Consider the following 54620-nt stretch of genomic DNA (forward strand, 5'->3'; position numbering starts at 1 on the left):
TGTTGAACCCGATGCTGCCCTGCCGCGACGACATGACCCCGATCGTGCCGGTGGGCGGGACCAGCGGGGCGAGCCCCTCGACGACCCGCATCGGGCTCAGCGCGTTGGTCACCATGACCTCGACGAACACCTCGGTGGGCACCTGAGCGGCCGGTACGTCGGCGTCGGTGATGCCGGCGTTGACGAACAACAGGTCGATCCGGCGGTCGCCGAGCCGCTCGCGCAGCGCGTCGATCTGCCCGGTGTCGGTGATGTCGAGGTGCTCGACGGTCACCCGCCCGGTCCGGTCGGCGAGTGCCGCGAGGGCCTCCGGGGTCTCACCACGCACGGTGGCGACGACGTCGAACCCCCGCTCGGCGAGTTCGCCCGCCAGGGCGAGCCCGAGTGAGCGCGAGGCCCCGACGACGAGTGCGGTGCGGTCGGTCATGTCTGCTCCTGGGTGTCGGTGCGGGGGTCGCCGGCGAGCCCGTTCTCGATCCGGCGCAGCAGGACGACGGCCGTGTCGATCCCCGCGGGGTCGTCCGCGACCCCGGCGAGCAGCTCACTCCAGATGCGACGCAGCTCGCGCAGGTTCTGCTCGGCGCGGTCGGTCGGGTACAGCCGGACCCGGCGCGCGTCGTCGGGGTCGGACACGCGCCGCACCAGGCCCTTGGCCTCGAGGTTGCGCAGCGCCCGGCTGGTGTTGCTGGAGATCAGCCGGGTCGCCCGGGCGACGGCACCGGCGGTGATGCCCGGCTCCCGGTCGACCACGCGCATCACCGCGCTCTCCAGCGGGGTCCAGCTCTGCCCGGCGAACGCGGGCTCCTTCGACGCGTGGATGAGCCTGCCGACCGCGAGGATGCGGTCGGCCAGCTCGAACAGCCGGGTCTCCTGGTCGTCGTCCACGCCGTCGCGGTACACCCAATAGCTGTCACACGACAGGTATCAGACGACAGTGTTCGGGTCGGGGAACATCCGCACGGCGGTGACGTCGTCGCCGGCCGGGACCCGGTCGAGGCCGACCATCCGGTCGACGACCATGTTCTGGAAGCGGTGGACGGGCTCCTCGAAGCGGAAACACATCCGGCCGCCGCGGAAGGCCGGGTCCGCCAGGCCCTGCTGGACCCGCTCGACGATGTCCAGGTCCTGGCGGTTGACCAGGTCCCAGAACGCCTCGAGCTGGTCGAGCCCCGCCCGGCCCTCCTCGTCGTCGACGAACTCGGGGTGGGTGAGCAGCACCGCGGTCTCCTCCGTCCGGTCGGCGGCCACCGGGCGGTTGAGCAGCACGAAGGCGTGGTTGGGCAGGACCACCAGCGCGCAGCTGGGGAACAGCCACACGAAGCGGCCGCTGTCCACGTCCTCGGGGCCGAGCGTGCTCAGCGGCGCCGGGCCGTCCCAGCCGCCTGCCTCGGTGTTGCGCGACACCGGGGTGGTGCACATGCCCGTGTACATGCCGGGGCCCTGCCAGCGGTAGTGGTCGGAGAACCGGGAGACCCGGTTGAGCTCGGGATGCACCCACGGCAGGTGGTAGTACTCCATGAAGTTCTCGCCGACGAGCTTGTAGTTGGCCGCGACGTCGTAGCGGCGGCGACGGCGGGGCGACCAGGCCTCCAGTCGGTGGTCGGCGAACCGGGCGGGCAGGTCACCGAGCTGCTCGCGCAACGGGCCCGGATCGCGGCCGAGGTGGACGAACAGCAGGAACCCCCAGCTGTCGACGGCGACGGGGAGCAGCCACTGGTCGGCGCGGTCGAAGCCGGTGGCGACCGAGGTGTCGAACACGGGCTCCTGCCCGGCCGGGACGTCGGAGCCCTCGAACAGCGGGGTGCCCAGGCACGCGCCGTCGGTGTCGTAGGTCCAGCTGTGGTACGGACAGCGGATGCGGCCGCGCCTGCCGACCTCACGGGCGTCGGCGTCGAGCAGCCGGGTGGCGCGGTGGCGGCAGACGTTGTGGAAGGCGCGCAGCTCACCGTGCCGGTTGCGGGTGACGATCACCGACCGCCCCGCGACCTCGACGACGACGCAGGCGCCGTGCCGGTCGACGTCGGCGGTGAGGCCGACCGCGACCCAACCGGTCGCGAACACCCGCTCCCGTTCGAGGGCGAAGAACTCCGGCGAGGTGTAGGCGTCGGGCAGCAGGGTCGACGCCTGGTCCACGGGGAGGCGGGTGTGCCGGTAGGTGGCCTCGTCGCCGAACGTGGCTGGGTCGACCGGCCGGGCGGGCAGGGCGTCGTGGGGGGCGGGCGCCGGGCCCGGGGTGACCGGGAGGTCGATGCTCACGGGGGTCTCCTCTCGTCGCGGGGCGGACGGGCTCAGGTGTGGAAGCTGCGTGGGAAGGCGGGGTCGGTCAGCGCGGGCCGGGTGACGGAGAAGGCGTCGACCGGATGCGCCGGCTCCGTGCCGAGAGCGAGGTCGGTGAGCAGCCCACCGATCAGCGCGGCGAACTTGTACGCGTGCCCCGCCCCGATGGCGACGACGACCTGCGGGGTGCCGGGCAGGGTGTCGAGGACGAAGTCCTGGTCCGGCGGGACGGTGTAGAGACAGGTCCTCGAGTACAGCTCCGGACCGCGGAACCGCGGCAGGTGCCGGGCGAGGAAGGCGTCGTAGCGCTCGCGGCGGACCGGGTCGGGGTCGAACGAGCGGCCGTCGGCGGTGGTCTCCTCGCCGCCCATGTGCTGGCCGAGCTTGGTCGCGACCTCGCCGTACACCGGGAAGCCGTAGAAGTTGTGCTCGCCGTGCCACATGAAGACCGGGAAGCGGCCGGGCGAGAACTCGGCCAGGTGCGGGGTCGCGTAGTAGGTGACCTGCTCGCGCAGCACGGTCAGCGGCAGCCGCAGCCCCACCCCGGCGAGCAGCTGGTTGGTCCAGGCGTCGGCGGCCAGCACGACGCGGTCGGCGCGCAGGGTGCCCCCGTCGGTGACGACCGCGACCCCGCCGCCGTCGGCCCGGATCGACCGGACCGGGGTGTGCGGGCGGACCTCGGCGCCGTGCGCCCGGGCCAGCGCGACGTGCACCGCGTTCGCCCGCGCGGCGTCGACGATGCCGGAGTCCTCCTGGTACAGGGCCTGCTCGCCGCCGGAGGTCCGGAACTGGGGCCAGCGCCCGGTGAGGGCGTCGGCGTCGAGCAGCTCGTAGGCGACGCCGTGGCGGTCGAACAGCGCGGTGTATCCCTCGATGTTCCGGGTGCCGGTCGCGGTGCCCGCCCGGGCGACCCGGTCCTCGATCACCAGCCCGCCGGTGCGGGTGACGAGCCGCTGGCCGGACTCCTCCTCGACGGCGGCCCAGGCCCGGTAGGCGGGTGCGGCCAGGGCGGCGTAGGCGTCCTGGTGCTGGGCGAGCCGGATGATCCGGGAGTGGTCCTGGGACGCGCCCCGGTGATGGCCGAGCGCGAACTGCTCCAGACCCAGGACCCCCGGACCGAGCTCGGTGGCGAGCCGGTGCAGCGCGGCCGAGCCGAGCCCCCCGAGGCCGATGACGATCGCGCGGTACGCACCCATCCGTCGTGCTCCTGCCGTTGCGCGGTGTGCTGACGACGACAGGGTGGGCGCCGGAAACCGTTCAGGTCCATCGCAGAATCGGACCCGGAATCTTGTACGTTCTGCGAATGATCGATCGGAGGCTGCGGGTGCTGACCGCGATCGCCCGGCACGGGACGGTGACCGCGGCGGCCGAGGTGTGCCGGATGACGCCGTCGGCGGCGTCGCACCAGATGCAGGCGCTGGCCCGCGAGCTCGGGGTGACGCTGCTCGAACCCGACGGACGACGCGTGCGCCTGACCGCCGCGGCGCGGACCCTGCTGACGCACGGCGAGACCCTGCGGGCGCAGTGGGAACGGGCGCAGGCCGACCTCGCGGCCCACCGCGACGGCGACACCGGCGGGGCGCTGCGGTTCTGCGGGTTCTCCACCGCGGCGGCGGCCGTCGTGCCGGAGGTGCTGGGACGGCTGCGCACCGCCCACCCCGGATGGGAGCTGCAGCTGCGGGAGTGCGAGCCGGCGCGGGCGTTCGACCTGCTCGCCGCGGGTGACACCGACATCGTGGTGGTCGTCGCGACGTCGAGCCTCCCGCCGGTGACCGACCCGGCGTTCGACCAGCGGACCCTGTTCGACGAGCCGCTGGACCTGCTGGTCGGCCCGGACCACCCGCTGGTCGGGCGCGCGGACGTGGCGCTGGCCGACACGGCCGCGGAGCGGTGGATCTGCAGCAATCCGGGACGGGCCTACCACCAGCTCGTGACGATGGCCTGCGCCGGCGCGGGGTTCGCGCCCGACATCGCCCACCACGCCGACGAGTGGGACACCGGCGCCGCGCTCGTCTCCCGCGGGTTCGGCGTCGCGCTGGTCCCCCGCCTGGCCGACGTCCCAGCCCGTCACGAGACCCGGCGGATCCGGATCGGCACGCCGCCGGTGCCGATCCGCCGGGTGGTCGCCGCGGTCCGCGCCGGTGCGCGGCACCGGCCCGCGGTGGCCGCCGGGCTGGCGACCCTGGACGAGGTGTGCCGCGAGCTGGCCGACCGGCTCGCCGCGGCCTGACCCCGGACAGCGACAACGCCGGTCACGGCGGACCCGGACCGCTGATGCGGGACGGGATCCGCCTCGAGGTCAGCCACCTCCACGTCGCCGGGGAGATCACCGTCGCCGAGCTGCGCGCGACCTCGGTGACCCTCGACGGGGCGCCGTTCGACAACGGCTACCGCCGGGCCCGCCGGTTCGATCGGCCCGGCCCGGCGCCCGGATCGTGGAGGTCCGCGCTTACCTCGACAGCGCCATGGTCGCCTGGACCGTCGACCGCAACGAACCGCTGCGGGCGGGCTGAGCAGCGGGAGGGGCGGCGTGGCGGGCACGGACCGCCGTCGGCTCCCGGCCGTGCCGCTCCGGCGACCGGCCCCGCCCACGATCAGGAGTGGCTCGCGCGCCGACCTCCTCGATCCTCTCCTCCGCCCGGTGTCGGGGCGGTGCCGCCGCGCGGGCCGGCGGCGAAGCTCCGCACCAGTCCGGTGACCCGCTCGGCCGCCTCCACGTTGGTGAGGTGCGCGGCCCCGTCGATGACGACGTAGCGCCCGTCCGCCACCCCGTGGGCGACGATCTTCGCCAGCTCCGGCGGTGTGGCCGGGTCGGCGCCACCGGCGATCACGAGTGTCGGGACGGTGATCTCCGGCAGCCGTCGCCGGACGTCGAAGGCGCCGATCGCCTCGCAGCATCCGGCGTAGCCCTCCGGGTCGGTCGCCCCGAGCATCCGCAGCAGGCGGACGGCCTCCTCGTTGCGGGTGCGCACGAAGTCGTGGGTGAACCAGACCCCGGCCCGGCTCGTGATCATCGCGGCCGTCCCCTTCGCCCGGACCTCCTGCGCACGCGCCGGCCAGCTGGAGGGTTCGGCGAACCGTGCGGCCGAGGCGATCACCGTGAGGGTCTCGAGACGGCCGGGGTGGTCGAGGGCGATCTGCTGGCCGATGGCGCCGCCGATCGAGACCCCCGCGTAGTGGGCGCGGCCGATGTCGAGCCGGTCGAGCAGCGCGACGACGTCGCGCGCGAGGCCTGCCATCGTGTACGGCCCGGCGGGTGCCGGGCTCGCACCGTGCCCGGGCAGGTCGTAGCGCACGATGCGGAACTCGTCGGCCAGCGCGTCGACCTGCTCGTCGAACAGGTGCAGGTCGGTGCCCAGCGACGGTCCGAGCACGAGGACGGGGGCACCCTCGCGGCCGTCGATCCGGTGCGCGAGGTCGATCGGGGCGTGGACGAACTCGACCTCCGGTTCGGGCGCGCCCGTCCGGAAGGTCGCGGCGGCGTCCTCGACGCTGAACACGCCCTTCTCCCAGCCGTCGGCGAGCGGCGCGAAGTAGTCGAACGAGATACGTTTGCGCCGGTAGCGCCACTCACCGTCGAGGCGCACGACGCGGTCGTCGTAGCGACCGGCGGCCACGTGCGGCACCCCGTCGCGGACGCAGGGCTGCCACAGCAGCGAGTGGACACGCGCCGCCGCGGGCTCGCCGTCGACGGCGTCGTCGTCCAGCTCGACCTCCAGGTTGGACACGTGGTGCCAGAACGAGGTGAGCCCCTCACGGGCCAGGCCGGCGAAGAACCGGCGCAGACCGACCGGGCCCCGTGCGTGGCGGAGGCCGACGAACTCGCCGTCGTCGGTGAACAGCGAGACCAGGGTGTCCCAGTCGCCGTCGTCGAGGGCCCGGCAGTAGCGCGCGTCGAGGGCCCGGATCTCCTCGATGGCCTCCAGCCGGGCGAGGCGCTGCTCCGCGGTGGTCATCGGAGCGCGCCGCCGTCCCCGGCGAAGACGACCGAGACCGGACCGTCCGGTGACGGCAGGTCCCCCGCGGCCGCGACGATCCGCACCCGCCCGTCGGGCAGCACCTCGACGTCGGCCGTCCTGCCGTCGACGAGGCCGCGGTAGCGGCCGGGCGGTGGGAGCGCCGTCCCGGGCTCGGGACGGACGACGTCACCGCGGCGGGCGCCGTCGACCCGGTGCGGGCGGCCGAGGGCCCGCGCCGCGGCGTCGAGCCGGCCCGACCGGATGCACCGCCGGGCGTGGGTGGACGAGCACGGGGTGTCGACCACGCGCAGCAGCGGCACCACGTGGGTGGTGAAGCCGAACCCCGTCCCCAGGGTCGCCAGCGTGGTGACGTCGCCGGCCGCGCGGGCGCCGAAGGTGAAGTTCGCGCCGACGACGACCGCCGCGGCCCCCAGCCCGCGGGCCAGGACGTCGCGGGCGAACTCGTCCGGGGTCCGGGCGGCCAGCCCGGCGGTGAAGCGCAGGACGCAGACCGCGTCGACACCGGCGGCGGCCGCGAGCTCGGCGCGGTGGTCCACGGTGGTCAGGACGGCGGTGTCGCGGTCGACCCCGAGCACGCGGGCCGGATGCGGGTCGAAGGTGAGCAGCACGACCGGGAGCCCCCGCTCCCGCCCGACGGCCCGGGCGTGGTCGATGAGGCGGCGGTGGCCACGGTGGACGCCGTCGAAGACACCGACGGTCACCACGCAGGGGCCGAAGGAGTCGGGCACGGCGTCGACGCCCCACCACAGCGGGACGACGGGCCGGCTCGGGGTGCGGTCGGGTGCCTGGGCGGCGGTCATGACCGGGACCTCCACGTCACGGTTGCGCCGACGGGTGGGGCGGGCCCCGTGCCGGGGCCCACCCCACCCGTTCGGACTACTCGGGTTCGAGGACGAAGTCGTGGTCCGAGCGGACCTCGTCGCCGTCGCCGGTGGGCTGCGGGTCGAGTACCAGCTCCGGCTTGGTCGCCGAGGCGACGTCGGAGTCCAGGTACGGGTCACCGGTGAAGAACAGCTGGGTGGTGACCGTGCGGTGCCCGGGGGCGGAGACCAGCAGGTGCAGGTGGGCCGGTCTCCACGGGCTCCATCCCGCGGTCGTGGTGAGCTTCCCGGTCGGGCCGTCCAGCGGGATCGTGTACGGGGCGGGCCTGCGGGTGTGGATCTCGAACCGGCCCTGCTCGTCGCAGGCGACGACGCCGCGCAGGTTCCCGGCCGGGGGCTTCTCCGCGAAGCCGGAGTACCAGCCCTCGTCGTCGGTGTGCCAGATGTCGACCGTCGCCCCGGGCAGCGGCGTGCCGTCGGTGCCGGTCACACGGCCGGCGAGGACGAGCGGGGTGCCGGGCTCGTCCGCGCGCATCGGCAGGGTCGCCGGGGACTGCAGCCGGACCTGGCCGTCGAGCCAGAACGGGCCGAGGATGGTGCCGGTCGAGCCCTGCTGGGACTCGGCGGCCACCCGCTCGACCTCGAACTCGAGGTAGACGTCGAGGAACAGCGGCCACTCGCCGGTGTCGGAGACCTCGATGAGCCAGCGCTTGAACGCGTCGAACTCGGAGTAGGTCACCTTGTGGTCGCGGATCGCCGCCCGGATCCCCTCCAGCGCGGCGCCCACGACGGCGGCGACGCGGTCGGCGTCGGCGCCGCCGCCCGCCGCGGTGCGCCTGCTGGACAGGCCGAGGCGGGCGGAGTCGGTGGCGTTCGCGCCGGCGAGCCCGGCGCCGGAGGGGACGGTGTCGGAGGGGACGGTGTCGCGGTCGGTGGTGGTCATGGCGCGCCCCGGGTTCAGCGGCCGTTGCGGCCGAAGAGCCGCACGTCGTCGTTGTTGATCAGGTCGGGCACGGTCCAGCCGTTGAGGTCGTACTCGTCGAGGCACTGCTCGGCGAAGCCCTTCATCGCCGACGCGGTGCCCGACGCCTCGGCGGCGAACAGGAGCTCGGCACGCACGCCCTCGTGGTTGCCGGAGTAGTTGCGCTCGTAGAGCTCGTGGCGCCCGCCGAACTCCGAGCCGATCGAGTCCCAGATCAGCTTCATGAGCTTGACCCGGTCGACGGCCTCGTAGCCGTTCGAGCCGCGGACGTACTTGTCCAGGTAGGGCCGGACCTCCGGGGAGAGGAAGTCCGCGGAGTGGCTGGGCAGGTAGATCAGCGAGGCGCCCAGGTCCTGCATGATGATCTCCTTGACCCGCGGGTAGCCCAGGGTCATGAACCAGCGGTAGGCCAGGCCGTAGTCGAGCTTGGGCAGCTTCGCCCCACCCACCCACTCGTCGGGGTTGGCGCACATCGCATCCGACAGCGCCCAGAACATGTTGCGCCAGGCGATGACCTCGCCGACCCGGGTCTGCACGCCGCGGAAGTCCTTCGAGCCGGTGACCTCCAGGCCCTTCATCAGCAGGCCGGCGATGAAGTCGAGCTTGACCGCGAGCCGGGTGACGCCGTGGAAGGTGAAGCGGTGCAGGAAGCCGGACCCGGGGAAGAACGTCGACGCCTTCTCCGCGTCGCCGTAGATGAACACGTTCTCCCAGGGGATGAGCACCTTGTCGAGGATGAAGATCGTGTCGTTCTCGTCCATCCGTGAGGAGAGCGGATAGTCGAACGGGGTGCCCATCATCGAGGCCTGCTGGGCGTAGGACGGGCGACAGATCAGCTTCATCCCGGGCGCGCCCATCGGCACGGTGCAGACCAGGGAGTACTCGCGCTTCTTGATCGGCAGGCCGTAGTGGGCGAGGAAGTTGAAGTGGGTGATCGCCGAACCGGTGGCGACGACCTTGGCCCCGGAGACGACGACGCCGTTGTCGTTCTCCTCCTCGACGTGCATGAACACGTCGGAGACCTCGTCCGGCGGGCGGTGCCGGTCGACCGGCGGGTTGATGATCGCGTGGTTCCAGTAGAGGACCTTCTCCTGCGACTCCTCGTACCAGCGCCGGGCGTTGGCGGCGTAGGGGTCGTAGAACTCGGAGTTCGCGCCCAGGGTGCCCAGGAACGCGGCCTTGTAGTCGGGGCTGCGCCCCATGAAGCCGTAGGTCATCCGGGCCCACTCGGCGATCGCCTCGCGGTCCTTGCGCAGGTCCTCGACCGAGTGCGGGGTCCGGAAGAACGGGTGGGTGACGCCGGAGCTGCCGGTGTCGGTGGGGACGGTGAGTTTCTCGGCGCGGGTCGGGTCGTGCAGCGCGTCGTAGAGCCGCGCGGTCATCCGTACCGCGTTGCGGAACGCCGGATGGGTGGTCACGTCGGCGACCTTCTCGCCGTAGAGGTAGACCTCGCGGTCGTCCTTGAGACTTTCGATGTACTCGTCGCCGGTCATCGGCCGGGTGACGCGGCCGTCGGCGTCGGTGGGGGTGGCGACCGAATCCTGCTGCAGGGTCATCATCGACTCCTTTGTCGTTCGAGCTCGGGGGGCGAGCCGTGCGTGCGCACGGCGTCATGGACGGGGGGGTGGTCAGCGGGCCGCGGCCGGGGTGATCCAGCTCTGCCCCGCGGGGCCGTCGGCCGAGTCGCCCCACAGGACCGGCTCGTGGTCGTCCCCGAGGTGGTGGAACCGGCCGGTGTGGAACAGGAGCGGGGCTCCGTCGTGGATCAGGAACTCCTGGACCTCGCCCAGATAGAGAACGTGATCACCGCCGTCGTAGGCCTGCCAGGGGGTGCAGGAGATGTGCGCCAGGGCGCCGTCGAGCCGCGGCGCACCGCACGCGCTGTCGGGCAGCCACGCGACGTCCTGGTTCGGCCGGCCCGCGAAGTGCAGCGCCAGCTCCTTCTGCCCCGACGCGAGGACGTTCACGGTGAACGGCCGCCGCTCCTGTTCGACCAGGGCGCACAGGCGCGACCGCCGGTCCAGCGACACCAGCACCAGCGGCGGGTCGAGCGACACCGCGGTGAAGGCGTTCACCGTCGCGCCGTGCGGCGTGCCGTCGGCCCCCTGGCAGGTGATGACGGTGACGCCGGTGGCGAAGTGCCCGAGGCACCGGCGCAGCTCTCGCGGGTCGATCGCCATCGATCGCTCCTCCCTGTACGCTCTGCGTACACACTGCCCGCTTTGCGTTCACGACCACTGTGTCGAGTGGGTTCGCGCTGGTCAACGCCCCTGCGGCGCCCGCACGGACCGGGTCACGATCAATTGAGAGGAATCCCGTCCCAATGACCGACGTGGCCGACGGTGCCGGTGCTCGGGACCGCATCCAGAGCATCGAGCGGGGTTTCGCCGTGCTGCTCGCCTTCGACGCCGACCGGCCCCGGCCGACCAGCTCGGACGTGGCGGCGGCGACCGGCCTGTCCCGGCCCGCCGTCCGGCGGATCCTGCTGACCCTGGAGCACCTCGGCTACGTCGAGCAGGCGCACGGCCACTGGCGGCTGACGCCGCGCGTGCTGTCGGTCGGACAGCGGTACATCGCGACGCACTCGATCGTCGACGCCGCCCGCCCCTACCTGACGCAGCTGGCCGAGCAGACCGACGAGTCCGCCTCGCTGACCGTGCTGGACGGCACGGACGCCGTCTACGTCGCCCGGGTGCCGGTACGCCGGATCCTGCAGGTCGACGTCTCCCCCGGCACCCGGGTCCCGGCCACGGCGACCGCGATGGGGCGGGTCCTGCTGGCCTGGGCCGGGGAACCGACCATCGCCCGGGTGCTCGCCGCGGCCCCCCCGGCCTGCACCCCGCGGACCGTCACCGATCCGAAGGCGTTGCGCGGGATCCTCCGGGAGGTGCATACCCGGGGCTGGGCGTTGGCCGTCGGCGAGCTCGACCCGGACCTCATGGCCGTGGCGGTCCCGGTGCGGGACCACACGGGAGCGGTCGTCGCGGCGCTGGCGTCCGCGACCAGCGTCGGCCGGTGCTCACCGGAGAGGCTGGTCGAGACCGTCCTGCCGCACGTACTGGCCACGGCCGAACGCCTGAGCCGGAGCCTCGGACGGCCCTCGCGCGCCCGGTTCGGCGCCACCCGCGACGGGTTCTACTGACCGCGGGTCAGTCGTGCGCGACGAACAGAGTGGCTCCGCCGTCGGCGGAGCTCTCCAGGTCGGCGGCCGCCGCCCGGCCCTCCGGTGACGCCACCAGGTCGTAAGCCATGGCCGGGTCCGCCGTGGTCGCGGTCCAGCGGGTCCGTGTGGTTCGCGCCCTGGCGTGCGACCGGCCGTGGCGCGACGTGGCGGAGTACGGTGCGCCGGTGCGTGGGAACCCGGCGGTGAGGGCCCTCGTCGGACTGGTGCTGGTGGGCGCCGTCGGATGCGCTCCGTCCGTGCCGGTACCGCCACCGGCGACCGCTCCGGCGCCGCTCCTGTCCCCGCTGACCGGGCTGCCCTCCGAGCCCGGAGCGAGAGTCTTCGCCGTGAAGATCGACAACACCGCGGAGGCGCGCCCGTGGGACGGCGTCGAGTTCGCCGACGTCGTCTACGTCGAGCCGGTCGAGGGCGGCCTCACCCGGCTGCTCGCCGTGTTCGCCTCGCAGCTACCGGGCTCGGTGGGGCCGGTGCGCAGTGCCCGGGAGACCGACATGGGCGTGCTCGGCGCCTACGGCCGCCCGGCCCTCGTCTTCTCCGGCGCCGCACCGCCGGTCATGGACGAGATCGTCGCCGCGCCGCTGGTCCCGGCCGTGCCCCGCGAGTTCCCGGCGGCGTTCCGGCGTGACGACCGGCGGCCGGCGCCGGTGAACGTCTACGTGGACCTGGCGGACCTCCGCGGCCGGGTGCCGGAGGCGGGGCCGGTCCAGGACATCGGCCTGCGCTTCGGGCCCGCGCCGGACGGGGGTGCCCCCGCCCCGGAGCGCACCGTCCGGGTGGGTTCCACCGCCGTCACCGTCACCTGGAGCGCACCCGACGACGCCTGGACGATCGCAACCGGCGAGGAGATCGCCGTCGCCGGCCCGGACCGGCGGCCGGTGCGGGCGGACACGGTGGTCGTGCAACGGGTGGGGGTCGTCGAGTCCTCGGTCCGGGACAGCGCCGGCTCGGCCTCCCCGATCGCGCTCACCGTCGGCGCGGGCGACGCCGAGGTCCTGCGTGACGGCCGTTCGTTCCCCGCCCGGTGGTCCCGTCCCGCTGCGGGCGACCCCACCCGTCTGACCGCACCCGACGGCCGTGAGGTGCCCCTGCACCCGGGGCGGACCTGGGTACTGCTCGTCGCGTAGGCGGTCCGCCCGGGGCATCGTGCGGCCCCGTTCCGCGGTCGCAGGGCGCAGGTGCCGTGACGGCATCGTCGATCGCAGGGATTCCCGATGGACGCCGCCCGGGTGACCCGCGTCGTGGCCGTCCCGACGTACCACGCCGTCGAGCCCGTGCCGTTCCTCCGTTCGCTCGGTCATGCGTTCGAACGAGAACAAACGACCCGGATGGGGACAATTCGGGTACGGTCCGCGACGCAGCACAGCGGCCGTACGACACAGGGGTTCCGACGATGACGACGAATGACAGCGGTCCCGAGCCCGGCACGGCCACGGCGGATCCTCAGGCTCCGGGAGCGGCGACCGCCGCCGACGGCAGAACCCCGCGGGCGACGTGGTCGCTGCGTCTGCTCGGCGTGGCGCTCGCCCTGCTGACGTGGCTGCTGCTCGGGGCGGCGCAGGAACTGCCCCCCGAGGCGCGGATGGTCGCGGCGATCGGTGTCCTGATGGCGACGTGGTGGGTCACCGAGGCCATCCCGCTGTCGGCGACCGCGCTGCTGCCGGTGGTGCTGTTCCCCGCGTTCGGGGTGGTGTCGGTGACCGACACGACCGCCCGCTACGGCGACCCGATCGTCTTCCTGTTCCTGGGCGGGTTCCTCATCGCGATCGCCATGCAGAAGTGGCACCTGCACCGGCGGATCGCGCTGCTGACGCTGCGGGCGGTGGGCACGACACCGACCCGGATCGTGCTCGGCATGATGGTGGCGACGGCGTTCCTGTCGATGTGGGTGTCCAACACCGCGACCACACTGATGATGCTGCCGATCGCGCTGTCGGTCCTGGCGCTGGTCGCCGAGCGTGCCGGGGGCGGCGGCGGCGAGGTCCGTCGCGGCGCCCCGCTCAGTGAGACCATCCGCGACCCGGCTGTGCGCTCGTTCGGCATCGGGCTGATCCTCTCCGTGGCGTGGGCCTCGTCGATCGGCGGACTCGGAACGCTGCTGGGCAGCCCGCCGAACGCCATCGTCGCCGGCTACGTACAGGACGAGCTCGACCGCGACATCAGCTTCGTCGGCTGGATGCAGCTCGGGGTCCCGATCGTCGTGGTGTTCGTGACCGTCCTGTGGCTGCTGATCACCCGGGTGCTGTTCCGGACCACACTGACCGAGATCCCCGGCGGCCGGGAGATGATCGACGACCAGCTCCGGGAGATGGGCCCGGCCAGTACGGCCGAGAAGCGCGTACTCGCGGTGTTCGCCTCCGCGGCGTTCCTGTGGATCGTGCCGGGCCTGCTCACCGAGTTCGACGCCGTGGACGCCGCGCTGCCGTGGCTGGGCGGGCTGAACGACACCGCGATCGCGATCGCCGCGGGTGTCGCGCTGTTCTTCCTGCCCTCCGCGACCATCCCGCCCGACGAGGCCGCGACCGGCCGCCGCGGCGGGTACCGGATGTTGCTGGCCTGGCCCGACGCCCAGGCGGGACTGCCCTGGGGCGTGCTGCTGCTGTTCGGGGGCGGGCTCGCCCTGGCCGGGGCGGTCGCCTCCAGTGGGCTCGACGAGTTCATCGGCACCAGCGTCGCCGGCCTCGGTGTACTTCCGGTCCTGCTGCTGGTGGCGGCGGTGGTGACGATCGTGCTGTTCCTGACCGAGGTCACCAGCAACACCGCGACGGCGGCGACGTTCATCCCGGTGCTCGGCGGGGTCGCGATCGGCATCGGCGCCGACTCGATGACGCTGCTCATCCCGGCGGCGCTGGCCGCGACGTGCGCGTTCATGCTGCCGGTCGGCACCCCGCCCAACGCCATCGTCTTCGGGTCCGGTGTGGTCACCATCGGCCAGATGGCCCGCGGTGGTCTGCTGCTCAACGTGGTCGGGGTCGTGCTGATCACCGGGTTCGCGTTCCTGCTCGGCGGATGGGCGCTGGGCCTGCAGTTCTGAGCCGTCTCACCCCGACCCGGGGCCGGCCGGCGCGGTGATCCCGCAACGGACGGCGTCGGGGTGGGAGTGGGCGAGCAGGTGCCCCGCGTCGGCGACGAACTCGACGCGGGCCCCGAGCAGCATCCGGGCGGGGCGGGTCAGCTCCTCCGCCGGGAAGATCGGGTCGCGACGGCCGGCCAGGACGACGCACGGGATGTCGCGCCAGGCGGTGAGGACCGCGTTGGGCAGGGGTGCCGGCGCGAGCGAGCTGCGGGTGTGCTCGGGGACCAGCGTCATCCACTCGACGAGGTGGCGCCGGTCGGGCAGCGGTGCACCGCAGGAGAGGAAGGACAGCACCCGCTCGGTGCGGGCCTCTGTGGGATGCCACAGCCAGGGCAGGGCCGGGCGCAGACTCGCGGTGACCCCTGCGGGCACCAGACCGGCCGGGGCGACGAGGACGAGCCCGGCGACCGCCGGGCCGGGCCCGGCGCAGAGCGCGATAGCGGCGCCGAGGGACTCGCCGACGATCGTCGCCGGCTCGGTCCCGACCGCGGCCAGCACCTCGTCGATCCAGGCGCGGTACCGGCCGACGAGATCGTCGGCGGGCCTCTCGCCGTGGCTGAGTCCGGGCTGCCCGGGGACGTCCACTGCCGTGACCCAGTGGTCGGCGGCCAGAGCCCGCACGACGTACGCCGATGCAGCGGCGCCGAGGGTCGTACCGGGCAGGAGCACCACAGCCGGCCCGGAACCGACGGTCGTGAGGTGGGTCGGCCCCAAGGGGGTGTCGATCCACCGGCAACGCGCGTCGGGCAGAAGGCGGCTGATCTGCAGGTTGCTCCAGTCGCGCAGCAGGGTACGGCCGGGTTCGGAGCGGTAGATGTCCATCGCGGGGCTGCCCTTCGTCGAGCGTGCGTGTTCTGCTCGCCGACCAGGCTTCCCGGCACACCGAGGCCACCGTAGGCACGTCGAGGCGCGTGAGCGAACGAGGGGTCCGTAAAGATCGCGCAAAGACGCTGCGCACGGATCGTCGTCGCAATTGTTTCGTCATGCGGCGACAACGGTGGCGTGGATCGCATCCGCCCAGCGCGACGACAGCCGCAAGAATCGCGTAGTCTTTGGGCATGATTACTCGATGCGCCTTCCGAGCCCTGCAGTGGCTCGTGCCGCATCCGGGCGCCAATGGTCATCCCTCGTCGTGGGGAGCCATCCTCGCCGGCGTCGCTCCCGACGCCTGAGCTCGCGACTCCGCACCGACAGGCGGCATAGTGCCGCGACCTGACCGCATGCGCAGCATCGCGGTGCGCGGGTTGCACTGTTTCGACACGTCGGCGATTCCCATTCCGGGTTTCGTCTGACACTTGTGCCCGAAATTCGCGCGAGGAGCTCTTTCTCCGATGTCGTTGTTCTGTGTTCTGGCGGCCCTGTGGCTGCTCGTTCCCGCGGTCGCAGTACTCGCGAACCGGGTCGGGGCGCGCGGCGGATGGCTCGCCGTCGTGGTGCTGACGGCCCTGACCGCCGTCGTCGCCACCGGCGGACCCGACACGCGCACCGAGGCGGTGCCGTGGATCCCCTCGCTGGAGATCGCGCTGCGGCTGCGTGTGGACGGGCTCGGCTGGCTGTTCGCCCTGCTCGTCCTCGGAGTCGGCACGGTGGTGCTGGCGTACTCGACCTCCTATGTCACCGAGGAGCGGGCGGGCGGCTTCTTCGCGCTGATGACCGCGTTCGCCGCGGCGATGCTGACCCTGGTCCTCGCCGACGACCTGGTCGTGCTGTTCGTGGCGTGGGAGGTCACCACCCTCTGCTCCTATCTGCTGATCCTGCGGGTGGGACCTGCGGGGCGAGCGCCGGCGGCACGCACGTTGCTGGTGACCGTCGCCGGCGGCCTGGCGCTGCTGGGTGCGGTGTGCGCGATCGTGGTGCGGACCGGGACCACGCAGCTGTCGGCCGCGCTCGCCGACCCGGCCTGGACGCTGGATCCGGTGTTCGCCGGTGCCGTCGCCGTCCTGGTCGCCGTGGCCGCGATGACCAAGGCGGCGCAGTTCCCGTTTCACTCGTGGCTGCCCGACGCCATGGTCGCCCCGGCCCCGGTCAGCGCCTACCTGCACGCGGCGGCGATGGTCAAGGCCGGCATCTACCTCCTGATGCGCTTCGCCGGCGCGGCGTCGGCGTCGCCGCTGTGGCCATGGCTGCTGGTCACGGTCGGCGTGGTGACGGCGCTGCTGGGCGGCGTGTTCGCGTTGCAGCGCAGCGATCTCAAGGAGATGCTCGCCTACTCCACGATCAGCCAGCTCGGTCTGCTCGTGGCCGTCATCGGCGTCGGGACCACGACCGCGCTGCTGGCCGCGAGCGCCCGAGTCGTCACGCACGCCCTGTTCAAGTCCGCCGGCTTCATGACCGTGGGGCTGGTGGAGCCCCGCGCCGGGACCCGCGACCTGCGTGAGTTGCGCGGCCTGTTCCGGTCGATGCCCTGGACCGCCACGATGATCGCCCTGATCGCCCTGAGCATGGCCGGCGTACCGGTGACGCTGGGCTTCGTCTCCAAGGAGTACGTCCTCGACGCCGCCCTGTCCGGAGACGGGGGCCCGGCACTGCTCGCCGCCGTCGGGCTCGGCGCCGCCGCGGTGCTGACCGTCGCCTACAGCGCACGGATGGTGTTCTCCGTGTTGTTCGGGTCGACGACCGCGCTCGGTCCTCCCGGCGGTGCACGGACGATGGCCGGGACGGTCACCGTCACCGCGCTCGCCGGTGCCCTGCTCGGGCCAGCGGTCTGGCTGCTCGACGGCGCGCTGCGGTCCTCGGCGGCCGCGGCTCTCGGGGTGGCCCCGGCGGCGGTCCCGGCCGTCTCCGTGTGGCACGGCGTCACCCCGGCGCTGGTGGTCTCGGCGATCGCCATCGCCCTGGGGACCGTGGTGGCCGTCGCTCACCGGTGGGTGGACCGGGCACTGGACCGGGCGCTGTTCCCGGTCACCGGCGTCGCGGTCGTGGAGCGGCTGCGCAGCGGTGTCGTCGGCCTGGGCCGGGCCACCGGCCGCCCCTACCGTGGTGACGCCCCTGCCCGGCACCTGCTCATCCCCCTCCTGCATGTGTACGCGACTCGTCAACCCACACGCTCACCGAGGCCGTCGAGCTGCCCGCTCCCGGAACGACACACCCGCAGCGGCGACGAACACCTACGGCTGCTCGCGAAACAGGACGCCGGATGCAGGTTCTTCATCACCCAGGTCGTCTACGACGTAGAACGCGGCCAAGAACGTTGTCTCCGATCTGGACTCGGGCGAGCAGGCAGCGCAGGAAGGCACGGCCGGGTCCAGACCTGGCGGCCGCGACCATTGCGGACAGTGGATCTCGGGCAGCGGGCCGACGCGCACTCTTCACCATCGGAGGGCCTCCGCCGTCGACACGGGTGGGGGATATACCGATTCACGGCCCGTCCCCCACCCGTATCGGTCAGGGTGAGTGCGGCTCGTGGTCGCCGTCGTCGCCCGTGGACGGCGGACGGTCAGCCGAGCAGCTGGCGCATCCGGCCGATCTCGGCCTGCTGAGCGTCGACGATCTGCTGGGCCAGTGCCTTCGCCTCGGCATTGGCTCCGGCGGCGAGTTCGGTCTGGGCCATCTGCACCGCACCCTCGTGGTGGGCGATCATCATCTCGAGGAACATGCGGTCGAAGTCGGCGCCGTCGGCGTGCTCGAGCCGGCGCATCTGGTCAGGCGTCATCATCCCGGCCATACCGCCGTGATCCATCCCGCCCTGGCCCGTTCCGCCATGGTCCATCCCGGACATGCCGCCCTGGTCCATCCCGGGCATACCACCGGATGCGGGAGCGCCCCAGGTGGTGAGGAAGGCCTGCATCTGCGCGATCTCCGGGCCTTGGGCCTGCTCGATCTCGGTGGCGAGACGGCGGACGTCGTCACTGCCGGCACGGTCGGCGGCCAGCTTCGACATCTCCACCGCCTGCTGGTGGTGCGGGATCATGCCCTGGGCGAAGGCGATGTCGGCCTGGTTGTGCTCGGCCGAGATCGCCGCGCCCGGAGCAGCGGAGCTGGTCGGGGCGGGGGCCGTGGGCGCGGCGCTGCCGGTGGGCTCTGCGCCGCCGCAGGCCGACAGCACGAGGGCAGCGGTCAGTGTCGTGGCCGCAGTGGCCACGTTGGTGATCTTCATGGGTGGTTCTGGCTCTCCGTGTCGAGTACGGGTGATCGGGGCCGGGATCCGGCGCTCTTCCGCGCCGGGGGCCGATCAGGTCCGCAACACGCAGAGCTGAGCGAGTCGTCTGGGAACGGGCGGCGGCCGCTGCGCGGGTCGGCTGCGGGGGCGCCGACGGGCCGCGGTGATCGCTACCGGGAGCGTCAGACGTCCGAGGAACAGCCACGCCGCGAGCAGGGCGAGCCCGGTGGCAGCCAACACGGCCAGGCACAGGTGCAGTGCGTGGGTGGCGTCGTGCTCGCCGTGGTCGGCCGGCATCGGAGGTTCGACTGCCACCGTTGCCGGTGGCGCGGATGCCTCGACGGCACGATGGTCGCTGTGCCCCGGCGCTGTCGCCGCCACCCCGTGCCCGGTGTCTGCCGTGGGGGGCGGGGCGACGAGTGCGTGCATCCCGATCAGGCCGAGCAGGACAGGCAGGACCAGCAGCACCAGCTGTAGCCCTTCTCGCCTGTTGCCCATGTCGGTCACGGTACCGGGGTGGTCGCCCGGCCCGCGCGCGCTGCCGCTACAGCCGGCCTGCCGTAGACGGCGGGCACGTCCGGATCGGATCCACATCCGTCCCGCCATGCCCTCGCCCCGCCGGCCACGTCGGTCGATTGCCTTTGGGGTCAGACCGCTGCACGGGCACCGCAATCGGTGGTGTCGGCACCGGCGAGTCGTGCCGTGCTGCGCGCAGGCGTCAGGTCGAGACGGCGAAGAAGCTGAGCGTCGAGGGCGACGACGACGGTCGAGACCGACATCAGGATCGCGCCGACGCTCATCGGCAGGACGAACCCGACGGGAGCGAGGACCCGGCCGCCAGCGGGACAGAGGCCAGATTGTAGCCGGCCGCCCACCACAAATTCTGCTTCATCTTCCGGTAGGTCGCGCGCGACAGGTCGTCACCGACAGCACCGACCTCGGGTCGGACCAGGCGAGGATGACACCGGCGGAACCGATCGCGACATCGGTCCCGGCCCCGATCGCGATACCCCCGTCGCCCTGAGCCAGGGCAGGAGCGTCGGTGACGCCGTCCCCGGCCATCGCGACCCGACGACCCTGGCTCTGCAGTTCGGCCACCGTGGCGGCCTTGTCCTCAGGCCGGACTCCGGCGAAGACCCGGTCGATGCCGAGGTCGGCAGCGACGGTGTCAGCCACTGCCCTGGCGTCCCCGGTGATCATGACCGCCTGCGTGCCGACGGCGTGCAGGGCCTCGCCCGCCTTCCGGGACGCTGGCCTGATCTCGTCTTCCCGTCGCAGCGCGCGATGACCTCACCGTCGACGAGGGCGTGCAGGACGATCGCCCCTTGGCGGCACCACTGGTCCGCGACCGCGAACTCGGCGGCGCCGTGCTGGTCGAGCAGGTGAGGTCCGCCGACCTGGATCAGCGTGCCGTCCGCGGTGGCCTCGACCCCGACCGCGACCGCGGGGGACGAGGAGAACTCACGCGCCGGCTGCACCGGGCCGGACAGCGCTGAACCGGGTGGCGACGTCCACTGACGTTGTCCCCGGGGTGACGGTCCTCGTTGGCTCCAGCGGCGGAGGTGCTCGTGGTGCCGGGTGACGAGCCCCGCCTTGCCGTTGTGAGGGGGTGGCCTGATCTTGACGGTTGTTCGACGACAACCTCGTCGAGATGGGGTCCGCGGCCGCGTGCGGACACTGCGGCGAGGTCCTGGGCGACCCCGCCGACGGCCCGCTGGCACTCGCGGTCTACGACGGCGCTCCCACGGACGCCGGCCCGCAGATCATCGCGACCGCTGGCGACTACGTCGACGCGCCGGTGGTCTTCCTGCATTACAGCTGCCCATCCTGCTGGACCGCTTTGTCCTCCGCGGTGGTTCCCGCCGACCACCCGGACGCCGCCACCACCCTCGGACGACTGACGGTCACCGCCGGGTAGCACGAGTCGGGGGTGGGCAAGCGACACGCTCGCCCACCCCCGGCCTCATCCCCCACCCCAGGGCGCCGACCACGCGGTGCTCCCGACCACGGAGAACAACACATGCCCCTCGACTTCGCCGGACGCGTCGCCGTCGTCACCGGCGCGGGCGGAGGCCTCGGCCGTGCCCACGCCCTCGCCGCCCGCGGCGCACGCGTCGTGGTCAACGACATCGGCGGCACGGTGAACGGCCAGCCGCCGCCCTCAGGGATGCTGTCAAGCTTCTTGGCGTCGACGTGGAGCAGATCCCCGGGGTCCGGGTGTTGGTAGCGGCGTACGGCCTCGCCGGTGACCCGGTCGACGTGGGCCAGGCGGTGCAGCCTGCAGCGGGTCAGGATGAACACACCCCGGCGGGCGCCGATCGACTGACCCCGATCGAGTTCGAGACACTGCTCGACACCGCCCACGCGGCCTGACCCACCTATCGACACGCGTCAACTGAACTCTGGGCAGTCCCACGCGTGTTACCGACAGCGTCGACCTGCGGGTTCGGCGGCCAGTCGACGGGCGTCGAGAAACGACCCATTCTCGACACGTTGTGTTGCCGCCGACGGCTGGAAAGTGCGGGGATCGCTTCGGTTCAGCTTATCCGAGCCAGGCGTTTACTCGCGACCGTCCACGACGAACTGCCGCGCAGCGGCATACCTGTCCCAGGCGAAGCGACCCTGCTCGCCCCTGTCATGAGAGGGCTGGTGGGAAGGAACCAGCGCGGTAAAGCTGGCCGGGCAGCTGACGGCCGAGAATGGTCTCCAGCCACTCGGCGACGCGGATGACCTCATCGAGGTCGATGCCGGTGTCCACGCCCTCATGGTCCAGCAGGTAGAGCAGATCTTCGGTCGCGATGTTCCCGGTGGCACGTGGCGCGAACGGGCAACCGCCGATGCCCCCGACCGAGGCGTCCAGAAGCGCTACCCCCTCGTCCAGGGCCGTGTAGGCATTGGCGTAGCCGGTGTTGCGTGTGTTGTGCAGATGCAGACCCAGCGGCGTGCCCAGGTGCCGCGCTCCACCGAGCAGGGCGCGGACCTGGCGCGGGACGCCGACGCCGATCGTGTCGGCGAAGACAATCTCGTCGGCGGTGGTGAGCTGCTCGGCGAGTCCGAGCACGATCGCCGGATCCACGGCTCCCTCGAAGGGGCAGCCGAACGACGCAGCCAGGGTGACCGTGGCCCGGCGACCGTCCTCGTGCGCGTCTGCGACGATCGCCCCTGCCTGCGCCAGCGACTCCGCCACCGAGTGACCCTGGTTGCGTCGGTTGAAGGTCTCGGTCACGCAGAACGCGATGTGGACCTCCTCGCACGAGGTTTCGCGGAGCCGCTGATAGCCGCGCTCGTTGAGCACCAATGCGGCCCGGCTCAGGGTCGGGCTCGGCTGCACCGCCGCGAGGACGTCCTCCGCGCCCGCCATCTGCGGCACGCGCTCGGGGTTGACAAAGCTCGCCGCCTCGACCCTGGGCACGCCGGTGCGGGCCATCCGGTTGGCGAGCTCGGCGCGGAGGGCAGGAGCGAGCACCTCCGGCTCGTTCTGCAGCCCATCACGCGGTCCGACCTCACAGATCGCCACAGCCATGCGCATTCTCCTCGCGGAAGGCAGGTCAGGGGACGTCAGTGACGCAGGCCGGCCTGCTTGAGCAGCGGCATGACGTTGTCTCCGAAGTAGTCCATCTCCTCGTGGTAGTCGAGCATCCCCATGATCATCCCGTTCATGCCGCCGGTGTTGTGGATGCGCAGCATCTCGTCGGCGACCTGCTCTGGGGTGCCGACGATCGGATAGCCGCCCCACCCGGCGATGAATCGCTCCTGGTAGGACTCGATCTGCGAGGCGAACGACTGGCTCTGCATGCCGAGGACCTTCATCACGTTGTTGGCGCCCTCGCGGTCGCCCATGTCGACGATGTGCTGGAAGTCGCGCTTGGCCTCGTCCTCGGTGTCGCGACAGACGACCAGGCCGAAGGTCATGGTCTGGATCTCACGCTGGTGGTCCTCGCGGGCCATCGCCTTCAGCTGCGACGTGTATTTGTTCATCGTCTCGACGGTGTCCATCGCGGCGAAGTTGACGTCGACGTTGCGGGCCGAGAAGTCGATGCCCGACTTGGAGTTGCCGGCGTTGATCAGCGCAGGCCGCGGGGCCTGGTAGGGCTTCGGGTAGGACTCGACGTCGAGGCTGTGGAAGTCATCGGTGATGAAGTCGAACGAGCCCGGCTCGGTCCAGAGCTTGTTGACGAAATCGATCCACTGCTGGCCGTAGCCGTAGCGCTGGTCGTGCTCACGCTGCTCGGCGCCGAACATCTCCATCTCCGGGGTGAACCAACCCATGACGAGGTTGAGCCCGAACCGGCCGCGCGAGACGTGGTCGGCCGTGACCGCCATCTTCGCCGCCACGATGGGATGCACCGTCGGAAGGTGTGAGGTGGCGAAGATGCCGATGTTCTCGGTCTGAGCGGCGAGACCAGTCGCCCAGGTGTAGGTCTCGAAGCAGGTGCCATTGAAGTTGGTGGTGCTACCGAACCCGCGCCAGCGCGCGACCGGCACCAGAGCCTCGAACCCGAGCCGGTCGGCCTTCTGCGCGACCTTGAGGGTGTGCTCCCAAGTCGGCTCGTAGGTCGTCTCGGCATGACTGATCGTCAGCCCGTTGGAGCAGTTGGTCCCGAACAGCCCGAGCTTGAGCGGCTGGTCGTTGAAGATCGGATGCGTGCTGCGGCCGTCAACCAGCGGTGTGCGATGGCTTTCTGGGCGCGGGGTGGCGGGGACGAGGCCCAGTTGTTCGGCTGCGCGGATCACGGGTACTCCCTAGAGGTCAAGTATCGAATGGATGGTTCGGCGAGGTGGACGCCCAGGTCAGGGATCAGGACCATTCCTCCTCGCGTACGGCGTCTCTCACAGTCCGTAGGCGCCGCGATGGAACAGCAGCGGAGCGCGGTCGGTGTCGGATCCGAGCCCGAGCACCAACGCGGCAACCAACGTGTGGTCGCCCGCGTCGTGCTCCGCCCACAACTCGCACTCGACCCAGGCCACGGCCCCAGACAGGACGGGCGCGCCCCGGCGGCTCGGACGCCAGTCGATCCCGGCGAACTTGTCCGCACCCGACCGGGCAAAGGCATTCGACACGCCTTCCTGGTCGTCGGCGAGCACGTTGACGCAGAAGGTGCGCGCCGCGCGGGCTACAGGCCAGCTGCTCGATGTCCGCGCCGGGGCGAAGCTCACCAGCGGCGGCTCCAGGGACAGTGACGCGAACGACTGACAGGTGAAGCCGACCGGCCCCCGCGGACCGATCGCGGTGATCACCGTGACGCCCGAGCAGAAGTGGCCGAGCACGTCGCGCATCGACGTCGGGTCGACCGGGGACGGTGTGGGGGCCATCAGCGGGTGGAGTAGCCACCGTCGATGTTGAGGACGGCACCGGTCATGAACCCGGCGTCGTCGCTGGCCAACCACAGCGCCAGCGAGACGACCTCCTCCGGCCGGCCGAGGCGACCGGTGAGGTGCTCGTGATTCCAGGCCTGGAAGATCTCGTCCCGGTTGCTCATGTCCTTGGTGAAGTTGCGCGGCATCGGGGTGTCGACGACACCGGGACAGATCGCGTTGACTCGGATGTCGGGGGCGAACTCGACGGCCGCGACCCGGGAGAAGTGCGCGGCCGCGGCCTTCGCCGCTCCGTAGGCGCCCATGTTCTCGAACGCGACGACCCCGCCGATGGACGAAACGTTGATGATCGATCCCTTACGACCGGCCATCAGTGGCACGAAAGCCTTCGTCGTGAGGAAGATGCTCTTGGAATTGAGCCGCTCAACATCGGCCCACTCGTCCTCGGTGGTCTCCAGGATCGGCTTGCCCATGATGATCCCGGCGTTGTTGTAGAGCACGTCAACTGCTCCGAGCTCGTTCTTCGCGGTCGCGGCCAGCTCAGCCACGCTCGCCGACGAGGTCACGTCGACCTCGGCGGAGCGGTAGTCGAGGCCCTCTGCCTTCAGCCTGGACTCCAGCTCCTTGACCGCCCCACCGTTGAGGTCGGCGCCGAGCACCGTCGCCCCCTCCTCGCAGAACATGCGACAGGCGGCCTGTCCCATACCGCCGGCAGCACCGGTGATCACGACGTTCTTGCCGTCGAGCTTGCCCATCGTCGCCTCGAATCCTCGATGTCTGTGTCGGCCGTACCCCTGCCGCGGCCGGTGACGATGAGGCACCCGCAGCGACGCGGCATCTGTATGCAACTACGCTCCAACTGTGGTGTCAAGCACCACTTCCGCACGCGCCAAGACAGCCGACGTGCACACAGTTCAGCCGCACTGGCAGAGACTGGCTGACTGGCAGCAGAATCCGCACCCAGCAACTGAAACCGCACTGACCAGTATGTACGTGGGCCAAGAGCGCTCTTCGGTGTCAGTCAAGGGCGCTTCGCCTGTCGGAACCACCCCACAGGACGCATACATACATGCGATCATCACTCTGTACTTGACAGATCACCGGTGACTCGATTGTATGCATCGTCCCTAGTCGGTCCGGAACAGACAAGGAGCCCCACCCATGAGCAGCACCTACAACCGGCCGTCCATCACGCTGGAGCTGGCCCAGGCGATCGTGCGCGAGGCCGTGGCCCAGGCAGCAGCCGACGGAGGCGCCTACGTCGTGTCCGTCGTCGACGAGTCCGGCGTCCAGAAGGCCTTCGCGCGCATGGACGGGGCCCCGCTCCTCTCGGTGCAGGTCGCCCATGACAAGGCCTACACCGCCGCAGGTTTCAGCATGCCGACCGACGGCTGGTTCGACTTCATCAAGGGTGACGAGCCCCTGCGCGTTGGAGCCCCGACCGGAATCGACAGGCTCGTGGCCTTCGGAGGTGGCTACCCGATCACCGTCGACGGCGCTGTCATCGGCGGGATCGGGGTGAGCGGCGGGCACTACTCGCAGGACATGGCCATCGCCCAGGCCGGGCTGCGGGCAGTGGACGCCGCGACCGCGGGCTGAGCAACGGGTGGCCCGGTTGCCGGGCCACCCCGGCACAGTGCTGAGGTTTCGCAGGACGGCGATCGCCCCGCCATCGCGCCGTCCGAGCGAGCCGACGGCCACCAGCCCACCACCGAAACGAGGGGACCATGGCAGCTGCCACCGAGCAGGCCGCGACGCAGCTACGCCGCTTGATCTTGGACGGCACCCTCGAGCCAGGGGCCAGGCTGCAGGAGGTCGAGCTCGCGGCACAGCTCGGCGTGAGCCGCACCCCCGTTCGTGAGGCGCTCCGGACTCTGTCGTCGTACGGCCTCGTTGAAATCCTGCCCAACCGCGGCGCCCGCGTCGCCCGTTGGTCGGTGGCCGACCTCGAGGAGATCTACCAGCTGCGGATCATGCTGGAAAGCCACGCCGCGGGACGGGCCGCCGAACGCATCGGCGGTCAGGACAACGACCATCTCACCGAGCTGTGCGAGCAGATGGAGGCCTGCGCGCGGCGCGGCGGCCGACACGACCTGCACACGCTCAGCGAGCTCAACTCCCGCTTCCACAGCATCATCATCGACGGCGCCGACAGCCCCCGGCTGGCCACCATGCTCGCCTCCGTCGTGCAGGTCCCGCTCGTCGTGCGGACCTTCGCGCGCTACACCCCCGAAGCGCTCGACCGCAGCATGGGCCACCACCGCGAGCTGACAGCCGCCCTGCGCGCCGGCGTGCCCGACTGGGCCGCCTCCGTCATGCGATCCCACATCATCGCCGCCCGTGCGGTCCTCATGGACTCCACGGTCGCGGCGGATCCCGAAGGAGATACCTGATGCCCACAGAGCCCCCCGCGGGCGCGCTGGCAGGCACTCGCGTCGTCGAGATGGGCCAGCTGATCGCCGGACCCTTCTGCGGGCAGCTTCTCGGGGACATGGGAGCCGACGTCGTCAAAGTCGAGTCGCCCGAGGTCGGCGACCCAATGCGGCTGTGGGGCGTGTCCAACGCCGACGGTGACTCCCTCACCTGGCCCGTGATCGCCCGCAACAAGAAATCGATCACCCTGAACCTGCGGGTGCAGCCGGGGCAGCAGATCGCCCAACAACTGCTCGACCAGGCCGACATCCTGATCGAAAACTTCCGACCCGGAACGCTCGAACGCTGGAACCTCTCCCCGGAACGTCTATGGGAGACCAACCCGGGCCTGATCATCGTGCGAGTCACAGGATTCGGTCAGACCGGTCCCTACGCTCCCCGCGCCGGCTACGGCTCGATCGGCGAGGCGATGGGCGGCCTTCGCTACCTGACCGGGGAACCGGACCGACCGCCGGCGCGCGCCGGCATCAGCATCGGCGACTCCCTGGCCGGCACCTACGCCGCACTCGGCGCCGTCGCCGCACTCAACGCGAGAACCACGACCGGACGCGGGCAGATCGTGGACTCGGCGATCTACGAGGCGGTGCTGGCGATGATGGAGGCCTCGGTGACCGAATGGGACGCCATCGGGCACCAGCGCGAACGCACCGGCGCGATCCTGCCCCACATCGCGCCCAGCAACGTCTACCCCACCGCCGACGCCAGCAGCATCCTCATCGCCGCCAACCAGGACACCGTTTTCCGGCGCCTGGCCGCCGTCATGGGCCGGCCCGAACTCGCCACCGACGACCGCTACGCCAGCCACCACGCGCGCGGCGAACGTCAATCTGAGCTCGACGACCTGATCGCCGACTGGTCGGCCGAGCACACCGCCGACGTCCTCCTCGACATGCTGCACGAGGGCGGCGTTCCCGCCGGCCGCGTCTACCGGTCCGAGGACATGTTCGCCGACGAGCACTTCGCCGCCCGGAACGCGATCGTGCGGGCCCACAACAGCCGTGGCCACGAGTTCGCCATGCAAAACGTCGCCCCGCGCCTGTCCGCGACCCCTGGCGGAGTCCGATGGACCGGGCCCGAGCTCGGCGAACACACCGACGACGTGCTCGCGAGCCTCGGATACGACGCCGCCGAAATCGAGCGGCTGCGCGACGACTCCGTCGTCTAGGACCGACCCGTCCCACCGCCCGCGACGCGGAACCACCACGTACCGGAAGGCCTATCACCAGATGGACACCGCCGACCGGATGGATGCCCAAGGCGACATCCTCGATAGCTGTGATCTGCAGTTCCGCCAGTACGGCCGACGCACGGAGTTCGACGGACCGATCCGCACCCTGCGCTGTCACAACGACGTCGGGCTCCTCCGGGAACTGCTGGCCCGGCCTGGCGACGGAGCGGTCCTCGCCGTCGATGGCGGCTGCTCGTTGCGCTGCGCGCTATTCGGTGACGTGCTCGCCGACCGCGCAGTGCAGAACGGATGGACAGGTCTGGTCATCGCCGGCGCCGTACGCGACACCCGCACACTGGCAACGATCGACCTGGGGATCAAGGCGCTCGGATCGAATCCGCGCCGCGGTGCGTTCGACGGCACGGGAGAGATCGACATTCCTGTCAGCTTCGGAGGTGCAACTTTCGTACCGGGACAACACTTGTGGAGCGACAACGACGGGGTGATCGTCACCCGTCCCGGCAGGCTCGCCGGGACGCCGTGAGGGGCGAGCCCGACTGTACGAGCACCAGCCTTGCCCCTGTTGGAGCCGATCTGACGGCGCTGTCATCTTGGTGGCGCGCCAGCGCTGTCGTTCTACCGCCGTCCCACAGCGGGACGGCGACGAGCGCGAGGAGGAGCTGCGGCCGGTGAACGCGGACGACCCGATGGGGACGTTGCTGGCCTCGCCGGGCGTAGTCCACGACGAGCGCACCGGTGAGGTGGCGGCGACCCTGACGCTTGCGCTTAGCCGCGACATCTGGGCGGCCGATCCGCATCGGGGCGCAGAGCTGGTCAGCGTGCTGGTCTCCGCCATGCTGGGGCGCGGCTGGGGGTATTGACCGAGACTCATCCGAGCGCGGTCCGCGCCCTCCCGCGCCCGCCCGGCTGGTCGGTGCTCGCGCAAGTGACGGCGGATCGCCCGCGAGGAGTAGGCCTTGTCGGCGCGGACTCGCTCGGGGCGGGTCCGCGGCCGGCCCGGGCCGACACGGTCGATGTGCAGGTGCGACATCAGGTACGTGAACATCGGGGCGTCGCCGGCCTGGCCGGGTCCGACGAGTACGACCAGCGGACGGCCGTGTCCGTCAACGAGCTGGTGGATCTTCGTGGTCAGGCCGCCGCGGGAACGACCCACGGCGTGATCGGGCGGCTCGATGCGCAGATTCTTGTAGTTCGATCCTGCCCCCTGTGTCCCGGGACAGGGTCGCGGCGTGCTGATGGGCGCGAATGATCGACGAGTCGACGCTGACCGCCCAGCCGACCAGGCCGGCGGAGTCGGCATCGGCCAACAGAGCAGCGAGAATGTGATCCCAGGTGCCGTCACCGCTGTAGCGGCGGTGACGCTTCCACAGGGTCTGCCACGGACCGAACTCGACCGGGACATCACGCCAGGCCAGCCCGCACCGGAACCGGCAGATGCTCCCCTCCACCACTCTGCGGTGATCAGCGAACGGGCGTCCTGGCATCCCCCGTCGAGCAATGCTTGAGACCTGTGGATGACCGGGGAGGGGTCGTACCCTCCCGGTGATCTTGACGGTCCTCAAGCAAGGCCGGCGCGCCAACGCCGGTCGGAAGGGTACGACCCGTGCTCCACTGTAGTTCCCGAACCCGACGGCGGCGACGTCGAGACCCTCGAGGAACTCCCGAGCTGAGCGCCCGCGCCGGCGGGGTCCACCGTTCGCTCGACGGCCGGGATCGCGGCGGTTGGTGGCACGATGGGAGGCACCCCGATCCCGGCCGTGCGAGGTGGTTGATGGCAGTGCGACTCTCGACCTCCGACGTCGACGGCCACGACGGCTTCGCGTACTGGCGCGACGCCATCTGCCGACACATCGTCGAGCTGACCGCGAACGCCGCCGGGCCGTCGTCCGACCGGTTCGTGGGAGAGATCGTGCGCAGCATCGTCGACCGGCTGCACGTGGACACGGTCACCGCCGACGCGCACGAGGTCGCCCGCACGGCCCGGCTGATCAGCCGCGCCGACACCGATGACCTGTTCCTCACCCTGCTCGTGCAGGGCGAGGGGGTGTTCGAGCAGGACGAACGGCGCGCGGTGCTCGACCGGCCCGGTGACTTCGTGCTGCTCGACAGCGCCCGTCCGTACCGCGGCCGCCTCGGTGACCGGTCCCGGCAGATCGTGGTGCGCGTGCCCCGCGACCAGCTGGGCGCGTGGCTGCCGGGGTTCGCCGGGGCCACCGGCGTCACCGTCACCGGGACCAGCGGCGTCGGTGCGCTCGCCTCCGGGCTCCTGCGGTCCCTTCCGCTCTATGGTGAGAAGACCGAATCGGTGGCACCGGTCAGCGGATCCGTCCTCGACCTGGTGGCCGCAGCCCTGCACGACCGGGTCGGCGGCGATGTCGAGGGCCGGTCCGTCCGCGCGGTGCACCTGGCCCGGGCACGGAGCTTCATCCGCGGTCACCTGTCCGATCCGGAGCTCACGCCCGCCGTCATCGCCGACGGCATCAACATCTCGCAGCGCTATCTCTACGCGCTCCTGGAGGCCGACGGCACGTCCCCGGGGCGGTGGCTGCTCGAGGAGCGGCTCGGCCGGGCGCACGCGTTGCTGGTCGACACCCGCTGGGCGCGCCGCACGATCTCCGAGATCGCTCTCGCCGTCGGTTTCAGCCACGCGTCGCACTTCACCCGCGCCTTCAAGGTGCGCTACGGGATCACCCCGCGGGAACGACGCGCCCGCAGCTGACTCCTCCGCCGGCTGTGCGGCCTCGTGCAAGAGCGCGTGCGGGCACGGTCAAGATCCGCATGTCGGCCGCTCGTACCTTCAGCTGCACAGGACAGCTCAAGGAGGAGCCGACATGGCCGGACGGTTGGCAGGCAAGGTCGCGCTGGTCACCGGCGCAGCGCGGGGGCAGGGCCGGTCGCACGCGGTGCGCCTGGCGGAGGAGGGCGCGGACGTCATCGCGCTGGACGCCTGCCAGGACATGCGCACGGTGCCCTACGCGCTGGGCACGGCCGAGGACCTCGCGCAGACGGTGAAGCTGGTCGAGGACCTGGACCGCCGCATCATCGCCCGGCAGGCCGACGTCCGAGACATGGCGGCGATGCAGGCCGTGGTGGATGAGGGCGTCGCCGAGTTCGGCCGCCTCGACATCGTCTGCGGCAACGCCGGCGTCGTCTCCTACGTCGAGAACGCCTGGGACATGACCGAGGACGTCTGGGACGAGACGATCGACATCGACCTGTCCGGCGTCTGGAAGACCTGCAAGGCGGCGATCCCCGCGATGATCGCGGCTGGCAACGGCGGCTCGATCGTGCTCACCAGCTCGACCGCCGGCATGAAGGGCTTCGTGCAGATCGCGCACTACGCCGCGGCCAAGCACGGTGTGGTCGGGTTGATGCGGTCGCTGGCCCTGGAGCTGGCGAAGTACTCGATCCGGGTCAATACGGTGCACCCGACCGGCGTCAACACCCCGCTGGTCACCAACGACTTCATGCAGAAGTGGTTCACCGAGCACTCCGAGATGCTCGAGGCCCTGAAGAACCCGCTGCCGGTGGAGATGATCGAGCCCGTCGACGTCTCCAACGCCGTCGTCTGGCTGTCCTCGGAGGAGGCGCGCTACGTCACCGGCGCGCAGATCCCGGTCGACGCCGGCTTCAACCAGAAGTAGGGGACCGCAGACCATGGCCGGACGTGTGACGGGCAAGGTCGCGTTCATCACCGGCGCTGCGCGGGGGCAGGGCCGCTCGCACGCGCTGCGCCTCGCCGAGGAGGGCGCGGACATCATCGCGCTCGACATCTGGTCGAAGCGGGCGGGGCGATCATCCTCACCAGCTCGACGGCCGGGATCAAGGGGTTCGACAACCTCGGCATGACGCAGAAGTAAGCACGAGCAAGACCACCATCCACGAGAGGAGCCGCGCCATGGGGCGTGTGCAGGGCAAAGTCGCGTTCATCACCGGAGCCGCCCGGGGCCAGGGCCGCAGCCACGCGGTCCGGCTGGCCGAGGAGGGCGCCGACATCATCGCCGTCGACACCTGCCAGGACTTCGACACGGTCGGCTACGCGATGGCCACCGAGGCGGACCTCGCCGACACGGTCAAGGCCGTCGAGGCGCTGGACCGCCGGATCGTGGCGGTCAAGGCCGACGTTCGCGACGCCGCGGCGCTCAAGGCCGCCGTCGACGAGGGTGTGGCCCAGCTCGGCCGGCTCGACATCGTCTCCGCCAACGCCGGCATCTGCACGGTGCAGAAGTGGGACGAGGTGACCCCGCAGATCTGGGCGGACACCCTCGACGTCAACCTGACCGGTGTCTGGCACACCTGTGTGGCGACCATCCCGCACCTGCTGACGGCGGGCGGCGGCTCGATCATCATCACCAGCTCGACGTCGGGCATCAAGGGGCAGCCGTGGCTCGCCCCCTACGTCGCCGCCAAGCACGGGATCGTGGGCGTGATGCGCTCGCTGGCCAACGAGCTCGCCGAGCACAACATCCGCGTCAACACGATCCACCCCGCCGGCGTGGACACCCCGCTGGTGGCGGGGCTGGGCGGGATGAACCAGTTCATCGAGCAGAGTCCGACGATGGGCCCGATCTTCATGAACACCATGCCGGTCGAGGTCGTCGACCCGGTCGACATCAGCAACGCCGTGCTCTACCTGGCGTCGGACGAGGCCCGCTACGTCACCGGACTGGAGATGAAGGTCGACGCGGGCTGCACGATCCGATGACACTGCACGAGTCGGCGATCAACGGATCCGTCCCCGACAGCACCATCGCCGACGCGTCGATCACCGACACCGCCATCACCGGCAGCCGGGTCACCGGCGCAGACGGCGGGTCCGTGCGTGGGGTCCGGGCCAAAGTCGCTCGGCATCTGGTGGGCCGCGAGCGGGAGCTGGATCTCCTGCTCGCGGCCGTCGCCGCCGGTCGCGACGTCCTGCTGGAGGGCCCGCCCGGTACATCCAAGTCGACGCTGCTGCGGGCGATCACTCTCGAGTGGGGCATCCCGCTGTTGTTCGTCGAGGGCAACGCGGACCTCACCCCGACCCGCCTGGTGGGCCACCACAACCCCGCACGGGTGCTGCGGGAGGACTACACCGCGGACAACTTCGTGCCGGGACCCCTGGTGGAGGCGATGCGCAGCGGCGGGTTCCTCTACGTCGAGGAGTTCAACCGGGCGCCGGAGGACACGCTCAACACGCTGCTCACCGCGATGGCCGAGCGCCGGATCGCGGTGCCGCGGGTGGGCACGGTGGAGGCGGCGCCCACGTTCCGGGTGGTGGCGTCGATGAACCCCTACGACACCATCGGCACCACCCGGCTCTCCACCTCGGTGCACGACCGGATCTGCCGGATGGCGATCGACTACCAGGACGCCGAGGCCGAGCGGGGCATCGTCACCCGCCGCGCCGCGATCTCCTCGGCCCGGCTCGTGGCCGACGCCGTGGCGTTGACGCGGGCCACCCGCGAGCGCGACGACGTCCGCCAGGGCAGCAGCGTGCGTGGCGCCATCGACGTCGCCCTGATCGCGGCGCAGCTCGCGGCGATGCGCGACGTGGCCCTGCCCGAGCAGCCCTCGGTGGCGCCTCCTCGGGATCTCCCGCCGGACTACACCGCGCTCGTCAAGGACGCGATGCTCCTCGCGCTGTCCGGACGCATCCAGCTCGACGAGACCACCGATGCCACCCCCGAGCAGGTGCTCCACGAGATCTGGGAGGACCACTTCCTGCTGCTGCCCGCAGCGGCGGAACCCGGTTGAAGAGCGGTCGAGGCCGACTCACCGCTGACCCGCCGAGACCGCCCGGGTTCGGGTCGCCGCACCCGGGCGCTGCGGCCGCTGCGGCGTCGTCCCAAGCAGCTCGACGAGGAGCCCTCACTCTTCCGGCCCTCGGCCGGTGGTGGCGGGCTGGTGCTGTCGTCCGGTGACCGGCGGCGCTCCGCGGCCCGCCCGGCGCGGGCGGGTGTCACCGCTCCGGGGGAGTCCGACGAGGACGCCGACCTGATCGCACTCGCGGAGCTCACCGAGTCCTCGCAGGCCGACCTGCTCGCTCGGGCTCGGGCTCGGCAGATCGCCCGGACCCTCGCGGTGGCGCGCCCACCCCGCGACCGACGGGCGCGGCGCGGCGTCGGGGAGCTCACCAGCCTGCGTTGGTCCGGGGGCTCCGACGAGCTGGACCTCGAGCGCACCCTGGAGTCCGTGGCAGGCACCGCCGTGATCACCGAGGACGACGTGTGGGTCCGGGAACGGGTCCGCACGCGCCGCTCGGTGGTGCTCGTCGTCGACGTCTCCGGGTCGATGAAGGGCGAACGGGTGCGTACCGCGGCGGCCACCGTCGGCGCGCTGGCCGCGGAGCTGGGTCGGGACTCGCTCGCGGTCGTGGCGTTCTGGTCCGACGCCGCCGTGCTCGTCCGCCCGGGCGAGCAGCTGGAGCCGCTGGCCGTGCTCGACCTGCTGCTGCGGGTGCCCACCCGGGGCCTGACGAACGTGGCGTTCGCGCTGCAGGTCGCAAGCCGTCAGCTCGCCGGGGTGCCGCCGCGCGACGCCCGGGTGTTGCTGCTGTCGGACTGCGTGCACAACGCCGGCCCGGACCCGCGCCTCACCGCCGCCCGCCTGCCCCGTCTCGACGTCCTGCTCGACACCTCGGGGGAGGACGACGTTGACCTCGGTCGCGACCTCGCCCGCCTCGGGCGCGGACGGTGCCGGCTGGTGCGCGATCATCGTGACGTCGCGGCGGCCCTCACGACGATCTTCACCGACTGAGGCGGATCATTCATGCGAGAGACGAACGTGGGGACTGTAAGAACATCGGTGTAACTCCGATCAAGGAGTGTGGACCCGATGACAGACCTGGCAGACGAGCCGGTGGTTGACCTCGACGCGGTAACCGACGGCCCGGCCGAGGGTGCAGGCCCAGCCGGGCTGGACCCTGTCGATGAGCAGCTGATCGCCCAGCTCGCCGGCCGGGCACGGGCGAACGGGCTGGAGCTGACCGGGGAGAATGGTCTGCTCGCGCAGCTGACCAAGCGGGTCCTGGAATCCGCTCTGGAAGGTGAGATCACCGATCACCTCGGCTACGAGTCCCACGACCCGGCCGGCCGTGACGGCGGGAACTCTCGCAACGGTCACCGGTCGAAGACCGTGCTGACCGAGGCCGGGCCGGTCGAGCTCGATGTGCCCCGGGACCGGGACGGCTCGTTCACCCCGAAGATCGTCGCCAAGCGGCAGCGCCGCATGTCCGGGGTCGACGAGCTCGTGCTGTCGCTGTCGGCGAAGGGCCTGACCACCGGGGAGGTCCAGGCTCACCTGGCCGAGGTCTACGGCGCCCAGGTGTCCCGGCAGACGATCTCGAGCAATCGTCAAGACCTGTGGATGAAGATCTTTAGGCGGCTTCCGGTTGGTGGTGGTCGTCGGGTCGTTCGACGAGCTGGCCGCCGGTGAACGTGGCGCCGGCGCGGACGAGTGCCACCAGGTGCGGGCCGTTCACCGCGCGCCAGCGGTCCTGGGCAGCTTCGATCAGCTTGAACGCCATCGCCAGCCCGGCCGCCCGGGATCCCGGCCCATTCGTGATCTTCGTGCGGTGCCGGACGGTGGCGAAGGTGGACTCGATCGGGTTGGTGGTGCGCAGGTGCTGCCAGTGCTCGGCCGGGTAGTCGTAGAACTCCAGCAGCTCGTCGAGGTCATCGGTGATCTTGGAGACCGCCTTGGCGAACTTCGCCCCGTAGGTGGCCTCGAAAGACTTCACGGCCTCGAAGGACTTCACGGCCTCGAGGGCGTAACGGCGGTCCTCGGCGTTCCAGATCTCGGCCAGCGCCTTCTTCGCCCCAGGGTGGGCGGAGCGCGGCATGGCGCCGAGCACGCCTGCGATCTTGTGAAACCAGCACCTCTGCTCCCGCGTGGCCGGGAAGACCTCGCGCAGCGCGCCCCAGAACCCGAGCGCCCCGTCGCCGATCGCGAGTACCGGGGCCCGCATGCCGCGCCGTGCGCAGTCGCGCAGCAGGTCTGCCCACGACTCGGTCGACTCGCGGTAGCCGTCAGCGAGAGCGACGAGTTCCTTGCGACCGTCGGCGCGGACCCCGATCAGCACGAGCAGACACAGCTTGTGTTCTTCGAGGCGGATGTTGACGTGGATCCCGTCGGCCCACAGGTAGACGTAGTCCACTCCGGACAGGTCGCGGGCGGCGAAGGCGCGTTGCTCGGCCTCCCAGGTCTCGGTCAGCTTGGTGACCGTGGCCGCCGACAGCCCGGCCGTGGAGCCGAGGAACTGCCCCAGCGCGGGCACGAAGTCCCCCGAAGACAGGCCGTGCAGGTAGAGCAGCGGAAGTACCTCGGTGATCTTCGGGGTGCGCCGGCACCACGGCGGCAGGATCGCCGAGGAGAACCGGCGTCGCTCGCCGGTGTCGGGATCGGTGCGCCGGTCGTTCACCCGGGGTGCGGTCACCTCGACCGCTCCGGCCGAGGTGAGCACGTCGCGGGGCTGGTGGGAACCGTTGCGTACCACCAGCCGGCGGCCGTGCTCGTCGCGCTCGCCGGCGTGGCGGGCGATGTAGTCGTCGACCTCGGCCTGCAACGCCTCGGCCAGCATCCGGCGGGCGCCCTCGCGGACCAGTTCGTCGATCACGGCCGGGCGGGGCTCACGGCGGGACTCGTCGCCGCCGTCGGGTTCGGGAACTACTGTGAGCACGGGTCGTACCCTTCCGACCGGCGTTGGCGCGCCGGCCTTGCTTGAGGACCGTCAAGATCACCGGGAGGGTACGACCCCTCCCCGGTCATCCACAGGTCTCAAGCATTGCTCAGCAGGTGCACCACGCAGGTCTGGGTGATAGTGGCGGGCCAGACCGCGCCGATCGCATCCGGCAGCCCCGCCAGGCCGTCACAGACAACCATGAGCACGTCACCGACGCCGCGGTTACGGATCTCGGTGAGTATGTGCAGCCAGTACTTCGCGCCCTCGCCGCCGCTGCAGGGGGTCCCCGGCCCAGAGCCCGAGGATCTCCCGGCGGCCCTCACAGGTCACCGCGAGCGCGACATAGACGGGCCGGTTCGCGCCCTTCCCGTCGCGGATCTTGACGTGGATCGCGTCGATGAAGATCACCGGGTAGACCGGGTCGAGTGGCCGGTTCTGCCACTCGACCATCGCCTCGATGACCTTGTCGATGATCGTCGAGATCGTCTGCCGGGACACCTGGGCGCCGTAGACCTCGGCCAGGTGAGCCTGGACCTCCCCGGTGGTCAGGCCCTTCGCCGACAGCGACAGCACGAGCTCGTCGACCCCGGACATGCGGCGCTGCCGCTTGGCGACGATCTTCGGGGTGAACGAGCCGTCCCGGTCCCGGGGCACATCGAGCTCGACCGGCCCGGCCTCGGTCAGCACGGTCTTCGACCGGTGACCGTTGCGAGAGTTCCCGCCGTCACGGCCGGCCGGGTCGTGGGACTCGTAGCCGAGGTGATCGGTGATCTCACCTTCCAGAGCGGATTCCAGGACCCGCTTGGTCAGCTGCGCGAGCAGACCATTCTCCCCGGTCAGCTCCAGCCCGTTCGCCCGTGCCCGGCCGGCGAGCTGGGCGATCAGCTGCTCATCGACAGGGTCCAGCCCGGCTGGGCCTGCACCCTCGGCCGGGCCGTCGGTTACCGCGTCGAGGTCAACCACCGGCTCGTCTGCCAGGTCTGTCATCGGGTCCACACTCCTTGATCGGAGTTACACCGATGTTCTTACAGTCCCGATCAAGGCGCCCCAGTCCGGGTCGTCCCACGCCTTGTTGAGGAGCTGCGCGGCCTGCTCGGCGCTCGGCGGCCGCGGGTTCGACTTCGGGGCCGGCGGCGGCTCGGCCTGCGCGAGCGGGTTCACCGCGACCCAGCGCCAGCGCACGGCGCGCTTGTAGGCGCCGGAGAGGATGAAGTGGATGTGCCGGATCGTCGTCGCCGAGAGCGGCTTGCACCGGTGCGGGCGGCACCGGTCGTCGCACTCGTGGTCCTGGCGGGTCCGATGATCGACGAGCCCGGGTCCGGAGCAGTGGATCCGACAGCGGCGCAGCTCGGCGTAGAAGGAATCCAGGATCTCGGGGTCCAGGCGGCCGATGTTGATCCGCCCGAGCAGCGGGGAGATGTGGTTCTTCACGTGCCCGCGGTACATCTGCAGGGTGTTCGGCGCCCCGGCGAACTGGTCGAGGTGGCGCCGCACCAGCTCGTCGACCGTGGCGTTGGTCCGCGGGTTGCGGCGCTCCTCGACCTGGGCGAGCAGCCGGGCCCGAACGGCCTCGGCCTCGCGCTGCGCCTTCTTCCCGGGCTGGACCAGCTCGGTGAGGTAGTGCCGGCGCCCGGACACCGGGTCGATCCCGGCGTAGACCCGGACGCGGATGGTGCCGCTCGGAAGCGTGGTGATGCTGCCCCGGGCGCGAGCCGTGCTCGCGAGCTGTCGACCTGCCATGCAGTCAACGCTAGGACCGACTCGCACCACGTTTGATGCACGAAGTCTGTCTCAAGATCAGAGCTGATCAGCGTTTCCGCTGTTCAGAGCGTGGAGCGGGCGACGGGAATCGAACCCGCGTAGCCAGTTTGGAAGGCCTCGCAAGACTGGCGCTCTGCGACGTTGACCTGCAGGGATAGGGGACGGACAGCCCCGCGACTGACCGTGGTTGACCGCCGGTAGTTGCACGCCAATTGCACGAGCTGAGCTCGGGTCCCGGCAGGTGAAAGGGCTACTCCTGACCTGCTTCAAGTGCAAAGAAGAGGAACCCGGGTGCAGTCGAGAAGTGAGCGAAGGCCCTAGGGTGTAAGTCGCGCGCCTCCGGAAGGGGCTGCGGTTCAGTGATGCGCGTGACACGGAATCCAGCGGTCATGAAAGCGTCTAGCATCGACTGCAGTGACTTGCGCCAAAACCGCATGGGCACCCGCTGCCCTCCGAATTCCCACTCGAACTCGTAGCTGGTGTTTTCGAAGTAGTCCGGCCGGGGCTCGTGAATGGTGTACGCAACGATCGGGTGGTCGACGGAGGCGAACAGCCTGCCGCCGGGCTCCAGAACCCGCCGCATCTCGATCAGTACCGGAGCCCAGTCCTCAATGTAATGCAGCACCAGCGAGGCGATCACGTCGTCGAACGCGCCGTCTTCGAACGGCAGAGGGTCGTTGAGGTCGGCCAATCGCAGCTCAGCGTCGTCGCCGAGGCGCTTCTTCGCCAGGTCGAGCATCCCAGCACTCGCGTCCATGCACGTGACAGCGGCCCCTTGGTCGCGCAGCGCAGCGGACAGCGTTCCCGAACCGCACCCAGCGTCAAGGACGCGGCGGCCCGTTACGTCTCCAGCCATCGCCACCATGGCGGGGCGCTCGTAGTACGCGTTGGCGAGGCTGTCGTCATTCTCCGCCGAGTAGGCTGCAGCAAAAGCGTCGTAGTCGTTTACTTGTGGCCGCCTCTGAGCCTCGGCGCCCGCTGGTACATCGGTCATCTGCCTCATCATGCCGAAGACAGTGGCCGTGCCTTAAGCCGGAGCCGGAGAGGCGCGGTGACCACCTCGACGTGAAAGCGGCGACGTGGTGCCGCCCCGTAGTGGCCGGTGCCGTGTCGTACCGGCTGAGCTGGGCGATCGTTGGCAGTCCGCTCCGGGGTTGCTCCGGCTGAGTCCGGTCGTCGTGGCGCAGCATCAGAGGCTCCCTGAGGTCACCCGCTTCGCTGACTACTCGAAGTAGTCCTCGTCAAGCTTGACGATCGTGTACGTCTGCACTTCCTGTACGCCGACCCCGCGATCGATCATGAGGTTCGCGAACCTTTCCCCATTGATGAGGATCACGCTCGCGTTGACAGAACGGGCGTACTCGACGGCCTCCCGGGAGAAGGTGCTCGTAGTAATGAAGACACCTTGATTGGCTTGTTGACCATGAAGGGCGCCGACGAACCCCTGTACCTGGGGTCGACCGACAACCGTGTCCGGTGCGTACCGCTTCGCCTGGACATAGATGCGAGCCAGACCGAGGGGGTCTTGGTCGATGACGCCGTCGACCCCGCCATCCCCGCTACCGCCGATGCGACGGGCGCGCTGCTCGACCCCTCCGTAGCCCATCGCGACCAACACGTCGAGGACCGATTGCTCGAGGAAGTCAGGACTGGCGGAGCGCAACCGTTCGAGCAGCTGCGTGCTGACCTCCGCTCGGAGCCGGGCGGTGCCGGCCTCGATCTGCTCGATCGGATCAAGCTCAGAGTTGTGCTGGTTCTCCTGGACCGGTGGTGCGTTGTTCGACGGGACCTGCACACGCCGGGCCGGGACGTGGTCGCGGTACGCCGGAATCTGTCTCAGGTCGACCTCGTCCAGCCGGTGCGGGTGCTTGGCGAGCAGGCGCCGCCCCACATCGGTCACGGTGTACGACCCACGTCGCGGACGGTCGAGCGCTCCGGCTCGGGCCAGCGAGGAGACTGCCCAACCGACGCGGTTCCGGAACCGCTGCTGCCCGGAATCGAGGACCTCGTCTCGCAGGGGGTCGGCAAAGTCAGATGATCTTGATTAGCTGAAGTGGACGAAGGGCGTCGCGGCTGTGATGTCGTAGCGCTGCGGCGATGTTGGTGGCTCCGGCCAGGCGGTGCAGGCTGATCACCAGGTTCCGCAGTGAGGCCATGACCTGCGGTCCGGCACCGGTGCGGACCGTGGAGAGGTCTTCGGCGAAGGTGACGTCGCGGACCCAGTGCAGTCCGTTCTCGATCTGCCAGTGGCCGCGGATCCAGGCGGCGAGTTCGTCGGGGCGGGCCTGGTGCGGGCCCAGGTCGGTGATCGCGTAGACGGTCTCGGTGCGCCACCGGGGGCGCCGGCCCGACCGGGTGTTCGCGGGGCGGGTCTTGCGGGTGATCTGCAGCGCCTGGGCGGCGTGCGGGAACTCGATCCCGGCCGCGATGGTCACGACCTTGATCGTGCGGATCTCCCGGCGCCCGTGCGCAGTCTGCACGCTGCGATGGTCGGGCTCGCTCCCGCGCCAGGGCAGCCCGGCGAGCTGGCGGCGCAGCCGGGGCTGGTTGCCCTTCACCGTCAGTACCCAGTGCGCGCCCCGGGCGCGCAGGTCGGCGACGTGCTCGCGCTGGGTGTGTAGTGCATCGGCGGTGATGACCACCCCGGTCAGGTCCAGGCCGGTCAGAGTGTCGAGCAGCGGCGCGAACGCGGTGATCTCGTTGGTCTTGTCCCTGACCTCGACCTGGCCGAGCACGGCCCGGGTCTGCTGGTCGATCACCGCCAACAGATGCCGGGCAGTGCCATGGTCACCACGCGAACCGCGCACGGTCTTGCCGTCCAGGGCCAGCACGCGGCGCCGGCCGACGGATGCACTCGACGCGCACAGGCGCTGCACGAACCCGCCGATCACCGCGTCGAACCGGTCGGCGTCGATCTGACCGAGGATCCGGCGGATCGTCGACTCCGACGGACACCGATGCTCCACGCTCAGCGCGGCGGCGACATCGGCCGGCAGGTCGGTGACCCACTCGGCGACCGCAACGAACGAGCGAGCCCCAGCCGCGACCGCGCACACCGCGGCGGTCAGCACCACGACCAGCCCGTGGCGGACCCCGCGACGGTGGCGCGGGTCGATCACCTCGCCCAGGGCGTCGGCCAGGTTCGGGGCCAGCACGCCCGGATCGGGTAACTCCACCCCGTCCACCTGGTCGGCGACGGCAGCGATCGACAATGATGCAGGCGCGGGCACGGCTCTCTTCCGATGATCAAGGCTGGCGTCAGAACCGCCATGATCACCGTCAGGGCCGTGCCCGCACCCGTACCTACGGCCGCGTGTCGTCGCAGCTCAGCGCCCAGTCACCGCGACTTTGCCGACCCCCTGCCTCGTCTCGTTGGGCATCGGTGAGCTTGACATGGTCAGCGACGCGATCTTGAACCTCGCGAGCCTGGACCGTCTCCCCGTCACTGAGGACCTGAAGGACGGGCAGCAAGAAGCCGTCCCACGTCGGCATCTCGCTGACAGGCTGCAGAGCGTCAACCACGCGCAGCAGGCTATCTGTCCGATCAAGCTGACTGCGAGCGCGTGACACAGGCAGGACGGGCGGCAGGGGACTCATTCGTACCGAAGCAACAGTGACTCGGGCACGACAGGCGATGATGCCCAGGTGGGCGGCATCGTCGAGTCCGTAGACGTCCGCTGGACGCTTCCTTAGGCAGGGGCCGTTGTCAGGCGGCTGGTCAAGCAGCTCCACCATCACGTGCACCCTGAATCCGCGGAGACAAGATCCACTACTTGCGGCGACGCTCGACCTTCGCCGTTACCCCTCGTGCGCTGCACGGACCCGTTGTCGCATCTTCCACGGGCGACGGCCCGTCGTCGGCTTCTGCCGTTGATTTCCCGGGGTAACCCGGGGGCGAGCCCGCTCCCCCGCGCCTTCTGAGTGCCATCCCGTCGACCTGTCGCCAGACCAACCGTGCGGGCGCCCGTGGGCGGCCCTCAAGGCAACCGCACCCGAACATGCCACGCTCCGCCCACGGGTGCCCGTGCGGTACGCCCTCCGGGAGGTCGTCGGGATGGCACGGACCGCCATCCTGGAGACCTGCCCGCCCGGCGAGGGCTGTCCGTCTCGAAGCACACGTACGCCGCGGCTCTACCCATCCGATGGAGGATCGGCTGCCCGCTCCAGTGACACTGGGTCCACGCTAGTGTTCGGTGTGCCGCCCGTGCGAGACCGTCCGTTCGTGCACTTTACGCACGTCTCCAACCTGCCGACCATCGTGCAGAGTGGCGTCCTGAAGTCGGACTCAAGCGTCCGAGCCGATGCGATCGAGATCAATGAGTGCGGGAACGTTCAGATCAAGGAACGCCGGCGGACCGTGCAAGTTCCTATAGATCCTGGCGGGGCAGTTGCCGACTACGTACCCTTCTACTTTGCGCCACGCTCTCCGATGATGTACAGTATCTACCGAGGAAACGTTCCAACATATTCCGACGGACAAGAGCCACTTGTTTACTTGTGGTCACACTTCTCGGTCATTGACCAACTTCGGCTTCCGTGGGTCGCTGGCGATGGAAATTGCGCTCACTCTCTGACCTCAATGACCAACGACTGGACGATTCTTGAGTCCGCAGTTGACTGGGAGATTATGTCGTCCAAGTACTGGAACGATACTGCCGAGGACGGCGACCGGATGCGCAGACGCATGGCAGAGCTTCTTATCCACCGCGAGTTCCCTTTGCGGGCCATTCAAGGCGCTGGCACCTTGACGGAGCAGATGGCCGAGCGCGTGCGCGAGCTTCTCGGCCCAAACTTTCCGGTGCATGTTTGCGCAGACTGGTACTATTAGTCAAGAAGGGAGGCGAAAGATGTGATCACTGAAGCCCGAGGCAACTTGCTCGCAGCCGACACTGAAGCGCTCGTTAATACCGTTAATACGGTCGGGGTTATGGGCAAGGGGATTGCACTTCAGTTCAAGAGGGCGTATCCGGATAACTTCAAGGCATACGAGCGCGCGTGCAAGAGGGGGAAAGTCCAGCTCGGGAAGATGTTCATAGTCCCCGTTGCCTCGATGAGCAATCCCTTGCACATCATCAACTTCCCCACGAAGAGGCATTGGCGCTCAGCATCAAAGCTTGCAGACATTGAAAGTGGTCTGGAAGACCTCATCGACACCCTGGTCAAGTACCAGATTCGCTCCGTTGCCGTCCCGCCACTCGGATGCGGTAACGGCGGCTTGAATTGGAGCGACGTCTATCCCCTCATCATTGCCACTGCGGAGAAGCTACCAGAAGTAGACTTCCAGATCTACCCTCCGGAAGGAACGCCGTCGGCAGGAGCGATGCCGATACGCACCAAACGGCCACGAATTACAGAGAATCGTGCTGCAATGCTTCTAGCCTTCGAGCGCTATTCGGCACTCAGCCTTGCTGCTGGGCACGCAATCGATAGCGAGTTCTCCATTGTTGAAGCTCAGAAAGTTGCGTACTTCCTGCAGGAGGCTGGCTGGCCGTCCGGATTCGAGTTCGTTCCGAGCTACTTCGGACCGTACTCTCAGACTGTTGACCAGTGGCTCAGCGCGGTCGAGGGACACTTCCTCTCTGGTTACGGAGATGGATCGAGCGGTAGCCGTGCCGTATTGACTCTTCACGCAGACGCTGTTGCCGAGGCCCGCGAAGTAATGGCTGAGAGTCGTGGATTTCGCGAGATCCTCGACCGCATGGAAGACCTCGTTCGCGGCTTCGAGTCACCGTACGGGGTGGAACTTCTGAGCACGGTTCATTACATTTTTGTTCATGACGACGCACCCAAGTTCAGCGCTGAATATGTGGTCGGGAAGCTAAGAGCCTGGTCGGCCCGGAAAGCCCGCCTATTCCAGCCACGACAGGCCGAGGTCGCCGTTGACCACCTGCTTCGAGTGGGGGCAGTTTCAATCACCTGAGCAGGGGCAAAGACACCGAGACTGCTGCGCACGGACCGGCCGGAGGCCGCAGCCCGGCGCGGCAAGGCGCCGCTTGAACAGGTAGCGCCGCTGGGAGAACGATGACCAGGACGAACGCGTCCAACAGGCTCATCTAGCAGGCCCGGGGCCAACCGACAAAGGTCATAGTCGGTCAGCTCTGGTCGAACTAGCTTGTACCCGTTCTGTACCGGCCAGATCGCGAGGCCCCACGCTCCCAACGCGAACCAGGCATGATCACTGCCGGCGGGCCTCGCCTCGGTGCCCTCGATCACCAGCCCACCCGCTGCCACGCCGTGTCAGCGGGTGTTGGGCTGTCCCCGCCGCCCTGTGCCCTAGATGTGCCCGGGCGAGTCCACTCCCCGCCCTGCCAGTGCCATCCCGGAGACCTGCCCGCCCGGCGAGGGCAACAACTGCAGGTCAGTCGACCTCACGCCATCGCGCCGACTCTGGGCCCTCGCCAACTTCCCAATAGAATGATTTCTTGCGATCAGTCAAGTTTTCTATAATGCTGGCGAGTTGGTCAACGGCTTCATGGGCAACGTCTGCATCATTAGTCCGGATTACAGCGTTCATTTCGCCACGATCTGTCTTGAATGCCAGCTCAACGGTGGTCTCTCGACTCTCATCTCGACTCTGAAGGCCGGCTGGCACACGTATGCGTGCGTAAAGAAGCTTCACGCCGTCCCAGATTGCCGAGGCCAGTATGTTGGGCCCAAGCGTGCCTACAAGCCCAGCAACTTCAACCAGGATTACAGGATCGGGAACGACTGAGAACTGGAATAGCCGACTTCCGCTGGTGCGGGCTTGTGGCACTCCCTCCGTGATCGCGCGAGTAGCGCCAGCTATTGCCGCATCATCGAACCACGCCGCATCGGCAGCCACATTTATGGAGAACGAGAGAGCATCGGCATTGGTCCGCAATATAAATTTTTCCGTGGATGTGAACGAGAACCCGTTCGCATCACCGCGAGCCTCCCAATCGGTACGAAGGACTTCTGCACTAATACAAACTTGACGTCTACCGCCCCCCAAGTCCACTAACCAGGCATGGACGTTTCGCCATTGCATGGGGCGTAGAGCATCATGGTGAGCCCGAAATAGGACGGTGCCCGAGTTCAACGAGTCAACGATATCTTGAAGGGCAGAGTCGGCGAGCGCGATGCCGCCATAAGCCGGAATTCTGTCGTTCGTCGCTGCGGCAATGTCTACCGCGATCCAATCATAGGGCGCACTTGGATCAGCTTGTCCGTCGGAACTCACTGCGGCACCTCCTTTTCGGCGTTAGCTCCTGGCAGTGACTCTGCCGCACCTCGATGACGCGCGAATTCCTCGTCGGTTAGAGTATCCAGGCCGTGCATCTCCCCGTAATGATGCTCATCAACAACAGAATCGAGGCCACTGACGAAGTCGAAGTCAGGTGAGACTAGCACCGAATTTGGGATAAAATACTCCTGAATCACAGGATCACGCTCGGCCTGGAGTGAGATAAAAGCGTGTCCGGAAGTGCCGGAGATGAACCTCGGCGGTCCCCCGATGGGAGCGAACACGTGCGTTATCAGTTCATCCAGATGGCCGCTCGCCTGGAGGGCCGCGTCACGCATGTCAGTATCCAGGTCCGGGCGATAATGAACAACCGAATGCCGCAGCCTTCCGAACTTCTTACAAGCGTCGGCAGTGGTTTTGTCCAGTACGCCCCAGCCCAACAGCGCGTCTGACATGACCCGCCAGTCGTCGAAGCTGCGCTTCTTCTCTACTGAACGAGTTGCCTGGTGATCGGGGAACCTTGCCCGCAAGCGCAGAACTAGGTCATTGAGAATTCTTTCGCCTAGACCCGCAGCCCCAACAGCTGACGAATAGTAGGCGCCAGCCGTGAACGATCGGCGAATGTCTTGAAGAATACTTACGTGGGGCGCGACTACAGTCCATGGCCCACGGCCGAGGTCCACAAAATCTTGGATCTTTCGATCATACTCGTCGACCCCATACAGGTGGATTAGGTGTTCGCGCATGCCTTGCTTATTCTGTTGCCCGTTGTTCTTAACTGCTTCTTCCCAGTCGTCTTCAATTTCGGTCTCCAGGATCCAAGCTCTGGTGTCGAAGGAGATCGCAATTGGCAAATAACGTCGGAAGCCATCGGCATCCGTCCGCGGCCTGCCGCGCTCAGCCGGCATCTTCATGAGAGGGAAGGGTACGGGCTCCGACACTGAGCCTTTGCCAACCTGATCATCCGTTGGCGATCATGAGGGTCTGAACTGCGGCGACGAGCTCGGCGGCCCGGGCCGGGCAGGATCTGATCTTGCGCAGAACCTTCCAGTTCTTCAGCTCGGCGTTGACCCGCTCACCCGGCCCGCGTCGGCGGGCGTGTGCGGCGTTGACCTCCCTCTGGTTGCGCGACAGGCGCCGGTAGCGCCCGGTGTCCGGGTCGATGCGCCGACGCCGCTGCGGCACGGCCACCATCGGACCGGCGCCTTGGTAGGCGGTGTCGGCGACCGCGGGGATCTCATGCGCGGTCAGCGCCTCGATGATCCCGTGGTCGCGGGCGGCTCCCATGTCGTGCCGCGCGCCAGGCAGCGGCGGGGAGATCCACACCAGCCTGCCGACCGGGTCGGCGATGACCTGCACGTTCAGCCCGTGGGCCTTGTGCTTGCCGCTGTAGTAGGGGCGGTCTCGGCCGGACGCCATGCCGACCCGGTCGATCCGCAGCAGGCTGCCGTCGACGATCACGAACGCCTTGCGTGAGGCGACCTCGATCGCCTGCTCCAGCGTCGGGGCCATCGCCGCGAGCAGGGCGAGCGCTTCGCGCACGTAGCGGTAGACCGTTGACGTGCCGATCTCGAACCCGCAGGCCAGGTCGGCATAGGTCTCGCCCTTGCGCAGATAGGCCACCACCAGCAGGGCCTGGCGGCCGGCGGAGAGCTTGCGCCAGCGTGTAGCCCGCTGGTTGCGGTGCGCGCGCAGCGCGTCGGCGAGCAGGCCGAGCGCGCGGCTGGACACGGTCATCCCGGACGGGTAAGACAACACTCTGAAGCTCCTGGTCAGGCGGATTGATCTAGGCAATCGCCCGTCTACCAGGAGCTTCACCCTTTCGAGGTCACGCCACGCCGCACGCCAGCTGACCTGCTCGTCCATCAGGTTGGCAAAGGCTCACTGGTCTCAGAGCAGCCGCGCGCTGGACGGGGACCGGCCGGAGGCCGCACGCCCCGGCCGGCGGGAAGCGGCGCGGCGGCGGAGCCGCCGCCTTGATACCGAATGGAGACTCTAGACACGGCGCGCTCCGGCGGCGTCCGCTGAAAGGGTTTCCGCTGGTCAGAGCTCGATGACGGTCGTACCGTCGTGGGCTCGGGAGCATGGCCCCGCGGTGAAGGCGTCGAGGACACGGATGGCGTAGGCCGGCATCATCCGTTGCTGGATCTCATCGACGGTGAGCCACTCGACACGCTGAGATTCTTCTGTCGGGGTTGCCTCTCCGGAGACCGGGCGAGACCGGTAGACGAGCGCGACTACGCCGATCTTCATGTTCTTGTAGACCCCGCTGAGGGACTCCACGGCGACGGTCACGCCGGTCTCCTCGGCGATCTCGCGCTGGACGCCGTGCTCGAAGGTCTCGTCCTGTTCCAGGACTCCCCCTGGGGCTTCCCAGCGTCCGTTGTCGCGGCGCTGAACGACGAGGATTCGTCCGTCTTCCCGGACGGCGACTCCTGCGACTGCCACGGAGTGGCGCGGTGTGGTCGTCATCGGCGATCAGGGGTCCAGGTGACGATGGTCTTGTCGTCGTGGGGCTTGGCTCGCGGAAGGGCCTCGCCGCGGGGGTCGCTCTCGGCTTCCCAGTGGTGCAGACGGTCCAGGAGCGCCCGGAGCTCAGGAGCCTCCCTTGTCGCCACGTCTGCCCACTGCATACCGAGGTGGTCGACGGCACGCTGGGCGCCGTCTGTGGCGATGACGGCCCAGGAGACGGCGGCACGCGGGAGTCGTTCCGTCTGGGCATGAAGTCCGGCGGTGGGGTCGGCTTCAGCGATCCAGTAGCCGTGTTCGCGATTGCGGGCGTCGACCTCGTCGCGCTGGATCGTGGTCATGAGGTCGCGGTGGCGGTCGTCGTAGCCGTGGCCGTGGCGCAAGCGGTCGCGATAGACCTGGCGGGCAGAGGGGGCGACCGAGGAGAGGCGGTCGTCGCACAGTCGCATCTCTCCCCCATCGACCAGTCCGAGAACGACGGTGCTGTCGCCGAGCACAGCCGCCTCGACCGTCCTGCTCGACCAACGCAAGAGCGCGACTGTCGACGACGGGGCAACACCCGGTGCGAGTGCGAGCGCGTCCGCGGCGGCGCCGATGGCCTCGGAGATGAGGATGGGTAGCTCGGTGTCGCTGTCGAGACGTCTGGCGAGGTCGTCGAGCAGGGTGTCGACGTACAGCTCGGCTGGAGGAACTTCGGGGGCGCTGGCAGTGGCTCCGTCGAGCACGACAACCCCGTGGGGTGTCGCCGTCCAGCGGTCCTGCCCGGGATACCGGCCGCCCGGTAGCAGCGCACCGTGGACGGTCATTACGGCCAGCGCCGCGGGGAAGTGAGGACCTTGAGCGCGGTGGGCGTCAGTCCGTCGAACTCGCCGCTCACCACCATGCTGAACGAGCCGTCGCCGAACTCGGCCCACAGGTCGGCGACGTGCTCTGTCAGGTAGTGGGCGGCGCCGATCGATCCGAGCGCGTGCACACCGGCGATGTGCACGACGACCGCGCCGGAGGGCATGGCGTGGCGGGCGAGGTAGGCGACGTCGGCCCGGCGAGGCTCCTCGTCGTCCAGCGGAGACAGGAACCGCTCTCCGGTCTCGCGGTCGACGATCCCCCAGCGGGCCCCATCCCCGAGGGACATCGTGAGCAGCGGGTCGCGCTGCATGAGCATGTTGCCCACGTGCGCGGACGCTGGCCCGCAGACGACAACCGCGTCGTGGGCTGGTTCCCACTCCTGCTGCGGGTCGATGATCCGACGCTCGACAGTGAATGCCAGTCGTTCGGTCTCGTCGGTCAGGTGCACACCGGTGGCGTCGTCCTCGGTGGCGATGACGACGTCTTCGCGGTCGAGCAGGCGCCGGCCGGGTAGCGCGATGTCGAGCGGACCGACCCCGAAGAACGCTCGGTGCGCGGGCGGGGCGGTGCTGCGGATCTGGGTGATGCGGCCCTTGGTCAGGCCGAACGCGCGGGCCACCTCGGTGTAGCTACCACCGAGTTGGTCCCGTGCTTCCTCGATCGCGGCGCGACGGACGCGCGCGAGTTCCACCGATCGCTGCTGGTAGGTAGCCAGCAGGTCGGTCGCACGCCGCCCACGTCGGACCGGATCCGGCTCCGAACGCAGCGCGTGAAACTCCTCGTCAACGTCAACCACATCGGCCAGTTTAGGCCCCTTGACAAGGGATCCGCTCGGCGCCATGCTGGTTTAGCCCCCTGAACGGCCCAAACGAGCAAGGCAAGGGTTTAGGGGCATCAACTACGAGAGGTGGAGCGATGAGGGATCTTCCGGTGGTGCTCGACGGCTTCAAGCTCACGGTGGTGGAGCCGCCCGCACCCAAGACCCGCCAGGATGCCAACGGCGCCGAGGTGCCGGTGACCGATCGGGACGGGGTGACGCAGTTCGTGGTGTCGCTGTTCGCGAAGCTCCAGGTCCAGGCCGGGCAGCGCGCGCCGAAGGGCGAGGAGATCAAGGTGACCCTGACGACCGACCCCGGTGAGGGGTTCGGAGAGGACGCCCGGGTCCAGTTGATCGACCCGAAGATCAACCCGTACTCGATCGAGTCCGCCGATGGTCGGACGGTGTCGGGGATCGCGTTCAAGGCGATGGGCCTCAAGCACGCCCACCCCGCTCCTGCGCCGATGCGGCGGGGCAAGGACGACGAGAACCACTCCTGACCGACCTCTGAGTCGTCGGTGTCGCCCGCGGTGATGCGCGGGCCGGCCGCCTGATGTAGCGGCCCAACTATTCGCCGGAATGGTGTTCCGGCAATTCCCAGTGAATCCGGGACGGGGACACCTGTGTCCTCTGCCAAGGGGTGATCTGCGGTGGTATGTGGCGAATGCAGCGGTAGCAGGGCGTGCGATGTGTGCGACGGCTACGGCGACTCGACCTCCGGTGTCGAGTGCGGGGCGTGTGGTGGTTCCGGGGTCTGCCCGGGCTGCTTCGGAGACGGCGAGACCAGCAGCCCGGCGGCGCTGGCGGAGATGGAGATGACGCGATGAGCACGACCACGAACACCCGCCCGCGGATGACGACTGGTGTGGGTCGCCTCGTGCGGCGACTGGAGATCGAGCGACGCCGCTGGGCCCGCACCGAGCACCCCGTCATCGCGACCGAGCAGGCGTGGCGGGCCGGGGTCGCCGAGGGGCTGCGCCTGGCCCAGCTCACGATCCGCAAGGGGGTCTGAGGCGATGGCGATCAACCTCGGGGCCCGGGACCGGGTGAAGACGCTGCCGAAGGTCAACCGGCGCGCGCTGCGCAAGTACGGCGAGTTCTGGCGGGCATTGCAGCTGGTCGGGGACGCCCTCGCCGAGGCCGACAAGGTCGCGGCCAAGGCCACCGACTCGAAGACCAAGCGCTCAGGGAAGGGGATGTCAGCGAAGGCCGGCGCTCAGGGGGAGCACTGGTCGACCGCGTCGCCGGAGGAGATCCGGGCCTCGGCGAAGACCGCGCACGCCTCGCTGCGGGTCATGGCCTCGGCGGCGAAGAAGTGGGAAGCCGAACTGGTCTCCCGCGAATGGAGGAAGTGACTCCATGTCGAAGGCTGTGGACCGCACCGTCGAGGAACTCGACGCCGCGATGCGCGAACTCCGGCGCTCGCTGCACGGGATTCCGTATCGGACCGGTGGGTTCAAGAACACCCACGACAACCTCGCCCGCGACGTCGCCCACCTGACCGTGCATCTGGACTCGGCGCGTGGGGCTTTGCGCGAACAGAAATAACCCACCTCGGGTGGTGGGGTCGCCCGCTGCACTGATTCTTGGCGGAAACACACAGCGGGCGCCCCTGCTACCCGACACAAACTCTCGTGAGGACTGGTAGCAGTGAACAAGCGTAGTAGCTGTGCAACTCGTATGAACGGCCCGGCCCGCACTCATGTGGGTCGTGCGTCTCGGCCTCCGGGGCGAGAGTTCCAGGCGTTGGCCTGGACCGCCCGGCACCCCGGGTTTGAGGTTCCCCCGGTTCTCCGGAGTCTTTGAAGACTGGTCCCATCGAGGGGACTGGGAAGGAAGGCTCTGTTGCCAGCACCGAGGAAGTACCCCGATGAGCTGCGGGAACGGGCAGTTCGGCTGTATCGGGAGTCCGACCCGCGGCCGTCGTTCAAGCGGCTGGCCGGTCAGCTGAACGTGCACCCCGAGGCCCTGCGGAACTGGGTCCGCCAGGCCGAGGCCGATGCCGGCGAGCGCGAGGATCGCCCGAGCACCGACATGGTGGCCGAGAACCGCAGGCTGGCGGCCGAGAACGCCGAGCTGCGGCGAGTCAACGAGGTCCTGCGCGCGGCGAGTGCGTATTTCGCCAGCGAGATCGGCCCGACCCGGAGGTGGTCATGAGCTTCATCGACACCCATGACTTCCCGGCCGGTCTCGTACTGCGGGTCCTGGGCATCCCCGCCTCGACCTACTACGACTGGCGGGCCCGCCGCGCGGCGCCGAGCCGGCGCGAGCTCGACGACGCCGCGCTGCTCGAACAGATCTGCAAGGTGCGCAACGTCAGTGAGTTCGCCACGACCTACGGCTCGCCGCGGGTGTGGCTGGAGCTGCGCCGCCAGGGCGTGCGCGTCGGGCGCAAGCGCGTGGAGCGGATCATGCGCGAGCACGGTCTGCAGGGCGCGCACCTGCGCCGTGGCTGGAAGCACGGCTCGACCCGCCAGGACCCGAACCACACCGCCGCGCCGGACCGGGTCGAGCGCGACTTCCACGCCGAGGCGCCGAACCGGCTCTGGGTGGCCGACCTGACGCGGCTGGTCACCGGCGAGGGCGTGCTGTGGCTGGCCAGCGTGCGCGATGCGTTCGCCAACCGGGTCGTCGGCTGGGCCACCCACGCGCGGGCGACGACCGCGCTGGTGCTCACCGCCCTGGATCATGCGCTGGCTTCCCGGGCGGTGCGCTCCGGGCAGTTGATCTTCCACAGCGACAAGGGCGCCCAGTACACGGCGCTGCGGTTCACCCAGCGCCTGGTCGATGCCGGTGTCGCCCCCTCGACAGGGTCCACAGGCGACAGCTACGACAACGCCCTGGCGGAGAACCTGTGGTCCACGCTCAAGATTGAGCTCGTGTACTGGCCGGGCACGACGTTCGCCACCCGCGCCGAGGCCGAGCACGCCCTGCTGCGCTACATCGACGGCTGGTACAACCCCCGCCGGATCCAGGCCGGCCTCGGCGGGCTCTCGCCCGACGAGTACGAGGACGCCTACCATCGCGCCCAGCGCGACAATCACAGGTAACCCGGACTCCGGGAAACCGGGGGAAGCTCAGGTTCGTCGCCGTCCCCCTGGCAGTCCTGGGCCTGGCACTGATGCTCGGCCCGATCGTCACCGCGGTCATGCTCGCTGTTCTGGCGGGCTCCGTAGCGGTCTGGGGCCGCGCCCACCCGGCCACCTTCGATCGGTTCGCTGCACCCGCTCTACGGGCCACGTGGCGGCGTTGGACGGTCTACCGCGGCCGTCGCTGGGCGCAGCTCATGTCCGACTGCGGCCTAACCAGGGAGCACCGGCACACCGGCGACCAGCTCGTCCCCCGCGTCCTGCGGGTCCGGTCGGCGTCGGCGTCGATCGACACCGTCTACGTCCGCATGGTCCGCGGCCAGGACGTCGCCTACTGGCAGGAACGCTCCTCCGTCCTCTGGGAAGCCCTGATCGCGCACCGGGTCGCGATCACCCGCCACCGACCCGGCGTCGTCGCGATCGTCATCGAGTGGGAGTTGCCCTTCACCCGCACCATCCCGGCACCGGACATCCCCGAGACCACCGAGGACGTCGACCTCGGCGCGGTCGAGATCGGGGACAACGAGCGCGGCGAACCCTTCACCGCCCCCGTCATCGGTGGACACCGCCTCGTGGCCGGCGCTTCCGGGGCGGGCAAGGGCTCCGTGCTCTGGTCGACCCTGCGCGGCGTGGGGCCGTGCATCCGCGACGGCATCGTCCGGGTGTGGATGGTGGATCTCAAGGGCGGTGTGGAGACCGAGCAGGGCGCGCCGCTGTTCCACCGCTACGCCACCTCCATGCCCGCCGCGCTGGAGCTGCTGACCGAGTTCCGGGATGCGATGCGCGACCGGCAGGACGACATGCGCGACCAGAACATCCGCGCCTGCACCCCGAGTGTGGGAACGCCGGTGGAGCTGCTGGTGATCGACGAGATGGCCATGCTCACCGCCTACGGCGACCGCACGTCGGTCCGGGATGCCCTGCGGCTGCTGGCCGAGGTGATGACCCAGGGGCGGGCGTTTCTGTTCGCGGTCCACGGCTACCTGCAGGAGCCCTCCAAGGACGTCGTGGACGTCCGGGAGCTGTTCACCCAGCGGATCTGCCTCGGCGTCACCGCGGCCTCCCACGTCGACATGGTCCTGGGCGAAGGGGCTCGGGAGCGGGGTGCGCTGGCCGATGAGATCCCCGGCGACGCGCGTCATGCAGGGATCGGCTTCGTGATCGACAAGGGCTCGCGCCTGCCGGTCCGGTTCCGCGCGGCGTTCGTCTCCGACGACGACATCACCGAGCTGGTCCAGCGCTGCACGCCCCCGCCGGATGCGGACGTGATCGACCTCGACACCGAGCGGGGGGCCGCCTGATGGGCACCACCACCGCATGGGTGCTCCGCACCTGGGCCAAGTTCACGCTGCTGTTCGCGCTGATCGTCGGCGGGACCTGGCTGTACCTGGGATCAGCGTCGGGTTGGTTCTGGGTTGTGACGGCTGGTGCGATCGTGGCGGAGTGGTACGTGGTCCGCCAGCTCGCCCGGGAGTGGTCGTGGGAGGCCCGCGCTACCTGGTGGTGGTCGGCATGACCGGCACGGTGCAGGGTGCGTTGTTCGGGGACCCCGTGACCGTCGAGACCAGCGACCACGGCCCCGCCGCCACGCAGGACCCGCGCGAGGTCTCCCGCGTCGTCGGCCTGGCCCAGGACCCGGGGCTGTTTGTCGTCGAGCGGACCGGCGTGGTGCTGCGGGCGGACTCGGCCCGGCCTGGATGCGCCGACTTGCTGGCCCGGCATGACGGGGACACCGTAACTCAGCTCCTCGACACCGGACACCTGCGCCTCGGCGGAGGCCACCACGTCCGCTACGCCGGTTCCGAGGGCCCGACGCGCTCGGTGCTCGTGCCAAAGGCGACCCGGGACATGGTGTCGCGCTGGGACCACCTCCGACCCATCCCGGCACCGACGCCGGCGCCGGAAACCACGAAGGCCCCGCAGCGCTCCACGGGCGTGATCAACGTGGACGTGGTCGAGCCCGGCAAGGCCCTGGTCTGCCTCGGCACCACCGGCCAGGGCGGGACCGTGCTGCGCGATAGCGGCCGTCACCGGGTCGAGAACGACCACGGCGCACTCGTCGGCCACGCATCCAGCTACCGGGCCGCTGCCCGGCTCCTCGCCCGCTACCACGGCTACGCCCCGGGGCCAGTCGAGATCGAGCACGAGCACCGCCTCTACCGCCGCTGACCCCGGCAATCGGCCCGGCCCCGCCGCGTGAGACCAGCTCGCGGCGGGGCCGGCGCCACCCCACATCCACCGCCACGAACCATCCCCGGGAGGGATGCCGTGATGACGGCTGCCACGACCACCCCACACGACCACGACTTGTCCCACCTGCTGCGCTCGGAGAACTTCCAGACCTGGCGCCGGGAGGTCACCGCCATCGGGGGCTGCGCCGCACCGATCCACCTGACGGGCTCGTCCCGGATCTACGAC

61 protein-coding genes and 5 pseudogenes (2 of these 66 cut by a window edge) are annotated in these 54620 nt (G+C 69.9%); 31 read left to right on the forward strand and 35 right to left on the reverse strand.

Going from position 1 to position 54620, the window contains the following annotated elements; all coding sequences use genetic code 11:
- The 4 genes in view from ZF1_RS20220 to solA are tightly spaced (at most 39 nt apart) and all read right to left on the reverse strand, a layout consistent with a single transcriptional unit that may run on beyond the window.
- Window positions 1–427 carry the 5' portion of an SDR family oxidoreductase gene (locus ZF1_RS20220; protein WP_073577358.1) on the reverse strand. The gene continues 260 nt to the left of window position 1, outside the view, so 427 of the gene's 687 nt are visible here — the first part of the coding sequence; it begins with the start codon at window positions 425–427; the stop codon falls past the left edge of the window.
- Entirely contained in the window at window positions 424–885 is a 462-nt protein-coding gene (locus tag ZF1_RS20225) for a MarR family winged helix-turn-helix transcriptional regulator (RefSeq protein WP_062396929.1), read from the reverse strand. The genes ZF1_RS20220 and ZF1_RS20225 overlap by 4 nt, the downstream gene beginning before the upstream one ends.
- A 39-nt stretch (window positions 886–924) precedes the next feature.
- Complete coding sequence (locus ZF1_RS20230; RefSeq protein ID WP_482638063.1) at window positions 925–2256, reverse strand: aromatic ring-hydroxylating oxygenase subunit alpha; 1332 nt, start codon at window positions 2254–2256, stop codon at window positions 925–927.
- 32 nt (window positions 2257–2288) lie between these two features.
- Entirely contained in the window at window positions 2289–3473 is a 1185-nt protein-coding gene (gene solA / locus ZF1_RS20235; RefSeq protein WP_482638064.1) for an N-methyl-L-tryptophan oxidase, read from the reverse strand.
- Between the two features lie 107 nt (window positions 3474–3580).
- Between solA and ZF1_RS20240 the strand changes: the two genes are divergently transcribed.
- Window positions 3581–4507, forward strand: coding sequence for a LysR family transcriptional regulator (locus ZF1_RS20240; RefSeq protein ID WP_482638065.1), 927 nt, complete (start codon window positions 3581–3583; stop codon window positions 4505–4507).
- Window positions 4508–4871: 364 nt separating this feature from the next.
- Here the strand turns inward: ZF1_RS20240 and pcaD are convergent, their stop codons facing one another.
- From pcaD to ZF1_RS20265, 5 genes are all read right to left on the reverse strand, one after another.
- The gene (gene pcaD / locus ZF1_RS20245) at window positions 4872–6233 is read right to left on the reverse strand and encodes a 3-oxoadipate enol-lactonase (protein ID WP_357439524.1); all 1362 of its coding nucleotides are present in this window, start codon (window positions 6231–6233) and stop codon (window positions 4872–4874) included.
- Window positions 6230–7057: an adenylyltransferase/cytidyltransferase family protein gene (locus ZF1_RS20250; RefSeq protein ID WP_357439526.1), complete on the reverse strand. Its 828-nt coding sequence runs from the start codon at window positions 7055–7057 to the stop codon at window positions 6230–6232. Before ZF1_RS20250 ends, pcaD begins: the two co-directional genes overlap by 4 nt.
- Window positions 7058–7133: 76 nt before the next feature.
- A complete protein-coding gene (locus ZF1_RS20255) occupies window positions 7134–8021 on the reverse strand; it encodes a dioxygenase family protein (RefSeq protein WP_482638066.1) in 888 nt (295 codons plus the stop codon).
- Window positions 8022–8035: 14 nt separating this feature from the next.
- A complete protein-coding gene (locus ZF1_RS20260) occupies window positions 8036–9616 on the reverse strand; it encodes a 4-hydroxyphenylacetate 3-hydroxylase family protein (RefSeq protein WP_139282946.1) in 1581 nt (526 codons plus the stop codon).
- Window positions 9617–9688: 72 nt separating this feature from the next.
- Window positions 9689–10240 (reverse strand): flavin reductase family protein, encoded by a 552-nt coding sequence (locus ZF1_RS20265; RefSeq protein ID WP_073577353.1) that lies wholly within the window; start codon window positions 10238–10240, stop codon window positions 9689–9691.
- Window positions 10241–10383: 143 nt separating this feature from the next.
- Here ZF1_RS20265 and ZF1_RS20270 point away from each other — a divergent pair, with 143 nt between their 5' ends.
- From ZF1_RS20270 to ZF1_RS20280, 3 genes are all read left to right on the forward strand, one after another.
- Window positions 10384–11202 (forward strand): IclR family transcriptional regulator domain-containing protein, encoded by an 819-nt coding sequence (locus ZF1_RS20270; protein WP_357439533.1) that lies wholly within the window; start codon window positions 10384–10386, stop codon window positions 11200–11202.
- 107 nt (window positions 11203–11309) lie between these two features.
- On the forward strand, window positions 11310–12368 hold the full coding sequence (locus ZF1_RS20275) for a DUF3048 domain-containing protein (protein WP_482638067.1): 1059 nt from the start codon (window positions 11310–11312) through the stop codon (window positions 12366–12368).
- A gap of 266 nt (window positions 12369–12634) precedes the next feature.
- Window positions 12635–14275 (forward strand): SLC13 family permease, encoded by a 1641-nt coding sequence (locus ZF1_RS20280; RefSeq protein WP_482638068.1) that lies wholly within the window; start codon window positions 12635–12637, stop codon window positions 14273–14275.
- Between the two features lie 6 nt (window positions 14276–14281).
- On the opposite strand, the gene ZF1_RS20285 is transcribed toward ZF1_RS20280, so the two are convergent.
- Window positions 14282–15139: an alpha/beta fold hydrolase gene (locus ZF1_RS20285; RefSeq protein ID WP_482638069.1), complete on the reverse strand. Its 858-nt coding sequence runs from the start codon at window positions 15137–15139 to the stop codon at window positions 14282–14284.
- Between the two features lie 509 nt (window positions 15140–15648).
- Between ZF1_RS20285 and ZF1_RS20290 the strand changes: the two genes are divergently transcribed.
- Window positions 15649–17796, forward strand: a complete 2148-nt coding sequence (locus ZF1_RS20290; RefSeq protein WP_482638070.1) for a proton-conducting transporter transmembrane domain-containing protein — start codon at window positions 15649–15651, stop codon at window positions 17794–17796.
- Here the strand turns inward: ZF1_RS20290 and ZF1_RS20295 are convergent.
- The 5 genes from ZF1_RS20295 to ZF1_RS20315 all read right to left on the reverse strand — a co-directional run bounded on the left by ZF1_RS20295 (window position 17754) and on the right by ZF1_RS20315 (window position 19894).
- Window positions 17754–18413, reverse strand: coding sequence for a DUF305 domain-containing protein (locus ZF1_RS20295; protein WP_405415796.1), 660 nt, complete (start codon window positions 18411–18413; stop codon window positions 17754–17756). The genes ZF1_RS20290 and ZF1_RS20295 overlap by 43 nt on opposite strands.
- Before the next feature lie 75 nt (window positions 18414–18488).
- Window positions 18489–18914, reverse strand: coding sequence for a DUF6153 family protein (locus ZF1_RS20300; protein WP_357439545.1), 426 nt, complete (start codon window positions 18912–18914; stop codon window positions 18489–18491).
- Window positions 18915–19063: 149 nt separating this feature from the next.
- The gene (locus ZF1_RS20305) at window positions 19064–19216 is read right to left on the reverse strand and encodes a hypothetical protein (protein WP_482638071.1); all 153 of its coding nucleotides are present in this window, start codon (window positions 19214–19216) and stop codon (window positions 19064–19066) included.
- A gap of 88 nt (window positions 19217–19304) precedes the next feature.
- Entirely contained in the window at window positions 19305–19694 is a 390-nt protein-coding gene (locus ZF1_RS20310) for an HAD-IC family P-type ATPase (protein WP_343935656.1), read from the reverse strand.
- Window positions 19613–19894 carry a hypothetical protein gene (locus tag ZF1_RS20315; RefSeq protein WP_350589152.1) on the reverse strand — a complete coding sequence of 94 codons (282 nt, stop codon included), beginning with the start codon at window positions 19892–19894 and terminating at the stop codon, window positions 19613–19615. Before ZF1_RS20315 ends, ZF1_RS20310 begins: the two co-directional genes overlap by 82 nt.
- 149 nt (window positions 19895–20043) lie before the next feature.
- Here ZF1_RS20315 and ZF1_RS20320 point away from each other — a divergent pair, with 149 nt between their 5' ends.
- On the forward strand, window positions 20044–20334 hold the full coding sequence (locus ZF1_RS20320; protein ID WP_350589151.1) for a hypothetical protein: 291 nt from the start codon (window positions 20044–20046) through the stop codon (window positions 20332–20334).
- Between the two features lie 233 nt (window positions 20335–20567).
- Here ZF1_RS20320 and ZF1_RS20325 read toward each other — a convergent pair.
- From ZF1_RS20325 to ZF1_RS20345, 5 genes and pseudogenes are all read right to left on the reverse strand, one after another.
- Window positions 20568–20711 (reverse strand): annotated as a pseudogene (locus ZF1_RS20325) (IS481 family transposase); the annotation flags it as partial.
- 340 nt (window positions 20712–21051) lie between these two features.
- Window positions 21052–21939 (reverse strand): hydroxymethylglutaryl-CoA lyase, encoded by an 888-nt coding sequence (locus ZF1_RS20330; RefSeq protein WP_405415793.1) that lies wholly within the window; start codon window positions 21937–21939, stop codon window positions 21052–21054.
- A 35-nt stretch (window positions 21940–21974) separates the two neighbouring features.
- Window positions 21975–23150 carry an LLM class flavin-dependent oxidoreductase gene (locus ZF1_RS20335; RefSeq protein WP_357439551.1) on the reverse strand — a complete coding sequence of 392 codons (1176 nt, stop codon included), beginning with the start codon at window positions 23148–23150 and terminating at the stop codon, window positions 21975–21977.
- 96 nt (window positions 23151–23246) lie between these two features.
- Complete coding sequence (locus tag ZF1_RS20340) at window positions 23247–23693, reverse strand: flavin reductase family protein (RefSeq protein ID WP_237454164.1); 447 nt, start codon at window positions 23691–23693, stop codon at window positions 23247–23249.
- A gap of 35 nt (window positions 23694–23728) precedes the next feature.
- Window positions 23729–24487 (reverse strand): SDR family NAD(P)-dependent oxidoreductase, encoded by a 759-nt coding sequence (locus ZF1_RS20345; protein WP_073577344.1) that lies wholly within the window; start codon window positions 24485–24487, stop codon window positions 23729–23731.
- Window positions 24488–24893: 406 nt separating this feature from the next.
- Here ZF1_RS20345 and ZF1_RS20350 point away from each other — a divergent pair, with 406 nt between their 5' ends.
- The 5 genes from ZF1_RS20350 (at window position 24894) to ZF1_RS20370 (ending at window position 28214) form a co-directional block, all read left to right on the forward strand.
- Window positions 24894–25331: a GlcG/HbpS family heme-binding protein gene (locus tag ZF1_RS20350; protein ID WP_357439560.1), complete on the forward strand. Its 438-nt coding sequence runs from the start codon at window positions 24894–24896 to the stop codon at window positions 25329–25331.
- 128 nt (window positions 25332–25459) lie between these two features.
- Window positions 25460–26125 (forward strand): GntR family transcriptional regulator, encoded by a 666-nt coding sequence (locus ZF1_RS20355; RefSeq protein ID WP_073577342.1) that lies wholly within the window; start codon window positions 25460–25462, stop codon window positions 26123–26125.
- Window positions 26125–27330: a CaiB/BaiF CoA transferase family protein gene (locus ZF1_RS20360; RefSeq protein WP_073577341.1), complete on the forward strand. Its 1206-nt coding sequence runs from the start codon at window positions 26125–26127 to the stop codon at window positions 27328–27330. Before ZF1_RS20355 ends, ZF1_RS20360 begins: the two co-directional genes overlap by 1 nt.
- 61 nt (window positions 27331–27391) lie before the next feature.
- Entirely contained in the window at window positions 27392–27877 is a 486-nt protein-coding gene (gene rraA / locus ZF1_RS20365) for a ribonuclease E activity regulator RraA (protein WP_073577340.1), read from the forward strand.
- Between the two features lie 145 nt (window positions 27878–28022).
- Window positions 28023–28214: a hypothetical protein gene (locus tag ZF1_RS20370; protein WP_139282944.1), complete on the forward strand. Its 192-nt coding sequence runs from the start codon at window positions 28023–28025 to the stop codon at window positions 28212–28214.
- Between the two features lie 65 nt (window positions 28215–28279).
- On the opposite strand, the pseudogene ZF1_RS20375 reads toward ZF1_RS20370, so the two are convergent.
- Window positions 28280–28507: pseudogene (locus ZF1_RS20375) on the reverse strand (transposase); the annotation flags it as partial.
- Window positions 28458–28838: a transposase gene (locus ZF1_RS20380; RefSeq protein WP_482638072.1), complete on the reverse strand. Its 381-nt coding sequence runs from the start codon at window positions 28836–28838 to the stop codon at window positions 28458–28460. The gene ZF1_RS20380 and the pseudogene ZF1_RS20375, both read right to left, overlap by 50 nt.
- Window positions 28839–29125: 287 nt before the next feature.
- On the opposite strand from ZF1_RS20380, the gene ZF1_RS20385 reads away from it, so the two are divergent.
- The 7 genes and pseudogenes from ZF1_RS20385 to ZF1_RS20415 all read left to right on the forward strand — a co-directional run.
- Window positions 29126–30073 (forward strand): helix-turn-helix domain-containing protein, encoded by a 948-nt coding sequence (locus tag ZF1_RS20385; protein ID WP_083658952.1) that lies wholly within the window; start codon window positions 29126–29128, stop codon window positions 30071–30073.
- 112 nt (window positions 30074–30185) lie between these two features.
- Window positions 30186–30998, forward strand: a complete 813-nt coding sequence (locus ZF1_RS20390) for a mycofactocin-coupled SDR family oxidoreductase (protein WP_482638073.1) — start codon at window positions 30186–30188, stop codon at window positions 30996–30998.
- A 13-nt stretch (window positions 30999–31011) separates the two neighbouring features.
- A pseudogene (locus tag ZF1_RS20395) lies at window positions 31012–31128 on the forward strand (SDR family mycofactocin-dependent oxidoreductase); the annotation flags it as partial.
- Window positions 31129–31252: 124 nt separating this feature from the next.
- The gene (locus ZF1_RS20400) at window positions 31253–32059 is read left to right on the forward strand and encodes a mycofactocin-coupled SDR family oxidoreductase (RefSeq protein ID WP_482638074.1); all 807 of its coding nucleotides are present in this window, start codon (window positions 31253–31255) and stop codon (window positions 32057–32059) included.
- The gene (locus ZF1_RS20405; protein ID WP_482638075.1) at window positions 32056–33090 is read left to right on the forward strand and encodes an AAA family ATPase; all 1035 of its coding nucleotides are present in this window, start codon (window positions 32056–32058) and stop codon (window positions 33088–33090) included. Before ZF1_RS20400 ends, ZF1_RS20405 begins: the two co-directional genes overlap by 4 nt.
- 150 nt (window positions 33091–33240) lie before the next feature.
- Window positions 33241–34092, forward strand: a complete 852-nt coding sequence (locus ZF1_RS20410) for a vWA domain-containing protein (protein WP_304580185.1) — start codon at window positions 33241–33243, stop codon at window positions 34090–34092.
- Window positions 34093–34251: 159 nt separating this feature from the next.
- Window positions 34252–34680, forward strand: a pseudogene (locus tag ZF1_RS20415) (transposase); the annotation flags it as partial.
- 31 nt (window positions 34681–34711) lie between these two features.
- On the opposite strand, the gene ZF1_RS20420 reads toward ZF1_RS20415, so the two are convergent.
- The 7 genes and pseudogenes from ZF1_RS20420 to ZF1_RS20450 all read right to left on the reverse strand — a co-directional run bounded on the left by ZF1_RS20420 (window position 34712) and on the right by ZF1_RS20450 (window position 41248).
- Complete coding sequence (locus ZF1_RS20420; protein ID WP_482638076.1) at window positions 34712–36013, reverse strand: IS256 family transposase; 1302 nt, start codon at window positions 36011–36013, stop codon at window positions 34712–34714.
- A gap of 104 nt (window positions 36014–36117) precedes the next feature.
- Window positions 36118–36922: pseudogene (locus ZF1_RS20425) on the reverse strand (IS256 family transposase); the annotation flags it as partial.
- Window positions 36923–37027: 105 nt separating this feature from the next.
- A complete protein-coding gene (locus tag ZF1_RS20430) occupies window positions 37028–37756 on the reverse strand; it encodes a hypothetical protein (protein WP_482638077.1) in 729 nt (242 codons plus the stop codon).
- 271 nt (window positions 37757–38027) lie between these two features.
- Window positions 38028–38780, reverse strand: coding sequence for a class I SAM-dependent methyltransferase (locus tag ZF1_RS20435; protein ID WP_482638732.1), 753 nt, complete (start codon window positions 38778–38780; stop codon window positions 38028–38030).
- Between the two features lie 219 nt (window positions 38781–38999).
- On the reverse strand, window positions 39000–39794 hold the full coding sequence (locus ZF1_RS20440) for a restriction endonuclease (RefSeq protein WP_482638733.1): 795 nt from the start codon (window positions 39792–39794) through the stop codon (window positions 39000–39002).
- A gap of 13 nt (window positions 39795–39807) precedes the next feature.
- Window positions 39808–40953 carry an ISAs1 family transposase gene (locus ZF1_RS20445; protein ID WP_357441326.1) on the reverse strand — a complete coding sequence of 382 codons (1146 nt, stop codon included), beginning with the start codon at window positions 40951–40953 and terminating at the stop codon, window positions 39808–39810.
- A 127-nt stretch (window positions 40954–41080) separates the two neighbouring features.
- On the reverse strand, window positions 41081–41248 hold the full coding sequence (locus ZF1_RS20450) for a winged helix-turn-helix domain-containing protein (RefSeq protein WP_482638734.1): 168 nt from the start codon (window positions 41246–41248) through the stop codon (window positions 41081–41083).
- On the opposite strand from ZF1_RS20450, the gene ZF1_RS20455 reads away from it, so the two are divergent.
- The 3 genes from ZF1_RS20455 (at window position 41171) to darG (ending at window position 43697) form a co-directional block, all read left to right on the forward strand.
- On the forward strand, window positions 41171–41344 hold the full coding sequence (locus ZF1_RS20455; RefSeq protein WP_482638764.1) for a hypothetical protein: 174 nt from the start codon (window positions 41171–41173) through the stop codon (window positions 41342–41344). The genes ZF1_RS20450 and ZF1_RS20455 overlap by 78 nt on opposite strands.
- 487 nt (window positions 41345–41831) lie before the next feature.
- Complete coding sequence (gene darT / locus ZF1_RS20460) at window positions 41832–42605, forward strand: type II toxin-antitoxin system toxin DNA ADP-ribosyl transferase DarT (RefSeq protein ID WP_482638078.1); 774 nt, start codon at window positions 41832–41834, stop codon at window positions 42603–42605.
- 21 nt (window positions 42606–42626) lie between these two features.
- On the forward strand, window positions 42627–43697 hold the full coding sequence (gene darG, locus ZF1_RS20465) for a type II toxin-antitoxin system antitoxin DNA ADP-ribosyl glycohydrolase DarG (protein ID WP_482638079.1): 1071 nt from the start codon (window positions 42627–42629) through the stop codon (window positions 43695–43697).
- A 438-nt stretch (window positions 43698–44135) separates the two neighbouring features.
- Here darG and ZF1_RS20470 read toward each other — a convergent pair whose 3' ends face one another.
- The 6 genes from ZF1_RS20470 to ZF1_RS20495 all read right to left on the reverse strand — a co-directional run bounded on the left by ZF1_RS20470 (window position 44136) and on the right by ZF1_RS20495 (window position 49137).
- Window positions 44136–44978, reverse strand: a complete 843-nt coding sequence (locus ZF1_RS20470; RefSeq protein WP_482638080.1) for a hypothetical protein — start codon at window positions 44976–44978, stop codon at window positions 44136–44138.
- Window positions 44975–45895, reverse strand: coding sequence for a hypothetical protein (locus ZF1_RS20475; protein WP_482638081.1), 921 nt, complete (start codon window positions 45893–45895; stop codon window positions 44975–44977). Before ZF1_RS20475 ends, ZF1_RS20470 begins: the two co-directional genes overlap by 4 nt.
- A 46-nt stretch (window positions 45896–45941) precedes the next feature.
- Window positions 45942–46739 carry an IS5/IS1182 family transposase gene (locus ZF1_RS20480; RefSeq protein ID WP_073574106.1) on the reverse strand — a complete coding sequence of 266 codons (798 nt, stop codon included), beginning with the start codon at window positions 46737–46739 and terminating at the stop codon, window positions 45942–45944.
- A 285-nt stretch (window positions 46740–47024) separates the two neighbouring features.
- The gene (locus tag ZF1_RS20485) at window positions 47025–47429 is read right to left on the reverse strand and encodes an NUDIX hydrolase (RefSeq protein ID WP_482638082.1); all 405 of its coding nucleotides are present in this window, start codon (window positions 47427–47429) and stop codon (window positions 47025–47027) included.
- A gap of 20 nt (window positions 47430–47449) precedes the next feature.
- On the reverse strand, window positions 47450–48256 hold the full coding sequence (locus ZF1_RS20490) for a hypothetical protein (protein ID WP_482638083.1): 807 nt from the start codon (window positions 48254–48256) through the stop codon (window positions 47450–47452).
- Window positions 48256–49137 carry a hypothetical protein gene (locus ZF1_RS20495; protein ID WP_482638084.1) on the reverse strand — a complete coding sequence of 294 codons (882 nt, stop codon included), beginning with the start codon at window positions 49135–49137 and terminating at the stop codon, window positions 48256–48258. Before ZF1_RS20495 ends, ZF1_RS20490 begins: the two co-directional genes overlap by 1 nt.
- A 74-nt stretch (window positions 49138–49211) precedes the next feature.
- Between ZF1_RS20495 and ZF1_RS20500 the strand changes: the two genes are divergently transcribed.
- From ZF1_RS20500 to ZF1_RS20545, 10 genes are all read left to right on the forward strand, one after another.
- Window positions 49212–49613: a hypothetical protein gene (locus ZF1_RS20500; protein WP_210026497.1), complete on the forward strand. Its 402-nt coding sequence runs from the start codon at window positions 49212–49214 to the stop codon at window positions 49611–49613.
- A gap of 323 nt (window positions 49614–49936) precedes the next feature.
- Window positions 49937–50125, forward strand: coding sequence for a hypothetical protein (locus tag ZF1_RS20505; RefSeq protein ID WP_482638085.1), 189 nt, complete (start codon window positions 49937–49939; stop codon window positions 50123–50125).
- Window positions 50126–50129: 4 nt separating this feature from the next.
- Entirely contained in the window at window positions 50130–50468 is a 339-nt protein-coding gene (locus tag ZF1_RS20510) for a hypothetical protein (RefSeq protein WP_482638086.1), read from the forward strand.
- A gap of 4 nt (window positions 50469–50472) precedes the next feature.
- On the forward strand, window positions 50473–50661 hold the full coding sequence (locus ZF1_RS20515) for a hypothetical protein (protein ID WP_161152823.1): 189 nt from the start codon (window positions 50473–50475) through the stop codon (window positions 50659–50661).
- A gap of 297 nt (window positions 50662–50958) precedes the next feature.
- Complete coding sequence (locus tag ZF1_RS20520) at window positions 50959–51270, forward strand: transposase (RefSeq protein ID WP_482637802.1); 312 nt, start codon at window positions 50959–50961, stop codon at window positions 51268–51270.
- Window positions 51267–52163, forward strand: coding sequence for an IS3 family transposase (locus ZF1_RS20525; protein WP_482637801.1), 897 nt, complete (start codon window positions 51267–51269; stop codon window positions 52161–52163). The genes ZF1_RS20520 and ZF1_RS20525 overlap by 4 nt, the downstream gene beginning before the upstream one ends.
- A 71-nt stretch (window positions 52164–52234) precedes the next feature.
- Entirely contained in the window at window positions 52235–53503 is a 1269-nt protein-coding gene (locus ZF1_RS20530) for an FtsK/SpoIIIE domain-containing protein (RefSeq protein ID WP_482638087.1), read from the forward strand.
- The gene (locus tag ZF1_RS20535) at window positions 53503–53718 is read left to right on the forward strand and encodes a hypothetical protein (RefSeq protein WP_482638088.1); all 216 of its coding nucleotides are present in this window, start codon (window positions 53503–53505) and stop codon (window positions 53716–53718) included. Before ZF1_RS20530 ends, ZF1_RS20535 begins: the two co-directional genes overlap by 1 nt.
- Entirely contained in the window at window positions 53682–54371 is a 690-nt protein-coding gene (locus ZF1_RS20540; protein ID WP_482638089.1) for a hypothetical protein, read from the forward strand. Before ZF1_RS20535 ends, ZF1_RS20540 begins: the two co-directional genes overlap by 37 nt.
- A 102-nt stretch (window positions 54372–54473) precedes the next feature.
- Window positions 54474–54620, forward strand: partial view of a replication initiator gene (locus tag ZF1_RS20545; RefSeq protein ID WP_482638090.1) — the 5' end (the start) only. The gene runs 1209 nt beyond the window's last position; the window shows 147 of its 1356 coding nt (coding positions 1–147); its start codon is at window positions 54474–54476; its stop codon lies beyond the right edge, outside the window.

Source organism: Pseudonocardia sp. ZF1, from assembly GCF_056835605.1.

Bases quoted from the DNA above. Each gene is read 5' to 3' on its own strand.
- ZF1_RS20475 (WP_482638081.1), bottom strand. From the start codon at position 45,895: ATGAAGATGCCGGCTGAGCGCGGCAGGCCGCGGACGGATGCCGATGGC.
- ZF1_RS20535 (WP_482638088.1), top strand. From the start codon at position 53,503: ATGGGCACCACCACCGCATGGGTGCTCCGCACCTGGGCCAAGTTCACG.
- ZF1_RS20265 (WP_073577353.1), bottom strand. From the start codon at position 10,240: ATGGCGATCGACCCGCGAGAGCTGCGCCGGTGCCTCGGGCACTTCGCC.
- ZF1_RS20250 (WP_357439526.1), bottom strand. From the start codon at position 7,057: ATGACCGCCGCCCAGGCACCCGACCGCACCCCGAGCCGGCCCGTCGTC.
- ZF1_RS20400 (WP_482638074.1), top strand. From the start codon at position 31,253: ATGGGGCGTGTGCAGGGCAAAGTCGCGTTCATCACCGGAGCCGCCCGG.
- pcaD (WP_357439524.1), bottom strand. From the start codon at position 6,233: ATGACCACCGCGGAGCAGCGCCTCGCCCGGCTGGAGGCCATCGAGGAG.
- ZF1_RS20490 (WP_482638083.1), bottom strand. From the start codon at position 48,256: ATGACCGTCCACGGTGCGCTGCTACCGGGCGGCCGGTATCCCGGGCAG.
- ZF1_RS20300 (WP_357439545.1), bottom strand. From the start codon at position 18,914: ATGGGCAACAGGCGAGAAGGGCTACAGCTGGTGCTGCTGGTCCTGCCT.
- ZF1_RS20510 (WP_482638086.1), top strand. From the start codon at position 50,130: ATGGCGATCAACCTCGGGGCCCGGGACCGGGTGAAGACGCTGCCGAAG.
- ZF1_RS20280 (WP_482638068.1), top strand. From the start codon at position 12,635: ATGACGACGAATGACAGCGGTCCCGAGCCCGGCACGGCCACGGCGGAT.
- ZF1_RS20455 (WP_482638764.1), top strand. From the start codon at position 41,171: ATGGTCAGCGACGCGATCTTGAACCTCGCGAGCCTGGACCGTCTCCCC.
- rraA (WP_073577340.1), top strand. From the start codon at position 27,392: ATGGACACCGCCGACCGGATGGATGCCCAAGGCGACATCCTCGATAGC.
- ZF1_RS20530 (WP_482638087.1), top strand. From the start codon at position 52,235: ATGCTCGGCCCGATCGTCACCGCGGTCATGCTCGCTGTTCTGGCGGGC.
- ZF1_RS20515 (WP_161152823.1), top strand. From the start codon at position 50,473: ATGTCGAAGGCTGTGGACCGCACCGTCGAGGAACTCGACGCCGCGATG.
- ZF1_RS20405 (WP_482638075.1), top strand. From the start codon at position 32,056: ATGACACTGCACGAGTCGGCGATCAACGGATCCGTCCCCGACAGCACC.
- darT (WP_482638078.1), top strand. From the start codon at position 41,832: ATGGCACGGACCGCCATCCTGGAGACCTGCCCGCCCGGCGAGGGCTGT.
- ZF1_RS20305 (WP_482638071.1), bottom strand. From the start codon at position 19,216: ATGAGCGTCGGCGCGATCCTGATGTCGGTCTCGACCGTCGTCGTCGCC.
- ZF1_RS20505 (WP_482638085.1), top strand. From the start codon at position 49,937: ATGAGCACGACCACGAACACCCGCCCGCGGATGACGACTGGTGTGGGT.
- ZF1_RS20390 (WP_482638073.1), top strand. From the start codon at position 30,186: ATGGCCGGACGGTTGGCAGGCAAGGTCGCGCTGGTCACCGGCGCAGCG.
- ZF1_RS20240 (WP_482638065.1), top strand. From the start codon at position 3,581: ATGATCGATCGGAGGCTGCGGGTGCTGACCGCGATCGCCCGGCACGGG.
- ZF1_RS20285 (WP_482638069.1), bottom strand. From the start codon at position 15,139: ATGGACATCTACCGCTCCGAACCCGGCCGTACCCTGCTGCGCGACTGG.
- solA (WP_482638064.1), bottom strand. From the start codon at position 3,473: ATGGGTGCGTACCGCGCGATCGTCATCGGCCTCGGGGGGCTCGGCTCG.
- ZF1_RS20495 (WP_482638084.1), bottom strand. From the start codon at position 49,137: ATGGCGCCGAGCGGATCCCTTGTCAAGGGGCCTAAACTGGCCGATGTG.
- ZF1_RS20340 (WP_237454164.1), bottom strand. From the start codon at position 23,693: ATGCGCGACGTGCTCGGCCACTTCTGCTCGGGCGTCACGGTGATCACC.
- ZF1_RS20525 (WP_482637801.1), top strand. From the start codon at position 51,267: ATGAGCTTCATCGACACCCATGACTTCCCGGCCGGTCTCGTACTGCGG.
- ZF1_RS20350 (WP_357439560.1), top strand. From the start codon at position 24,894: ATGAGCAGCACCTACAACCGGCCGTCCATCACGCTGGAGCTGGCCCAG.
- ZF1_RS20385 (WP_083658952.1), top strand. From the start codon at position 29,126: ATGGCAGTGCGACTCTCGACCTCCGACGTCGACGGCCACGACGGCTTC.
- ZF1_RS20290 (WP_482638070.1), top strand. From the start codon at position 15,649: ATGTCGTTGTTCTGTGTTCTGGCGGCCCTGTGGCTGCTCGTTCCCGCG.
- ZF1_RS20330 (WP_405415793.1), bottom strand. From the start codon at position 21,939: ATGGCTGTGGCGATCTGTGAGGTCGGACCGCGTGATGGGCTGCAGAAC.
- ZF1_RS20260 (WP_139282946.1), bottom strand. From the start codon at position 9,616: ATGACCCTGCAGCAGGATTCGGTCGCCACCCCCACCGACGCCGACGGC.
- ZF1_RS20380 (WP_482638072.1), bottom strand. From the start codon at position 28,838: ATGCCAGGACGCCCGTTCGCTGATCACCGCAGAGTGGTGGAGGGGAGC.
- ZF1_RS20270 (WP_357439533.1), top strand. From the start codon at position 10,384: ATGACCGACGTGGCCGACGGTGCCGGTGCTCGGGACCGCATCCAGAGC.
- ZF1_RS20435 (WP_482638732.1), bottom strand. From the start codon at position 38,780: ATGAGGCAGATGACCGATGTACCAGCGGGCGCCGAGGCTCAGAGGCGG.
- ZF1_RS20355 (WP_073577342.1), top strand. From the start codon at position 25,460: ATGGCAGCTGCCACCGAGCAGGCCGCGACGCAGCTACGCCGCTTGATC.
- ZF1_RS20295 (WP_405415796.1), bottom strand. From the start codon at position 18,413: ATGAAGATCACCAACGTGGCCACTGCGGCCACGACACTGACCGCTGCC.
- ZF1_RS20360 (WP_073577341.1), top strand. From the start codon at position 26,125: ATGCCCACAGAGCCCCCCGCGGGCGCGCTGGCAGGCACTCGCGTCGTC.
- ZF1_RS20275 (WP_482638067.1), top strand. From the start codon at position 11,310: ATGGCCGGGTCCGCCGTGGTCGCGGTCCAGCGGGTCCGTGTGGTTCGC.
- ZF1_RS20255 (WP_482638066.1), bottom strand. From the start codon at position 8,021: ATGACCACCACCGACCGCGACACCGTCCCCTCCGACACCGTCCCCTCC.
- ZF1_RS20430 (WP_482638077.1), bottom strand. From the start codon at position 37,756: ATGGCAGGTCGACAGCTCGCGAGCACGGCTCGCGCCCGGGGCAGCATC.
- ZF1_RS20500 (WP_210026497.1), top strand. From the start codon at position 49,212: ATGAGGGATCTTCCGGTGGTGCTCGACGGCTTCAAGCTCACGGTGGTG.
- ZF1_RS20345 (WP_073577344.1), bottom strand. From the start codon at position 24,487: ATGGGCAAGCTCGACGGCAAGAACGTCGTGATCACCGGTGCTGCCGGC.